This is a genomic window from Devosia submarina (genome assembly GCF_003056345.1).
GTDB lineage: Bacteria > Pseudomonadota > Alphaproteobacteria > Rhizobiales > Devosiaceae > Devosia > Devosia submarina.
This window is the reverse complement of the sequence record NZ_PYWB01000006.1, coordinates 171,629-229,299: the sequence shown is the minus strand read 5'-3', so window position 1 is coordinate 229,299 and position 57,671 is coordinate 171,629. Positions and strand designations below refer to the sequence as shown.

The 57,671-nt window shown below is 59.1% G+C and carries 47 protein-coding genes (2 of these 47 running past the window's edge); 30 read left to right on the top strand and 17 right to left on the bottom strand.

Annotated elements, in window-relative coordinates; genetic code table 11:
- From tgt to DDE77_RS10555, 16 genes are all read left to right on the top strand, one after another.
- Positions 1-863 carry the 3' portion of a tRNA guanosine(34) transglycosylase Tgt gene (gene tgt, locus DDE77_RS10630; protein ID WP_108397447.1) on the top strand. 289 nt of this gene lie to the left of the window's left edge, so only the last 863 of its 1,152 coding nucleotides appear in the window; the start codon falls outside the window, past its left edge; its stop codon occupies positions 861-863.
- A 23-nt stretch (positions 864-886) separates the two neighbouring features.
- A complete protein-coding gene (gene pgi / locus DDE77_RS10625; RefSeq protein ID WP_108397446.1) occupies positions 887-2,524 on the top strand; it encodes a glucose-6-phosphate isomerase in 1,638 nt (545 codons plus the stop codon).
- Complete coding sequence (map, locus tag DDE77_RS10620) at positions 2,521-3,276, top strand: type I methionyl aminopeptidase (protein WP_108397445.1); 756 nt, start codon at positions 2,521-2,523, stop codon at positions 3,274-3,276. Before pgi ends, map begins: the two co-directional genes overlap by 4 nt.
- Positions 3,277-4,338: 1,062 nt before the next feature.
- Positions 4,339-7,794 (top strand): DNA polymerase III subunit alpha, encoded by a 3,456-nt coding sequence (gene dnaE / locus DDE77_RS10615; protein WP_108397444.1) that lies wholly within the window; start codon positions 4,339-4,341, stop codon positions 7,792-7,794.
- 373 nt (positions 7,795-8,167) lie between these two features.
- Complete coding sequence (rpsB, locus tag DDE77_RS10610) at positions 8,168-8,947, top strand: 30S ribosomal protein S2 (protein WP_108397443.1); 780 nt, start codon at positions 8,168-8,170, stop codon at positions 8,945-8,947.
- Positions 8,948-9,008: 61 nt separating this feature from the next.
- Positions 9,009-9,938, top strand: coding sequence for a translation elongation factor Ts (gene tsf, locus DDE77_RS10605; RefSeq protein ID WP_108397442.1), 930 nt, complete (start codon positions 9,009-9,011; stop codon positions 9,936-9,938).
- Between the two features lie 200 nt (positions 9,939-10,138).
- Positions 10,139-10,858, top strand: a complete 720-nt coding sequence (gene pyrH / locus DDE77_RS10600; RefSeq protein ID WP_108397441.1) for a UMP kinase — start codon at positions 10,139-10,141, stop codon at positions 10,856-10,858.
- Positions 10,859-10,871: 13 nt separating this feature from the next.
- On the top strand, positions 10,872-11,429 hold the full coding sequence (gene frr / locus DDE77_RS10595) for a ribosome recycling factor (protein WP_108397440.1): 558 nt from the start codon (positions 10,872-10,874) through the stop codon (positions 11,427-11,429).
- 60 nt (positions 11,430-11,489) lie between these two features.
- On the top strand, positions 11,490-12,221 hold the full coding sequence (locus tag DDE77_RS10590; RefSeq protein WP_425430746.1) for an undecaprenyl pyrophosphate synthase: 732 nt from the start codon (positions 11,490-11,492) through the stop codon (positions 12,219-12,221).
- Positions 12,218-13,078 carry a phosphatidate cytidylyltransferase gene (locus DDE77_RS10585; protein ID WP_157959771.1) on the top strand — a complete coding sequence of 287 codons (861 nt, stop codon included), beginning with the start codon at positions 12,218-12,220 and terminating at the stop codon, positions 13,076-13,078. Before DDE77_RS10590 ends, DDE77_RS10585 begins: the two co-directional genes overlap by 4 nt.
- A 33-nt stretch (positions 13,079-13,111) precedes the next feature.
- Entirely contained in the window at positions 13,112-14,248 is a 1,137-nt protein-coding gene (rseP, locus tag DDE77_RS10580) for an RIP metalloprotease RseP (RefSeq protein ID WP_108397437.1), read from the top strand.
- A gap of 184 nt (positions 14,249-14,432) precedes the next feature.
- The gene (gene bamA / locus DDE77_RS10575) at positions 14,433-16,556 is read left to right on the top strand and encodes an outer membrane protein assembly factor BamA (protein WP_157959770.1); all 2,124 of its coding nucleotides are present in this window, start codon (positions 14,433-14,435) and stop codon (positions 16,554-16,556) included.
- Positions 16,557-16,627: 71 nt separating this feature from the next.
- Positions 16,628-17,650 carry a UDP-3-O-(3-hydroxymyristoyl)glucosamine N-acyltransferase gene (gene lpxD / locus DDE77_RS10570; protein ID WP_108397435.1) on the top strand — a complete coding sequence of 341 codons (1,023 nt, stop codon included), beginning with the start codon at positions 16,628-16,630 and terminating at the stop codon, positions 17,648-17,650.
- The gene (fabZ, locus tag DDE77_RS10565) at positions 17,647-18,123 is read left to right on the top strand and encodes a 3-hydroxyacyl-ACP dehydratase FabZ (RefSeq protein ID WP_108397434.1); all 477 of its coding nucleotides are present in this window, start codon (positions 17,647-17,649) and stop codon (positions 18,121-18,123) included. Before lpxD ends, fabZ begins: the two co-directional genes overlap by 4 nt.
- Positions 18,120-18,932 carry an acyl-ACP--UDP-N-acetylglucosamine O-acyltransferase gene (gene lpxA / locus DDE77_RS10560; RefSeq protein ID WP_108397433.1) on the top strand — a complete coding sequence of 271 codons (813 nt, stop codon included), beginning with the start codon at positions 18,120-18,122 and terminating at the stop codon, positions 18,930-18,932. Before fabZ ends, lpxA begins: the two co-directional genes overlap by 4 nt.
- A 44-nt stretch (positions 18,933-18,976) precedes the next feature.
- Complete coding sequence (locus DDE77_RS10555) at positions 18,977-20,122, top strand: lipid-A-disaccharide synthase (protein WP_157959769.1); 1,146 nt, start codon at positions 18,977-18,979, stop codon at positions 20,120-20,122.
- Here DDE77_RS10555 and gltA read toward each other — a convergent pair.
- Entirely contained in the window at positions 20,098-21,387 is a 1,290-nt protein-coding gene (gltA, locus tag DDE77_RS10550) for a citrate synthase (protein ID WP_108397431.1), read from the bottom strand. The two genes, DDE77_RS10555 and gltA, sit on opposite strands and share 25 nt — an antisense overlap.
- Before the next feature lie 150 nt (positions 21,388-21,537).
- A complete protein-coding gene (gene gltX / locus DDE77_RS10545; RefSeq protein ID WP_108397430.1) occupies positions 21,538-22,956 on the bottom strand; it encodes a glutamate--tRNA ligase in 1,419 nt (472 codons plus the stop codon).
- A gap of 77 nt (positions 22,957-23,033) precedes the next feature.
- Here gltX and DDE77_RS10540 point away from each other — a divergent pair, with 77 nt between their 5' ends.
- Positions 23,034-25,181 carry a ComEC/Rec2 family competence protein gene (locus tag DDE77_RS10540; RefSeq protein WP_157959768.1) on the top strand — a complete coding sequence of 716 codons (2,148 nt, stop codon included), beginning with the start codon at positions 23,034-23,036 and terminating at the stop codon, positions 25,179-25,181.
- On the opposite strand, the gene DDE77_RS10535 is transcribed toward DDE77_RS10540, so the two are convergent.
- From DDE77_RS10535 to DDE77_RS10520, 4 genes are read right to left on the bottom strand one after another with little or no spacing between them, the layout of a single operon-like run.
- Entirely contained in the window at positions 25,150-27,108 is a 1,959-nt protein-coding gene (locus DDE77_RS10535; protein WP_108397428.1) for a beta-galactosidase, read from the bottom strand. The two genes, DDE77_RS10540 and DDE77_RS10535, sit on opposite strands and share 32 nt — an antisense overlap.
- An 8-nt stretch (positions 27,109-27,116) precedes the next feature.
- Positions 27,117-27,995: an SMP-30/gluconolactonase/LRE family protein gene (locus DDE77_RS10530; protein ID WP_108397427.1), complete on the bottom strand. Its 879-nt coding sequence runs from the start codon at positions 27,993-27,995 to the stop codon at positions 27,117-27,119.
- A complete protein-coding gene (locus DDE77_RS10525; RefSeq protein WP_108397426.1) occupies positions 27,992-28,603 on the bottom strand; it encodes a 2-dehydro-3-deoxy-6-phosphogalactonate aldolase in 612 nt (203 codons plus the stop codon). The genes DDE77_RS10530 and DDE77_RS10525 overlap by 4 nt, the downstream gene beginning before the upstream one ends.
- A 9-nt stretch (positions 28,604-28,612) precedes the next feature.
- Entirely contained in the window at positions 28,613-29,512 is a 900-nt protein-coding gene (locus tag DDE77_RS10520) for a 2-dehydro-3-deoxygalactonokinase (protein ID WP_245895172.1), read from the bottom strand.
- Positions 29,513-29,786: 274 nt separating this feature from the next.
- Here DDE77_RS10520 and DDE77_RS10515 point away from each other — a divergent pair, with 274 nt between their 5' ends.
- Positions 29,787-31,598 (top strand): IlvD/Edd family dehydratase, encoded by a 1,812-nt coding sequence (locus DDE77_RS10515; protein WP_108397424.1) that lies wholly within the window; start codon positions 29,787-29,789, stop codon positions 31,596-31,598.
- 65 nt (positions 31,599-31,663) lie between these two features.
- Here DDE77_RS10515 and lexA read toward each other — a convergent pair whose 3' ends face one another.
- The 8 genes from lexA to DDE77_RS10475 all read right to left on the bottom strand — a co-directional run bounded on the left by lexA (position 31,664) and on the right by DDE77_RS10475 (position 40,060).
- Entirely contained in the window at positions 31,664-32,377 is a 714-nt protein-coding gene (lexA, locus tag DDE77_RS10510) for a transcriptional repressor LexA (protein ID WP_108397423.1), read from the bottom strand.
- 94 nt (positions 32,378-32,471) lie between these two features.
- Positions 32,472-33,674: a molybdopterin molybdotransferase MoeA gene (locus DDE77_RS10505; protein WP_108397422.1), complete on the bottom strand. Its 1,203-nt coding sequence runs from the start codon at positions 33,672-33,674 to the stop codon at positions 32,472-32,474.
- A complete protein-coding gene (moaC, locus tag DDE77_RS10500) occupies positions 33,671-34,147 on the bottom strand; it encodes a cyclic pyranopterin monophosphate synthase MoaC (protein WP_108397421.1) in 477 nt (158 codons plus the stop codon). Before moaC ends, DDE77_RS10505 begins: the two co-directional genes overlap by 4 nt.
- Positions 34,147-34,959, bottom strand: coding sequence for an indole-3-glycerol phosphate synthase TrpC (gene trpC / locus DDE77_RS10495; protein WP_108397420.1), 813 nt, complete (start codon positions 34,957-34,959; stop codon positions 34,147-34,149). The genes moaC and trpC overlap by 1 nt, the downstream gene beginning before the upstream one ends.
- A complete protein-coding gene (gene trpD / locus DDE77_RS10490) occupies positions 34,959-35,978 on the bottom strand; it encodes an anthranilate phosphoribosyltransferase (RefSeq protein ID WP_108397419.1) in 1,020 nt (339 codons plus the stop codon). The genes trpC and trpD overlap by 1 nt, the downstream gene beginning before the upstream one ends.
- Positions 35,975-36,574 (bottom strand): anthranilate synthase component II, encoded by a 600-nt coding sequence (locus DDE77_RS10485; RefSeq protein ID WP_108397418.1) that lies wholly within the window; start codon positions 36,572-36,574, stop codon positions 35,975-35,977. The genes trpD and DDE77_RS10485 overlap by 4 nt, the downstream gene beginning before the upstream one ends.
- A gap of 81 nt (positions 36,575-36,655) precedes the next feature.
- A complete protein-coding gene (gene trpE, locus DDE77_RS10480) occupies positions 36,656-38,161 on the bottom strand; it encodes an anthranilate synthase component I (RefSeq protein WP_108397417.1) in 1,506 nt (501 codons plus the stop codon).
- A gap of 27 nt (positions 38,162-38,188) precedes the next feature.
- A complete protein-coding gene (locus tag DDE77_RS10475; RefSeq protein ID WP_108397416.1) occupies positions 38,189-40,060 on the bottom strand; it encodes a peptidylprolyl isomerase in 1,872 nt (623 codons plus the stop codon).
- Positions 40,061-40,180: 120 nt separating this feature from the next.
- Between DDE77_RS10475 and tpiA the strand changes: the two genes are divergently transcribed.
- The 7 genes from tpiA to DDE77_RS10440 all read left to right on the top strand — a co-directional run bounded on the left by tpiA (position 40,181) and on the right by DDE77_RS10440 (position 46,707).
- The gene (gene tpiA / locus DDE77_RS10470; RefSeq protein WP_108397415.1) at positions 40,181-40,936 is read left to right on the top strand and encodes a triose-phosphate isomerase; all 756 of its coding nucleotides are present in this window, start codon (positions 40,181-40,183) and stop codon (positions 40,934-40,936) included.
- Positions 40,937-41,044: 108 nt separating this feature from the next.
- On the top strand, positions 41,045-41,539 hold the full coding sequence (gene secG, locus DDE77_RS10465; protein WP_108397414.1) for a preprotein translocase subunit SecG: 495 nt from the start codon (positions 41,045-41,047) through the stop codon (positions 41,537-41,539).
- A gap of 110 nt (positions 41,540-41,649) precedes the next feature.
- Positions 41,650-43,278 (top strand): CTP synthase, encoded by a 1,629-nt coding sequence (locus DDE77_RS10460; RefSeq protein ID WP_108397413.1) that lies wholly within the window; start codon positions 41,650-41,652, stop codon positions 43,276-43,278.
- 15 nt (positions 43,279-43,293) lie between these two features.
- A complete protein-coding gene (locus DDE77_RS10455; protein ID WP_108397412.1) occupies positions 43,294-43,470 on the top strand; it encodes a DUF4169 family protein in 177 nt (58 codons plus the stop codon).
- 9 nt (positions 43,471-43,479) lie between these two features.
- Positions 43,480-44,439: an NAD-dependent epimerase/dehydratase family protein gene (locus tag DDE77_RS10450; protein WP_108397411.1), complete on the top strand. Its 960-nt coding sequence runs from the start codon at positions 43,480-43,482 to the stop codon at positions 44,437-44,439.
- 99 nt (positions 44,440-44,538) lie between these two features.
- Positions 44,539-45,816, top strand: a complete 1,278-nt coding sequence (gene eno, locus DDE77_RS10445) for a phosphopyruvate hydratase (RefSeq protein ID WP_108397410.1) — start codon at positions 44,539-44,541, stop codon at positions 45,814-45,816.
- Between the two features lie 99 nt (positions 45,817-45,915).
- Positions 45,916-46,707 carry an SDR family NAD(P)-dependent oxidoreductase gene (locus tag DDE77_RS10440; protein WP_108397409.1) on the top strand — a complete coding sequence of 264 codons (792 nt, stop codon included), beginning with the start codon at positions 45,916-45,918 and terminating at the stop codon, positions 46,705-46,707.
- 32 nt (positions 46,708-46,739) lie between these two features.
- Here the strand turns inward: DDE77_RS10440 and DDE77_RS10435 are convergent, their stop codons facing one another.
- Positions 46,740-48,215, bottom strand: coding sequence for an AMP nucleosidase (locus DDE77_RS10435; RefSeq protein ID WP_108397408.1), 1,476 nt, complete (start codon positions 48,213-48,215; stop codon positions 46,740-46,742).
- An 864-nt stretch (positions 48,216-49,079) separates the two neighbouring features.
- On the opposite strand from DDE77_RS10435, the gene folD reads away from it, so the two are divergent.
- From folD to DDE77_RS10420, 3 genes are all read left to right on the top strand, one after another.
- On the top strand, positions 49,080-49,982 hold the full coding sequence (folD, locus tag DDE77_RS10430; protein ID WP_108397550.1) for a bifunctional methylenetetrahydrofolate dehydrogenase/methenyltetrahydrofolate cyclohydrolase FolD: 903 nt from the start codon (positions 49,080-49,082) through the stop codon (positions 49,980-49,982).
- Positions 49,979-50,530 (top strand): DUF1643 domain-containing protein, encoded by a 552-nt coding sequence (locus DDE77_RS10425; RefSeq protein WP_157959766.1) that lies wholly within the window; start codon positions 49,979-49,981, stop codon positions 50,528-50,530. The genes folD and DDE77_RS10425 overlap by 4 nt, the downstream gene beginning before the upstream one ends.
- A gap of 113 nt (positions 50,531-50,643) precedes the next feature.
- Positions 50,644-51,204: a hypothetical protein gene (locus DDE77_RS10420; RefSeq protein WP_108397406.1), complete on the top strand. Its 561-nt coding sequence runs from the start codon at positions 50,644-50,646 to the stop codon at positions 51,202-51,204.
- A 1-nt stretch (position 51,205) separates the two neighbouring features.
- On the opposite strand, the gene DDE77_RS10415 is transcribed toward DDE77_RS10420, so the two are convergent.
- Both DDE77_RS10415 and metH read right to left on the bottom strand, forming a co-directional pair.
- Positions 51,206-51,550, bottom strand: coding sequence for a hypothetical protein (locus DDE77_RS10415; RefSeq protein ID WP_108397405.1), 345 nt, complete (start codon positions 51,548-51,550; stop codon positions 51,206-51,208).
- Positions 51,551-51,553: 3 nt separating this feature from the next.
- Positions 51,554-55,315, bottom strand: a complete 3,762-nt coding sequence (metH, locus tag DDE77_RS10410) for a methionine synthase (protein WP_108397404.1) — start codon at positions 55,313-55,315, stop codon at positions 51,554-51,556.
- Between the two features lie 232 nt (positions 55,316-55,547).
- On the opposite strand from metH, the gene DDE77_RS10405 reads away from it, so the two are divergent.
- Both DDE77_RS10405 and DDE77_RS10400 read left to right on the top strand, forming a co-directional pair.
- The gene (locus tag DDE77_RS10405; RefSeq protein ID WP_108397403.1) at positions 55,548-56,594 is read left to right on the top strand and encodes a septal ring lytic transglycosylase RlpA family protein; all 1,047 of its coding nucleotides are present in this window, start codon (positions 55,548-55,550) and stop codon (positions 56,592-56,594) included.
- A gap of 46 nt (positions 56,595-56,640) precedes the next feature.
- Positions 56,641-57,671, top strand: partial view of a D-alanyl-D-alanine carboxypeptidase family protein gene (locus DDE77_RS10400; RefSeq protein ID WP_108397402.1) — the 5' portion only. 115 nt of this gene lie beyond the right edge of the window; the window shows 1,031 of its 1,146 coding nt (coding positions 1-1,031); it begins with the start codon at positions 56,641-56,643; its stop codon lies beyond the right edge, outside the window.

Below are 57,671 nucleotides of genomic sequence, written 5' to 3'. Positions count from 1 at the left end.
TCCTCACCGATTCTGGCGGATTCCAGGTCATGTCGCTGGCCCAGCTCCGCAAGCTGACGGAAAAAGGCGTAACCTTCCGCTCACATATCGATGGCTCCAGCTACGAGCTTACCCCCGAGCGTTCCATTGAAATCCAGACGCTGCTCGATAGCGATATCATCATGCAGCTCGACGAGTGCTTGAAGCTGCCCGCGGACTACAAGGAAATGGAACGGGCCATGGAGCTCTCGCTCCGCTGGGCCGATCGCTCCAAGACCGCGTTCAACAACCAGCTCAACCGAGCCCTCTTCGGCATCGTGCAAGGTGGCGACAATGCCGAGCTGCGGGCCCGCTCGGCCCAGGGTCTCAAATCCATCGGTTTTGATGGCTATGCCGTCGGCGGTCTTGCCGTTGGCGAACCGCAGGACGTCATGTTCCGCGTCATCGAAAACATTACGCCCGAGCTGCCCACCGACCGCCCGCGCTATCTCATGGGTGTCGGTAAGCCTGACGACATCCTGGGCGCCATCGGGCGCGGCATCGACATGTTCGATTGCGTCCATCCCACCCGCGCAGGCCGGCACGGCCACGTCTATACCCGTTTTGGCGTCATCAATTTGAAAAACGCTCGGCATAGGGATGATCATCGTCCCATTGATGAAGCGTCACCAAATCCCAATTGCCGCCGCTGGAGCCGCGCCTATCTCCATCACCTCGTTAAGACAGAAGAGATTTTGGGCGCGATGATCCTTTCGCAGATCAATCTGGCCTATTATCAAGAGCTCGTGCAGGGCTGCCGCGGAGCGATCGAGGGCGGCCGCTTTAGCGACTTTGCGGCGGAAACGCGTGCAGCATGGGCCGCAGGCGATCTGCCAACTATCTGACGTTCAGGAAGGGTTTAAACGACATGGCGAAATCAGGGCGCAAAGCCAGCTTCACCAACCTGGACAAGCATCGCAAACGGCTCGAAGAACAGCCCATGCGTGTGCAATTTGCCATCGATCCCAATCGCTTCCGGCGCTATTCCGCCACGGGCGCCGGCATCCTGCTCGACTATTCAAAGAATCGCATCGACGAAGATGCGATGGCCGCACTGTTTGACCTGGCCCGCGCCGCCGGCGTTGAAGAACGCCGAGACCAGATGTGCGAAGGCGAGCACATCAACATCACCGAAGATCGTGCCGTGATGCACATGGCCTTGCGCTACCAGGGCGACAAGCCCGTTCCGGTGGACGGCAAGGATGTCATGCCCGATGTTCGCAGCGTCCTTGCTGCCATCGGCAACTACTCCGACGCGGTCCGCTCGGGCCAGATCCGCGGCCATGGCGGCGAGCAGTTCACCGACGTCGTCAACATCGGCATCGGCGGCTCCGACCTCGGCCCCGCCATGGTCACGCTGGCGCTCGAGCCCTATACCCGCCCCGACCTGCGCGCCCACTATGTTTCGAACGTCGACGGCGCACATATCCACGACACGCTCAAGCGCCTCGACCCGAAGAAAACACTGTTCATCGTCGCCTCGAAAACCTTCACCACCGACGAGACGATGACCAACGCCAATTCGGCCCGCGACTGGATTGCCGATACGCTGGGCGAAGAAGCGGTGCCCAACCACTTCGCCGCTGTTTCCACCAACATACCCGCCTGCGCCAAATTCGGCATTCGCGAAGACCGCATCTTCGGCTTCTGGGATTGGGTTGGCGGCCGCTACTCCGTCTGGTCCGCCATCGGCCTGCCGATCGCCCTGGCTGTTGGCTACGACAATTTCAGCAAGTTCCTCCAGGGCGCTGACGCCATGGATCGGCACTTCCTGTCCGCCCCGCTCGAAAGCAATCTGCCCGTCATCATGGCGCTCCTCGGCGTCTGGTACCGCAACGTCTGGGGCTTCTCCACCCACGCCGTGCTGCCCTACGATCAGCGCCTTTCCCGCTTTGCCGCCTATCTGCAGCAGCAGGATATGGAATCCAACGGCAAGTCCGTGACCTTGGCTGGCAAGCCAGTGAAATGGTCCACCGGCCCCATCGTCTGGGGCGAGCCTGGTACCAATGGCCAGCACGCCTTCTACCAGCTCATTCACCAGGGCACCGACGTCATCCCATGCGATTTCCTGATCGCGGCGCGCCCCCATGAATCGCTGCCGCCGCACCACGACAAGCTTGTCGCCAATGTCCTGGCACAGTCCGAAGCCCTGATGCTGGGCAAGACCGAAGAAGAAGTAGTCGGCGAACTCAAGGCGCAGGGGCTCGACAAGAAGATGATTGCGGAACTTACCCCCCATAAGGTGTTCCCGGGCAACCGTCCGTCCAACACCCTGTTCTACGAGCAGCTGACCCCCGAAACCCTCGGCTCTCTCGTGGCTCTCTATGAGCACAAGGTCTTCACTCAGGGCGTGATCTGGAACGTCAATTCCTATGATCAATGGGGCGTGGAACTGGGCAAGCAATTGGCCAAGGCGTTGCTGCCAAAGGTCGAAGGCAAGCAGAGCGGGGAGGGGCATGACAGCTCCACGCAAGGGTTGCTCGCCTATTATTTGGCTCACAAATGACCATCACCACCGAAGAGCAGCTCGAAAAGCTCAAGGCTATCGGTCGCATCTGCGCCATCACCCGAGATGCTATGGCCTCAGCCATGCGCCCGGGCATGACGACGCTTGAGCTGGACGAAATCGGCGCCAAGCTGCTCGCCGAGCACGGCGCTCAATCCGCCCCGATCCTCACCTATGATTTCCCTGGTGCCACCTGCATCTCCGTCAACGAAGAGATCGCCCACGGCATTCCCGGTGACCGCGTGCTGCACGAAGGCGACCTCGTCAACATCGACGTGTCTGCAGAAAAAGACGGCGTCTTCGCCGATTGCGGCTCGTCCTTCGTGCTGGGGCAGGGGGACAAGCGCCTCGTCACCCTCTGCCGCGACGGCAAGAAGGCCATGTGGGCTGGCATTGGCGCCGTCAAGGCCGGCGCCCCCTTGGCTGACATCGGTAACGCTATCGGCAAGTTCGCCAAAAAAGGCGGCTACACCCTGATCCGCAACCTCGCTAGCCACGGCGTCGGCGACAGCCTGCACGACGAACCCGGCGAAATCGCCACCTGGCCCGACAAATCCGAACGCCGCCGCATGACCAACGGCCTCGTCTTCACCATCGAGCCATTCCTGTCCCTCGGCGGCAAGATGGCTGACCAGAAATCGGCCGACGACGAATGGACCCTTGTCAGCCGGCCGTCCGCACCATGCGTGCAATATGAGCACACAGTCGTAGCCACCCCCCGCGGCGCCGTCGTAGTAACCCTGGCGGCATAAACGGGTAAGCCGCTGATTACCTGCAGCTGGGGGGTCATTCCCCGGACCCGCGCCCCAGGCTCGCCCCTCGGCTATCTAGCCACACACAGCACTCCCAAAGGCCTCATGGTGAGCCTGTCTGCCGCTCACCCACCAGTCGTTACCCTCGGCCTTGAGCCGAGGGCCCTGCACTTAGGGATCGCTCCGCTAGTGCAGTCTCCTCGGGTCAGGCCCGAGGATGACGACCGGGGAAGTGGCACCATCCCACCCCACCCACAATGTCACCCCGGGCCCGACCCGGGGCCCATCCCGAAATCCACCCCAACCGCAAGGTGGTCAGAACGGACCACCTCCACCAACGCACCATCTCAGGATGGATCCCGGGTCAGGCCCGGGATGACACAGTGCGTGTGGCTAATCCACCGCACCAGTCCCTCCCCCTCCCAGGGGGAGGCTAGGTGGGGGTCCTCTCCCCCCGCACAGAACAAATCTCTCCCGCTTCTCCCCCCACCATCCCCCTGCGCTATCCTCCACCCACTGCCTTCACTAACCAGCGGGTCGCGCGAACCGGCTTGTGAAGGGGCAGATGGGGCGGGGATGTCGCGATCCCCGTAGGACGGCGGAAGTGATTGTGGGGGCTATTGACGCCTCTCGTCCAGAGTCGCGCCGGGATCAGCCTAAAATCCCATCTGATGTGGCGAGGCTTTGTCTCACTACACTAAACTACCTCCGAGGCAGGGCCTCGCCACATCAACGCTGTTCAAAACGCACCAGGGGCGGCGCTTTGGCATGTCCGCGCTACGGCAAAGCCTAACACTTCGCTAACCAAGACCGGCCATTCCCCGCTCTCCCCACTCCTCACACTGGACAGGAACGAACCAGGAACTTAAAAGAACAATATAGCAACAAAGGAGATAGAGATGCTGATGTTCTTGAAGGATCTTGCTGCATTCGTGACCTTGGGCGCGTTCACAATCGGCTCGCTGACCTGGATGGATTTGCTGACCCGACTCGTGTGACCTTCTGTGGATTGCGGGCAGCGCGCTGTGGGGAGAGCGGGCTGCTGGTGCTAAAGGTTGGCGCATGAGCGGTCCCGGTTTTATTCATCTCCACGTCCATTCGGCTTATTCGCTTCTTGAAGGCGCGCTGCAGCTCGAAACCATCCTGAAGCTTGCAGCGGCGGATAATCAGCCCGCCCTTGGCATTGCCGACACCGGCAATCTGTTCGGTGCGTTGGAGTTTTCCGAAAAGGCGAGCAAGAAGGGCATTCAGCCGCTTGCTGGGGTGGAACTGGCGATCGACTTCGCCGCCGCCGAGGAGCGGGTCAGCGAGCGCGGCCACGTGGCGTGGGCGGGCAAGTCCAGCGTCGTCTTGTTGGCGCAGACGGAAAACGGTTTTGAGAACCTGTCGCGACTCGTCTCCAAGGCATACCTCCAGAGCGAGGACGGCGTAGCCCGTGCCAAGCTCGACTGGCTCAGCCGCGAAGGCCTTGAAGGCTTGATCTGCCTCACCGGCGGCCCCGAAGGTGCCATCGACATGGCCTTTGCCCAGGGGCAGGACGCTAATGCCATCCGCCGCCTCGACCGCCTCGCAGACCTATTTGGCGACCGCCTCTACATGGAACTGCAGCGCCACGGTCGCCCGCAGGAAGCCAGTGTCGAGCCGCGCCTGATCGACTACGCCTATAGCAAGGGCATACCCCTGGTCGCGACCAACGAGCCCTTTTTCAAGTCGATCAAGGAATTCGAAGCCCACGACGCGTTGCTCGCCATCGCCGGCGGCACCGTCCTGGCGCAAACCGAGCGCCGCAAGCTCAACGACCAATACTATTTCAAGACCCGCGCGGAGATGACCGAGCTGTTTTCGGACATTCCCGAGGCACTCGACTCTACCGTCGAGATCGCGCAGCGCATCAGCTATCGCCCCCGTACCCGCAAGCCGATCCTGCCTAAATTCGCGGCCGCCCCAGACCTGAGCGACGAAGATGCCGTTGCTGCTGAAGCCGCAGCCCTGCGCGCCATGGCGGAGGAGGGGCTCCGCAACCGCCTCGCCAATCCCGGCCCCGCACCCGGCAAGACAGCCGAGGAATATTGGGAGCGGCTGGAGTTCGAGCTGGGCATCATCCAGTCCATGAAGTTCCCCGGCTACTTCCTGATCGTGGCAGACTTCATCCGCTGGTCCAAGTCGCAGGGCATTCCCGTCGGTCCAGGCCGCGGCTCGGGTGCCGGCTCGCTCGTGGCCTATGCCACCACCATCACCGACCTTGATCCACTGGCCTATAACCTGCTGTTCGAGCGCTTCCTTAATCCCGAACGCGTGTCGATGCCCGACTTCGATATCGACTTCTGCCAAGACCGGCGCGAAGAGGTCATTCGCTACGTCCAGAAGAAATACGGCTTCGAGCAGGTTTCCCAGATCATCACTTTCGGAACGCTGCAGGCCCGCGCCGTGCTGCGCGACGTCGGCCGCGTGCTCCAGATGCCCTATGGCCAAGTGGACCGCATCTGCAAGCTCGTGCCTGCCAACCCGGCCGATCCATGGTCGATTGAGCGCACGCTCAACGAAGTCCCGGCCTTCAAGGCCATGGCCGACGAAGATGAAACCGTTGCCGACCTCGTGGCTATTGCGCGCAATCTCGAGGGCCTGTTTCGCCACGCCTCGACCCACGCCGCCGGCATCATCATCGGCGATCGTCCGCTTCAGGATCTGGCGCCGCTCTATCGTGACCCGCGCTCCGACATGCCGGTCTGCCAATACAACATGAAGTGGAGCGAGGCGGCGGGCCTCGTCAAGTTCGACTTCCTGGGCCTGAAAACCCTCACCACCGTGCAATACGCGGTCAACATGGTGAACCTGGACGGCGGTAATTTCCGAATCGAGGACATATCCATCAACGACAAAGCGACCTACGAGCTCTATGCCCGTGGCGACACCTTCGGCGTGTTCCAGGTGGAAGGCGCCGGCATGCGCCGTGCTCTTGTCGACATGAAGCCCGACCGCTTCGAGGACATTATCGCCCTTGTGGCGCTCTATCGTCCCGGCCCGATGGACAACATCCCGCTCTTTAACGACCGCAAGCACGGCCGCGAAGAGGTGGAATACCCGCATCCCGACCTCTCGAAGGTACTCGACGAAACCTATGGCATCATCGTCTACCAGGAACAGGTGATGCAGATCGCCCAGCTCCTGTCAGGCTATTCTCTGGGCGAAGCCGACATGCTGCGCCGCGCCATGGGCAAGAAGATCAAGGCGGAAATGGACGCGCAGCGCGAGCGTTTCCGCGAAGGCGCGATCAAGCACGGCCTCAAGCAGGCCGAAGCCGACACCATCTTTGACCTGCTGGCCAAGTTCGCCAACTACGGCTTCAACAAGAGCCATGCGGCGACTTACGCTCTCGTCTCGTATCAGACCGCCTATCTCAAGGCGCATCACCCGCACGAATTCCTTGCGGCTTCGATGACGCTCGATATGGGCAACACCGACAAGCTGGCGGAATTCCGCAGCGAGGCCAAGCGCCTCAAGATCGAGCTGGTGCCACCCTGCATCAACAGCTCCGAAGTGGTCTTTTCGGTCAAGGACAAGCGCGTCCATTATGGCCTCTGCGCCGTCAAGGGCGTCGGCCGGCAGGTCGCCGAACACATCGTCGAAGTGCGCGGCAACAAGCCGTTTAAGGACTTGGGGGATTTCGCCCGCAGGGTCGATCCGCGGGTTCTCAGCAAGCGCACGCTTGAAACGCTGTGTAATGCCGGCGCCTTTGACGCCATCGTACCGCGCCGCGAGGTGGCCTTTGCTGCCATCGAGCAGGTCTTGGGCATGGCCCACTCTCTCACCGCCGAGCGCAACGAAGGCCAATGGAACATGTTCGACGCGGGCGAACCCGAAACCATTCGCCTGCCGGCAGGCGTTCCTGCTTGGACCACGGCCGAACGCGCCGATCGCGAACTCTCCGCCATCGGCTTTCACCTGTCGGCCCACCCGCTCGATGCCTATGCCGATCTCTTCGAGCGCCTGCGTGTGCAGCGCTGGAGCGACTTCGAACGTGCGGTCAAGGACGGCGCCTCGGCCGGCCGCCTCGCCGGCACCATCGGTTCGCGGCAGGATCGCCGTACCCGCAAGGGCACGCCCATGATGATCCTGACGCTGTCCGACCAAACCGGCAGCTTCGAAGTGATCGCCTTTTCCGAGCAGATCAACGAGTTCGGCGCTGTGCTGCAGCCCGGCAAATCCGTGATCCTGCAGGTCGGCGCTGAAGAGCGCGCCGAAGGCGTCAGCCTGCGTCTTCTTTCGGCGCAGCCGATCGATGGCATTGCCGAAAAGATAGACCGGCGCCTCACCATCTTCGCCGCCGACCAGAAAGCCCTGGGGTCCATTGGCGCCCAGCTCAAGCGCGGCGGGGAGGGGAGCGTCAACTTCGTGGTTATCCGAGACGGCGGCGCGAGGGAGTACGAAATTGAACTCCCCGGCACGTATCGCCTCACCGCCGAAGTAGCCGGGGGCATCAAGGCCTTGGAGGGGGTCACCGACGTCCGGTTCCACTAAGGGCACCAGCGCGGCGCACTCATCTTCCGCTCTGCCCTTCTCCGTTCGTGCCCGCCCACAGCGCGTCGCCCTCGGGCTCGACCCGAGGGCTCTGCACTTTGCGAACCCGCCACCCTACAGTCGCGCACAATCTCCCCCTTCTGCCCTCACCATCCCACCCGTGCCACACTCCTTCATCACCCACGGAGCCGAACTCCTCCAAACACCTTGCCAACCACCTGCCATTCCCCTATATCGCCCATGCGTTTGACTGAGCGTCAGCGCGATCTCACACACGAGGCAGGCTTTCCGAGCAATTGGAAATCCATCCGGTGGCGGGTAACCGCCGCAAGGCTTCGTGGCGGCATCAACCGGTAAACAAGGAGCAGCCATCATGGCACTGCCCGATTTTTCTATGCGTCAACTGCTTGAAGCAGGCGTTCACTTTGGTCACCAGAAGCACCGCTGGAACCCAAAGATGGAGCGCTACATCTTTGGCGTTCGCAACGACATCCACATTCTGGACCTCTCGCAAACTGTTCCAGCCCTCAGCCGCGCCCTGCAGCTGATCTCGGACACTGTTGCAGACGGCGGCCGCGTGCTGTTCGTCGGCACCAAGCGCCAGGCCGCTCCGCTGGTCGCTGACGCTGCTAAGCAGTCCGCCCAGTACTATGTGAACTCCCGCTGGCTCGGCGGCACGCTGACCAACTGGCAGACGATCTCGAACTCGATCTCGCGTCTGCGCGAACTCGAATCGATGAGCGAAGACGATCTCGCCCTGCGCACCAAGAAGGAGCGCCTGATGATGTCCCGCGAGCAGGAACGCCTTGAGCGCGACCTGGGCGGCATTAAGGACATGGGCAATGTTCCTTCGCTTCTGTTCGTGATTGACACCAACAAGGAAGCAAACGCCATCAAGGAAGCCCGTCGTCTGGGTATCCCTGTGATCGCGATCGTCGACACCAACAGCGATCCCGACACTGTCGACTATGCTATCCCCGGCAATGACGACGCTTCGCGCGCCCTGGAACTCTATGTGTCGCTGGTCTCCAAGGCTGCAATCGACGGCATCGGCCGCTCGTCCACCGCTCTCGGTGCTGACCTTGGTGCTTCCGATCGCGCTCCGGCTGAAGATCTGCCGGCTGACGACGCGGCCGCCACGCCGGCTGCCTGAAGCTAGCATCGTTTTGATCTGAACAATGCGGCCCCGAAAGGGGCCGCCAAGAGGTGAACCTATGGAAATCACTGCAGGAATGGTCAAGCAGCTCCGCGACTCGACCGGCGTCGGGATGATGGACTGCAAGAAGGCTTTGGCTGAAACCAATGGCGACATGGAAGCAGCGGTCGATTGGCTGCGCACCCGTGGCCTTGCCAAGGCTGCCAAGAAGGCCGACCGCGTGGCTGCTGAAGGACTCGTTGGCGTTGTGACCGCCGGCACCAAGGCTGCCGTTGTCGAAGTGAACTCGGAAACCGATTTCGTTGCGCGTAACGAGCAGTTCCAGGGCATTGTTGGCAATGTTGCCAAGCTTGCCCTCGACGCCGATGGCGACGTCGCCAAGCTCGGTGAAATGCCGTTCCCAGGCTCGGGCCACTCCGTTTCCGCTGAGCTGACCGAAGCTATCGCCAAGATCGGCGAGAACATGAACCTGCGTCGTACCGAAACCGTCTCCGTGACGGACGGCGTGGTGGAAAGCTATGTCCACAATGCTGTAAAGCCAGGTCTCGGCAAGATCGGCATTCTGGTGGCGCTTGAATCCACTGGCGACAAGGCTGCCCTGTCGACTCTTGGCAAGCAGTTGGCCATGCACATCGCTGCTACCAATCCGCTCGCAATCGACACCGAAGAGCTCGATCAGAACGTGGTTGCGCGCGAGCGCGCCATCATCCTTGAGCAGGTCAAGGAATCCGGCAAGTCCGCCGATATCGCCGAGAAGATGGTCGATGGCCGCATGCGCAAGTACTTCGAAGAAGTCACGCTGCTGGCCCAGACCTTCGTAATCGATGGCGAGACAAAGGTTCGCGACGCGATCAAGAATGCCGAGAAGGACGTCGGCGCTCCGATCAAGCTGACCAAGTTCGTGCGTTACGCCCTCGGCGAAGGCATTGAAAAGGTCGAGTCTGACTTTGCGGCCGAAGTTGCTGCAACTTCTGGCGTCAAGCAGTAAGCTACTCATCGGCGGGCGGACTCTAGGTCCGTCCGCTGCTTAACCGGTGATCATCGATTAACCGGAAAAGGGCGCAACTCCTGCCAAGCTGCCCATTGTGACAGCGAGGTTCTTCCCCTCCAATGCGCTATTGCATAGGGTCGCCCGGGTATCGCCGGATTCGGTGTCCCGTTGTTATATATTGCTCGAGGGGATCGCCTATGGCGCCTGCCTACAAACGCGTTCTCCTCAAAGTATCGGGCGAAGCCCTGGCTGGTGACAATTCCTTCGGCATTGAGCCACCATTTCTCCAGGCTGTCGCCAAGCAGATCGCGGATGCTGCAAAATCCGGTGTCCAGATCGCCGTGGTTGTCGGTGGCGGCAATATTTTCCGCGGCATGGCGGGCGCCGCCGACGGAACCGACCGTGTAACGGCTGACCTCATGGGCATGCTGGGCACTATGATCAATGCTCTTGCTCTCAGCAACGCCATCTCCCGGCAGGGTGCGAAAGCGAAACCCTATAGCGCCGTTTCCATGCCATCTGTGGCGGACACTTTCACCGCGCGGGAAGCCAAAGCCTCACTTGAGGACGGCTATGTCGTTGTGCTCGGCGGCGGAATCGGCAATCCCTTCTTCACCACCGATACGGCGTCCACCTTGCGGGCCATCGAGCTCGAATGTGACGTGGTGCTCAAGGGCACCAAGGTCGACGGGGTCTATTCGGCGGACCCAATGACCGATCCAAATGCCACCCGCTATGACACTGTCAGCTATGATGAGGTCATCGGCAAGAATTTGCGTGTGATGGACACGGCGGCTTTTGCTCTTGCCCGTGACAATAACATGCCCATTATCGTATACGCGCTTAACGACGAGGCAGGACTTGCTGGCGTACTCTCCGGCACCTCTCGCTCGACCCGCGTAGGCAAGTCGAACTAAAAGGAATTCCAAGATGGCCAGTGGCTATGATCTCGCTGATCTTAAAACACGCATGCAGAAATCCGTCGCTTCCCTGAAAGATGAACTGGCGGGTTTGCGGACGGGTCGTGCCAGTGCGAGCCTGCTGGAGCCTGTGACGGTTGAGGCTTATGGCTCGCGCATGCCACTCAATCAGGTGGCAACCGTCACTGTGCCGGAGCCGCGCATGCTGAGCGTTCAGGTCTGGGACCGCCAGATGGCCAATGCCGTCGAGAAAGCCATTCGCGACAGCGGCCTTGGCCTCAACCCTATGGGTGAGGGCCAGGTCATCCGCGTGCCCTTGCCGGAACTCAACGAGCAGCGCCGCAAGGAATTGTCCAAGGTGGCCTACAACTATGCCGAGGCCGCGCGCGTTGCCGTTCGCCATATTCGTCGCGACGGCATGGATGCGCTCAAGAAGGCCGAGAAGGAAGGCATGAGCGAAGACGATTCGCGAGTGCAGGCCGATCTGGTGCAGAAGGCAACTGACGCAGCTGTGGCCGAGATCGATCAGATCGTGGCGGCAAAAGAAGCCGAAATCATGCAGGTCTAGGCTGCTATTAACTGCGCCTGGAGGGCGTGGATGTCCATGGATACCGCCACTTCTGCAAATATAGCGCAGCCCGCCCGGCTGCGCATTCCTGTGCATCTTGGCGTCATCATGGACGGCAATGGCCGTTGGGCGAAGGCCCGCGGCAAGCGGCGCACCGAAGGGCATGTCGAGGGCGTCAAGGCGCTGCGGCGCCTGGTTGAGCTTTGCATCAATTATGGCGTTGGGCATTGCACGGTTTTCAGCTTTTCCTCGGAGAATTGGACCCGTCCCCGCGAAGAAGTCGCCTTCATCTTTAACCTGCTGCGGCGCTTTGTTGCCTCCGATCTCCAAAAGCTGATCCGCAACAATGTGCAGGTGCGCATCATCGGCAGCCGCGAGGGCCTCGAGCCCTCCCTCGTTCGCCTGATCGACGATGTGGAAGCCAAGACTGCTTCAAACACCGGCCTGGTACTGGTGGTGGCGTTCAACTATGGCGGCAAGGCCGAGATCGCCGAGGCGACGCGTCGGCTGGCGCGCGAGGTGGCAGCGGGTCGCCTTTCCCCCGAGCACATTACCGAGCAGGCCATTGAAGCCGCACTCTATACCGCTGGCTTGCCCGATCCTGATTTGATCATCCGCACCAGTGGCGAACAGCGCATCTCCAATTTCCTCCTCTGGCAAGCAGCCTATTCTGAATTTGTCTTTGTGGACGAGTATTGGCCCGATTTCGACGAGCAGAGCTTTCTCAAGGTTCTTGAGACCTTTTCTCTACGAGACCGGCGCTTTGGCGGTATTGGGGTGGCGCAGCCTTGAGTGATTCTGGCGGCATGCCCACTGAGCCTTCTCAAGCGCGCCGCCGCCGTTGGTCCGATTTGGGGCCTCGTCTCGGCTCAGCTGCAGTGCTAATCGCGCTGACAATCGCCTCTCTTTACATCGGCGGCTATGTCTTTGCCGCTGCGGTAGGCGGCGTCTTCGCCCTTGCGTACCGCGAGTGGGAAACCATGGTTTCCCGTGCTCCTTTAACCCCGGCCGGTATCGTCTTGATCGTTCTGGTTGGCTTATCCGGCCTCGCGTTTCCGCTTTTCGGTCCCGCCGGTACCATTGGGATCATCGCTCTGGCCTGCGCCCTTGCCATCGCCATACCCGGTGAAAGCCGTTGGTGGCGCGTTATCGGGCTTTGCGTCTATGGCGCCGTTATCCTGTCAGCCCTTATTTTAAGGGGCGACACACAAGCTGGCATCCTGGCCTGCATCTATCTGGGCACGGTCGTTTGGATGACCGACTCGGCCGCCTTCTTCGCCGGCCGGCAAATCGGCGGAGAAAAGCTGGCGCCCGAGATCTCGCCATCCAAGACTTGGTCGGGTGCTCTGGGAGGGTTGGCTTTAGGGACAGGGGCGGGATTGATCGTCTGGATCATCGTGACAGATTCTCCGTGGTGGATCGGGCTCCTCATCGCCATAGGCATCAGCGTCCTTGGCCAGGCCGGAGATTTGGCTGAAAGTGCCATCAAGCGCCACTTCCGCATCAAGGACAGCGGCGACATCATTCCGGGTCATGGCGGATTGATGGACCGCATGGACAGCCTAACATTTGGCGTTTTGTTGGTGCTGCTGATTGGCTCGCTACACATGGGCATCAATGCGGTCGCGCAGGGCTTGCTCTACTGGTAGCTTGGCGCCCACCTGCCGCGCATAAGGAACACCATGTTCGAGTTCATCTACTGGCTGCTATCCTACGTTGTTCCATTTCTTGCCGTTTTGACGGTGATCGTCTTCGTTCACGAAATGGGTCACTACCTGGTTGCGCGCTGGAATGGCGTGGCGATCCAAACTTTCTCCATAGGCTTTGGCAGGGAACTCTTCGGCTGGGATGACAGGCAGGGCACCCGCTGGCGCATTTCCGCTATTCCCTTGGGTGGCTATGTCCGTTTCGTCGGCGACATGAACGCCGCAAGCACACCCGATACCGAGCTCATTGCCAAGGCTGACCCAGAGCTTGCACCACGCCTCTTTGCCAACAAACACGTCTGGCAGCGCATCGCCGTTGTTGTAGCCGGCCCCCTTGCCAATGTCATTCTGACCTTCCTCATCCTTTATGCCCTGCTGCTCGGCTATGGTCGCTACACCATTCCGCCGGTCGTCGGCTCGGTTATCGAAGGCTCCGTTGCCGAATCGGCCGGTATCGAAGCCGGCGATCGGATCGTCGCCGTAGATGGCTACGCCGTTCGTGGCTTTGAGGATTTCCAGCGCCTCGTCGCCACGAGCCCGCAGCGCCCTGTGACTATCGCACTGGAGCGCGATTCTGGGGCCGAAACCATTGTCCTGACCCCCGAGGCCGCTGAAGTCGAAGACCGCTTTGGCAACACGCAGCGCATCGGTCGCATTGGTGTCAGTCGCGATGTAAGCCAAACCGATGTGACGCTTTATCGTCCTGGTCCTGTCGAGGCCATCGGCATGACGCTTGAGGAGATCCGCTTCATTATCCAGAGAACCGCAGCGTTCCTGGGTGACTTTTTTGTCGGGCGCGGAGACGTGGAGCAGCTTGGCGGACCGGTCAAAGTTGCGCAGGTTTCCGGGCAGGTGGCGACGCTGGGGATCGTCGCACTCATAAATCTAACTGCGCTGCTCTCGCTAAATATTGGAATATTCAACCTTTTGCCTGTACCTATGCTCGACGGCGGACACCTCATGTACTATTTGGTTGAAGCTGTGAGGGGGCGTCCGCTCAGCATGAAGGTACAGGAAATAGGGTTTCGCTTCGGCTTCGCCCTGGTCCTCGCCCTTATGGTGTTCACGCTCTTCAACGATACTCTGTTCGCCTATTTGCGAACCCTGAGTTAACGAGCAGTTAACCTTGGTTTGTAAGGTGTTGCAGGATTACAAGTGCGCCAAGCATTTGCTAACCGCGTCTCGGCTTCCGCCTTGTCGTTGGTTAAAAAGGCGGTAAAACGGTGCAGTGGAGTTAGTCTGGGGGAGCGCTGTGCATGGCGAGTCTCCGGGCATGGTCGCAGAAGGCAATAAAAATATGATCCATCCCAATAAGCAGACGCGTGGCGCGATTTTGGCTCTGGCCGTGATCGGTGCTGCACCGCTTGCCGGTACCAGCCTTCCGCTTCTTGGCGTTGCGACTGCTCAGGCGCAGGAGCAGCTGGTGGGCTCTGTGCTTTTCGAAGGCAATCGCCGCTTCTCAGATGCTCAACTGCTGGCGATGGTGGATGTGTCCGCGTCCGGCGTTTTCACGCAGCAGCGTCTTGCTGCGGACATCGAAAGCATTCGTCAGGCATATGATCGCGACGGGTTCCTTGGTGTTGGCGTTACTGCCCGTACCGAGCAAACGGCAGATGGCCGTATTCGCGTTACGTTTGTTGTCAATGAAGGCGAGCGCGCGGGTATTGCTGCGATCAATTTCACTGGCAATAACGCCATTGGCTCTGGCAACCTTAAGAGCACTCTGCTGACCAAGGAAACCGGTTTCCTCAGCTGGCTGTTCAAGGATGACACCTATGACGAGCAGAAGCTGGCGGTCGATCGCGAGCGTGTGCGTCTGTATTACGCCAACCGCGGCTATCCTGATGCGCAGGTGAACGCAGTTGCGCAGTATGATGCTGCCCGCAACGCCTACTTCATCAACTTCACGATCAACGAAGGCCAGAAGTACGAGTTCGGCGGCGTGGGCATCGAGACCAGCATCGCTGGCCTTAACACGGATGCGCTGCGTGGAACCGTACAGACGGCTGAAGGACGCAACTACTCCATCTCCGATCTGCAGGGCACGATCGAGGACATGGCCTACGAGGCTACAACTCAGGGCTACTCCTTCGCAGACGTTCGTGCGCGCCTTGATCGCGACGCCACCAACGGGCGCTTCAACGTCACCTATCTGGTTGATGAGGGCCCGCGCGTCTATGTCGAGCGCATCAACATCACGGGTAACACCAAGACCCGCGATTTCGTTATCCGCCGCGAATTGGAATTTGCTGAAGGCGACCCCTTCAACCGTGCACTCATTGTCCGCGGCCGCGGCGAGATCAACGATCTCGGCTATTTCTCGGCTGTGAATATCACGACGGCTCCTGGTTCTTCCCCGGACAAGGTCGTCATCAATATTGCCGTTACGGAAACGTCGACGGGCGAATACGGTGCGAGCGCCGGCTATTCGACCGCAGACGGTATCCTGGGCGAGGTGTCCTTGACCGAGCGTAACTTCCTCGGTCGTGGCCAGTTCTTGCGCGCTGCTATTGGCGCCTCTGAGTCCGGCCGCACCTTTGACTTCTCGTTCACCGAGCCTCGTTTCATGGGCTTGAAGGTTTCGGCCGGTGTTGACGCCTATCACCGCATCAATGACGAGACTAGCCGCAGCTTCTACGGCTCGCAGTCGACGGGCGGTCAGTTGCGCTTTGGCGTGCCGATCACCGAAGATTTGTCCGCCACGATCTTTGCCGGTGCTGAGCGCAAGCTTATCTCTGACGAGGAAGGCAATCCGGAACGAGAATCGTCGCTGGTCAATGATGGAGACGAGTTCTACAAGGCGTTCGCTGGGTACACTCTTACGTGGAATGGCGTCGATGACGTCAAGAAGCCAACCACTGGTCTCTACGCCACGTTCACCCAGCAATATATCGGCTGGGACCACAGCTTGATCAAGTCGGAGGCGCGTGCCCGTTACTTCGTGCCGCTGCTCGAAGATAGTGGGATCGTCGGTAGCGTTCGCGCCCAGGCTGGCGTGATCAACGATCTGAGCGGCGACGGCGTCCATGCGGTTGAGGCATTCTCGCCAGGGTCGCAGCTGGTCCGCGGCTTTGAAGGCCGTGGTTTCGGTCCGCGCCTTGAGAGCGGCGAGTTCCTCGGCGCGACAATGTACGCCGGTGTCTCTGCTGAACTGTTGTTCCCGATCCCGGTTGTGCCGGAGAACTACGGCTTGAGCGGTGCGCTCTGGGCGGACGCTGGCTGGGTTGATGAGTTGCCAAACATCGGCTCGGTTCCGCTTGATCCTGCTAGCCAGGATGACCCGCTGCGTGCATCGATCGGCGCGTCCCTGATCTGGGATTCGCCATTCGGTCCGCTGCGTGGTGACTTCGCTCACGTCTTGAACAAGTCGACGGCTGACCGGACGCAGGTCTTCCAGCTGTCGCTCCAGACCTTGCTCTAGTCTTTAGAGCTTGAAACAGTTATTGAGCCGCGGGGCGGTAGCGCCGCGGCTCAATCCATTTAAGTGACACCATGGTCGACACTCGCTTCCACCGCTTTGCCGGCCCTTTCACGATCGGTGCTATTCTCTCGAGTCTCGGCCGGGGCGATCTCCTGCCGCCTTCTTTAGACTTGATGATTGAAGGCGCCACCGACCTTGACTTGGCCAGCTCATCTGAAATTGCGCTTGCCGCGCACACGGACTACGTCGAACAGCTGAAGGCGACATCGGCTGGCGTTGTTGTGATCCTGCCCGCCTTGCTTGAGCATCTGCCAAAATCCAGCGCGCCCATAGTCACGGACAAGCCGCATCACCTCTTCGCTGACATTCTTGATCTGCTTTATCCGGACAGTACGCGCTCAGTCATCGCCTCCAATCGAGAAGATCTAGGCGCACCCATCCTGGAGCGCGACGTCTCAATCGGCTCCAACGTAGTTGTTGGGGCAGGGGTGGAGATCGGGCGCGGCACGATCATCGGCGCAAACACCGTCATCGGCGCGGGCGTGACGATTGGGCGGAACTGCATCATCGGGGCAAACTGCACCATAGACTGCAGCCACATCGGCAATGAGGTCGTGATTCACTCCGGCGTACGCATCGGCACCGAGGGATTCGGATGGCTCGATTTCGGACGCGCGAACCGGAAGGTTCCGCAGCTCGGACGCGTGCTGATTCAGGATGGCGTGGAGATTGGCGCCAATTCCACGATCGACCGAGGCGCCCTAGGCGATACGATGATTGGCGAGGGCACCAAGATCGATAATCTGGTTCAAATCGGGCACAATTGCCGCATCGGACGGAACTGTCTTGTGGCCGCCATGTCTGGCCTATCTGGGACCACCGTGCTTGAAGATGGTGTCCTTCTTGGCGGCGGCGTCGGTACATCCGGGCATCTGACAATCGGCGCCGGCTCAGTCGTGCACGGCCGAGCAGCTGTGACTAAGGACTGGCCCGCTGGTTCAAAACTTGCCGGAGCTCCGGCGCAGGATATAAGAGATTTTTGGCGGGAACTCGCCACAACGCGAAAATTGGCCAAGGGGGACAAGCGGGGATGAACGACAGCATGATCGAGAGCGGCGAACTCACAGCGATGAGCCTTGCCGAGATTCTCAAATCGCTGCCTCACCGCTACCCATTTCTGATGATCGACAAGATCATTAGGATCAATGGCGATGAAAGCGCGGTTGGCGTCAAAAACGTAACCTACAATGAACCCATCTTTCAGGGGCACTTCCCCGAAAACCCGATCTTCCCGGGTGTCCTCATTATTGAAGGTATGGCTCAGACAGCTGGTGCCATCGTCATCAAGCACGACTCAGGCGTCGGTAAGAAGAACGTCGTTCTGATGTTGGGCGTCGACAAGGCGAAGTTCCGGAAGCCTGCTGGCCCTGGTGACGTGATCGAGTTTCACATCGCGAAGATTCATCGTCGGCGCAATGTTGGGCGCTACAAGGCTGAAGCTATCGTTGACGGAACGATGATCGCTGAGGCCGAAATCACCGCGATGATCATCGAGGCAAATTCGTGAGCGACGCCAACGTCCACCCGACAGCGATCGTATCGCCCAATGCCAAGCTAGGGGAGGGCGTAAAGATCGGCCCCTTCTGCATTGTTGGCGATAATGTGGTTCTGCACGCGCGGGTGGAACTGGTTTCCCATGTGGTTGTCGAGGGCCATACCGAAATCGGCGCCGACACAAACATTTATCCATTCGCTTCGATCGGTCATCGGCCGCAGGATCGGAAATATCACGGGGAGGCATCTCGCCTCGTTATTGGCGAGCGCTGCACCATCAGGGAAGCCGCGACGCTCAATCCGGGCACAGAATCGGGCGGCATGCTGACCCAGATCGGCAATGACTGCCTGATCATGGCTAGCGCCCATGTGGCCCATGATGCGATCATCGGCAACAACGTTATAATGGCAAATTACGTTGGTATCGCTGGTCACTGCCAGATCGGTGACAATGTAATCTTTGGCGGCAGTTCAGTGGTTCACCAGTTCACACGCGTCGGTGCTCATGCGTTCGTTGGAGCGCACTCTATGGTAGATGGCGACATCATCCCCTACGGAATGGCCGTTGGAAATCGTGCGTCCCTGACCGGCTTGAACCTTGTTGGCCTCAAGCGGCACAAGTTTGATCGCGAGGCCATTCACCGCCTGCGTGCAGCCTATCGCATGATCTTCGCTAGCGAAGGAACGTTGCGCGAGCGTGTCGAAGACGCAGCAGGTCTATTCAAGAACGATGTGCTTGTGCAGAACGTCGTATCTTTTATCACCGCTTCATCTGAACGCCCTATCTTGTTGCCACACAGCAGCAACGCCCAAGCTGATTGAACTGGTTTCGGCAGGCTTTTGCAGGCGAAACCGGAGTGGCAATCATGGTTGACCCGCTTAAACTATTCATTCTGGCAGGCGAGCCGTCCGGGGACCGCATCGCGGCCGATCTCGTTGCTCGTTTAAAGCAGCGTGTTCCGCTGGCCTTGGCTGGCGTAGGCGGAGACGAACTGCAGGCACAGGGCCTGCGGTCCTTGTTTCCGATGAGCGACCTTGCCGTTATGGGAATTACCGACGTGCTGATGCGCTTGCCACTGCTGCTTTGGCGCATACGGCAGACAGCCAGAGCCATAGTCAAAGGTCGTCCCGACATCGTCGTCCTGGTAGACGCGCAGGATTTTTCCAAGCTCCTCGCCAAGCGCCTCAAGGCGGCCGGCTTCCAAGGCACCCTCTTGCTTTATGTAGCGCCCACGGTCTGGGCTCGCGCGCCGCAACGTGCCGCTAAGTTGAAGCCGCTATTCGATGAAATCCTCGCTGTGCTGCCATTCGAGCCCGCGATCATGGCTAAACTCGAAGGGCCCCGGACAAGCTATGTCGGCCACCCGGCTATTGCCGAGGCACTCGATCGAACAACTGCCAATCAGAAAGGGACGCTGCTTCTGCTGCCTGGCAGCCGAGACGGTGAACTGCGCCGGCACTTGCCGTTGTTCCGCGAGGTCGCGCAGCGGCTGTCTGGCCATCCCGCGGTTGCAGGCTTCGCTATCCCGACCTTGCCGCGCCTAGCCAATCGCTTGCAAGCAGAAGTAGCGAATTGGCCAGTTCCCGTGGAGATTGTTCCAGATCGTGCTGCTCGGGCGCAACTGTATAACCGCGCAGTGCTCGCATTAGCCGTGTCGGGCACCGCAACGTTGGAACTCGCCTTTGGCAAAGTGCCCATGGTGGTCAACTATGTCATGGAGAGCCATCAGGCACGAGAGTTCGAGCGCATTGGCCGCCCTCACGTCTCTCTGCCGAACATCGTGCTACATCGAGACTCTGTACCCGAGCTGATCCAGTCGCCAGCGAATGCTGATGCGCTTGCGGCGGCTGTGCGTAGCCTTCTGGATAACGAAAAAGCCCGCCAAGACCAGGTAACGGCCTTCGGCGAGCTGGTGCATTTGATGGGAAATGGCGAAGCCGATCATCCGCGTCAGGACCCGGCAGACCGGGTCCTGAGCTACTGGCGTCAGCGCGAGCTCACGTCCAGATAATCCCGTGCCGGCGCTCCATCATAGAGCTGGCGCGGACGACCGATCTTCTTCTGCGGATCTGCGATCATTTCCTTCCACTGACTGATCCAGCCAACCGTACGGGCGACAGAGAAGAGCACGGTGAACATGGAAGTGGGGAAGCCGATGGCCTCAAGGATGATACCTGAGTAGAAGTCGACGTTTGGATAAAGCTTGCGCTCGATGAAATAAGGGTCCTCGAGAGCGATCTTCTCCAGTTCCTGCGCAACCTGCAGGGTGGGGTTATTATGAACGCCAAGAAGGTCTAGAACTTCCTTGGCCGTCCGCTGCATCACGGTGGCACGTGGATCGAAGTTCTTGTACACGCGATGGCCAAAGCCCATCAGCTTGAAGCTGTCGCTCTTGTCCTTGGCGCGCGCAATGTACTCGGGAATGCGGTCGACCGTGCCGATTTCCTTGAGCATGTTGAGAGCCGCCTCATTGGCACCGCCATGAGCGGGACCCCAAAGGCACGCAACGCCGGCTGCAATACAGGCGAAGGGATTTGCATCCGAAGAGCCAGCCAGCCGCACGGTAGACGTAGAAGCATTCTGCTCGTGGTCGGCATGCAGGGTAAAAATCAGGTCCATTGCCTTGGCGATGGTCGGGTTTACCTGATAGGGCTCCGCCGGCACCGAAAAGCACATGTGAAGGAAATTGGACGCGTAATCCAGATCATTGCGTGGATACACAAAGGGCTGACCGACCGAGTACTTATACGCCATCGCCGCAATTGTCGGCATCTTGGCAATCATGCGGATCGAGGCGATCTCACGCTGCTGCGGGTCGGTAATATCGGTCGAGTCGTGGTAAAAGGCGGCCATCGCGCCAACAACACCCGTCATGATGGCCATGGGATGAGCGTCGCGACGGAAGCCGCGATAGAAATAGTGCATCTGTTCATGCACCATGGTGTGCCGAGTAACCAGCTCATTGAACTCAGCGAGCTGCTGCTTGTTGGGTAGCTCTCCATAAAGCAGCAGATAGCACACCTCGATATAGGTGCTTTTTTCGGACAATTGGTCGATCGGATAGCCGCGGTATAGCAACTCGCCCTTGTCGCCATCGATATAGGTGATTGCGCTGTCGCAGGCGGCTGTCGAGGTGAATCCCGGATCGTAGGTGAACATGCCGGTCTTGGAATACAAAGATCGGATGTCGATCACATCCGGCCCCACCGTTCCGGACAGCACTGGAAATTCGTGAGTCTGGTCCCCGATGACGAGTTTGGCGACTTTGTCGGTCATTTAGCTCTCCTCGAAGGCCCCAAGACCCCAAAGAAAGGAGCTCGCATGGGTTGGGGCCAGAAATTGGCAGTGGAGACTGCATGGGACAGGTATCGCTTTTACCCGCCCGAAGCAATCAATGGGCTGGCAAGACTTGCCCTCAGGATAGCACTAGACAGTGCCAATCTGATCCTCTAGACGCGCCATGCTTTCTTCCCTTCCGATCAACACCATAACCTCGAATATGCCAGGAGAAACTGTCCTGCCGGTGAGCGCGGCGCGAAGGGGCTGAGCAAGTTTTCCCAGCTTCAAACCCTTGGCTTCGGCAAGGGAACGCATTGCAGCATCAATTGCAGTAACGGACCACTCGTTGAGACCTCGCAAGGTCTCCGCCATTTCGCCGAGAACCGAACGAGATTCGCTGGTCAACAAAGCCGACGCAGCAGCATCAATAGCGAGCGGCCTAGACGCATAAATGAACTGTGCCAGGTCAATCAGTTCCAAGACAGTTTTTGCGCGCGGCTGCAACTCAGGAAGGGCACTGAGTACCGTGTCCTTATGCCCAGCGAGACCATCAACATCGGCCTGGCGCCCAACTTCTTCGGCTGTGGAGAGCATCAAATCATGAAGATATTCGGGCTTGGCTTCTCGGATGTAGTGACCGTTGATGCTTTCGAGCTTCACAAAATCGAAACGGGCGGCACCTTTGTTGAGCCCGTCGAGGCTGAACCACTCCACCATCTGCTCCGTTGAGAATATCTCCTCGTCGCCATGGCTCCAACCAAGGCGAGCTAGATAGTTGCGCAGTGCTTCGGGCAGATAGCCCATTTGCCGGTAGGCTTCGACGCCTAACGCACCATGCCGCTTGCTGAGCTTTGCACCGTCGGGCCCATGAATCAGCGGGATATGAGCCATCTCCGGCACAGTCCAGCCCATCGCATTATAAATCACAATCTGGCGCGCCGCATTGGTCAGGTGGTCGTCCCCGCGAATGATGTGGGTGACGCCCATGTCATGGTCATCGACCACAACGGCGTGCATGTAGGTCGGTGTGCCGTCCGAGCGAAGAATGATGAAGTCGTCCAGATTCTCGCTCTTGAAAACGACCTTACCCTGCACATGGTCATCAACGACGATGTCCCCGGTGAGCGGGGCCTTGATGCGGATAACAGGCGCGACGCCTTCCGGCGCTTCGCTTACGTCGCGATCGCGCCAATAGCCATTGTACCGAGGGGGCTTGCCGGCAGCGCGGGCTTCTTCGCGCATTTGGTCCAGTTCGGCAGGCGAGCAATAGCAGTAGTAGGCGTGGCCTGCCTTCACCAATTCGTGGGCCACTTCAGCATGACGAGCGGCTCGTCCGAACTGGCTGATCGGCTCGCCGTCCCAGTCCAGACCAAGCCATTTCAGGCCATCGATCAGGGCCACGACCGCCGCCTCGGTTGATCGTTCCCGGTCCGTATCCTCGATGCGCAGCAACATCTTGCCGCCCTTGTTCTTCGCATAGGCCCAGCTGAACAGGGCAGTACGGGCACCGCCAATGTGCAGATAGCCAGTGGGCGATGGGGCGAAACGAGTGACAACTTGGGACATATGACCGGAATATCTGGATAGTTTGGTTGTCGTGTGTAGCATAGAAGGGCACGAGCGCAAGGGCGGGGGCTGGCCAGTTGCAGGAGACGCAAACAAGCGAGCGCCAGGCAGGAGTCGGGTTCAAGACCGGACTACAATTTGCGTCGCCTGGGTCGGCGCGACGCCCGCTTGCTGCTCACAAGAAGCGCGGCTTACTTGCGAGCCTCGCGGACGCCATTGCTGCCGCGCGGGACAGCCGTCGCAGCTTTGTGCTTTTACCCTTCGCCATGATCTTTGGGATGATGGTCTATGCTCAGCTGCCGTTTGAGCCGGACCCTATCGCGCAGGCAGCCGTCGGTCTGACGCTCTGCCTAACCTTGGTACTGCTCCACCGCTCACCTCTGCTGCCTGGTGTTTTCATTGCCTCGGCCTTTTGGGTTGGCTTTTGTCTACTTTCTTTTCACGGCTGGGCCTTTGGCACTAATATGTTGGCGCGGCCCGCCTATGGCGCGTTCGAAGCCAAAATCGCTGAAGTTCTGTCTGCCAATCCAGATGGGCAGCGGATAGTCGTCTACGGCTTCAAAGCGGTCTCGGATGATCGAGTGCCTCCGATCAGAATGGCCCGTATAGTTGCTCCAGCCGAACCTCTCCTGCGATCGGGTGACGTTATCAGCGGCTCCATGCGGCTTGTGCCGGTGCCGGGACCTATCCTGCCCGGGGCTTATGACGGGCAGTTTCATTCTTATTTCTCAGGTATTGGCGCTTATGGAACCATAACCAGAGATTTTGCGCTCGCCGCTCGCGCGGCAAGTATGACTCCTGCGAGTTGGATAGAAGATGCACGGGCAGCTATCGGCCGACGGATCGCCTCTGTCCTGGAAGGATCATCCGCAGCCATTGGTCGAGCCATGGTGGTTGGCAACCAGAGCGCCATCACTGACGAAACGCGCGAATTGATGGCCACTTCGGGCTTGGCGCACATCTACTCCATCTCGGGGCTCCATCTTTCCATCGTTGCCGGCGGTATGTTCTGGTTGGTGCGCCTCGGCCTTGCCGCTCTGCCAATCAGTGCCCGCCGCTTGCCGATCAAGAAGATCGCAGCATGCTTTGGGCTGACTGCTGCCATAGGGTACCTGGCGTTGGCTGGGGGCTTTTCAAACGTGCCCGCGTTCCGCTCCGCTCTTATGCTCGCACTCATCTTCGGCGCGGTGCTAGCAGGTCGACGCGCTCTGACGATGCGAAACGTCGCCATAGCGGCACTTCTCATAATTGCGATCGACCCCTCGAGCGTCTTCCGCCCCAGCTTTCAACTGTCTTTCGCCGCCGTCGTCGGCCTGATCGGCACATACGAGCTTCCGCGCAGGGCCACTGAAAAGCAGACTAATTGGATGCGACGGACTGTATCTACGGTCTGGGGCACAGCTCTTACCAGCCTCATCGCGGGAACAGCGACCCTTCTATTCTCTGCCTATCACTTTCAACAGACCGCCCCCTTGGGCGTCATCGGCAACGTTCTGGTTCTTCCCGTCGTCAGCCTCGTGATTATGCCCTTTGCATTGCTATCTGTGCTTGCAATGCCGTTCAGTATGGAAGGAGTGTTCCTCCAGATCATGGGCTGGGGAATCGATCGCATGGTGGATGGCGCTGCGCTAGTCTCTCGATGGAGCGAGGGCCTCGCAGGCAATCCGCTGTTGATTGGCACTTCACTTGTGATTGGCGTTGCCGCACTGGCTTGGTTTGCCTTCCTGAACAACTGGTGGCGCTTTTTAGGACCGGCGCTGGCATTGCCTCTTATTTTGCTGTTCGGCTTTGATCAGCGCCCGGATTTGCTGATTGCAGACTCGACGCAAGCTGTAGCGCTGCGCTCTGGCGATAATATGGGGTTGATCACAGGAAAAACAGGAAGCTTCGCTGTAGATGTGTGGAGCCAGCACTACCAGAAAGAGATCAACGCATCGTCTCCCGACGCCCGGTGCGACAACCTTGGATGCATTGCGAATACAGAGCAGTTTTCCATAGCCGTGGTGAAGAACGCCGCCGCCTTCGCAGAGGACTGCGGTCTGCACGACCTACTCATTACGCGGATGCGGGCACCTCATACCTGCCACAACAAGCAGATCATCGACGCCGATGATCTGCAAACCGGCGGTGTGCATTGGCTGGCTTGGGACCAGTCAATCCATCAGTTCAAGCTGCGCACCGCTATTCCAAATGTCACTCGGCCCTGGAGAGTCGCGCCACGGTAACACCGGCAGGGGGGATCTCCCCTGAACCCAGCACATACTCAGCTTCGTCTGCAGCGAGGTTAAGCGGTGCCGCAGTGTTACTGTAGTTCACGTAAACTCTGAACCCGCCACGAACGCGGCAACGAACACCGGCCGGCAACTCGATCACCGGCACGCCGGCTTCGGCGATCAGATGATCCACTACGCGCTGGACCAGGGCCTTGGTTCCGCTGGCTCCAAGATAGTGAAGCTTTCCTTGCCGTAGCAAGACTGGCCAACCCTCGACGTCCTGGATCACAACCTTGGCCCTGGTTTCGATGCGCTCGCGCCAGAGCCGCACAGCTCCGCTACCGGTCACCTCAACTTCAGCGGCCGGGTCTAAACTGTCGATTCTGATGACCTTGGCATCCAGCAGGTTACTGGGCAAATTGGGAGCGAGGCGCGATGGAATAGAGAAGTTCTCGGTTTTTGAACCAGAACGCGGACCGATCAGCAGATGGCCGTCGAAGTTCTCAACAGCGGACCGGAGCGATTCCGTCCATGCAAACAGAGCTGGTATGGCGACGATGCTATAGCCTTCGAAACTGGTGCTATGAGGAGAAACAATATCGACATCGACACCATGCTTACGGAACGCCGCGTATAGAGCACGCACATGTGCGCTGTGGCTAAAGCCCTTAGCTTGGGGCTGAATATCCCAGGCCCATTCGCTTTGGTAATCAAAAACAATCGCGACGCGTCCTCTGGCAGCGGCGCCGCCAATGCCTATGGCTTTGACCTCCTGGGCGACCTGTTGAGCATCGAAATAGGCCGGCGCAGGCTCGTTATCCGGGCGAAGCAGACCCGCATGCATTTGCTCCTGCGCGAACGGCGCCTGTCGCCAGCGAAAATAGGAAACAACTTCTGCGCCATGGGCAAAAGCCTCCCAGGCCCATAGCCGGGGCATGCCCGGCAGCGGGTCAGGATTGAAGTCGGCCCAGTTCACTGGGCCTGGTTGTTGTTCCATGATCCACATGCGGTCATGGCCTACGCCGCGGTAAAGGTCGTGGTGAAACGCCTGATAATCGGGCTCACCCTGCCGCATATACTGGCGTTTGATGTCGTCAGTCTCGGCGCCTGTGGCCAAATGGCCGAGCGGATAGGCATCCCAACTCGCGACGTCCAGGGTCTTTGCGACATCGTAGTGGTCGAACTCGGTATAGCCCGCCATGAAATTGTGGATCACGGGAAGGTCAGGGCGCTTGGCTTTGAGGATGTCGTACTGCACCTTGTTGAACGCTGCGACCTGGTCCGATGTGTAGCGTCTGAAATCAAGATCGTGAGCGGGCGCGGGGTCGCACACGAGCAGGTTCGGCAGCTCGATCTGTTCAAAGCTGTTGTATTCCATGGACCAGAATACATTGCCCCAGGCTTCATTGAGGGCCTCGATGGAGCCGTATTTCTCTCTCAACCACCGCTGAAACCCTTCTCTTGCCGCGGGTGAGTAGGAATATGTCGTTCCGTGACAGCCATATTCATTATCGGTTTGCCAGCCGCTTAGGGCAGGGTGGTCACCGACGGCGTCTGCGAGCAGTCGCGTGATGCGGGCAGCTTCTTCGCGATAGCCCAAATGTGAAAAGTCATAGTGCCGGCGCGAGCCGAAGCCTTTGCGTCGTCCGTCCCGGCCAATCGGAAGCATGTCAGGATGCTTATCCACCATCCAGCGCGGCGGAGTGGCCGTGGGCGTTCCGAAGATAACCTTGAGCCCGTGTCTGCCGAGAACATCCATAGCCCGGATGATCCACTCGAATCTGAGTTCACCCGGGCTTGGCTCAAGCTTGCTCCAGGCGAACTCACCAATGCGGACAAATGAAATGCCCACCTCGGCCATGCGGGCGGCGTCCCGCTCCCACCATGCCTCAGGCCAATGTTCCGGATAGTAGCAAACGCCGAGGGCAGGGGTGGTCATGAGAAGTCTCAAAGTTGGAAAAGCGGCTCGGACTGACCAGAAACATCAACGTCAATAGCGAACAGGCCACCAGCGACTTTCTCTGCGGCAAGTTGCTCCTCGCTCAAGTTTTTGGCCGCGGTGGTGATAAACAGCGTTTTGAGATCTGCGCCGCCGAAGGCCGGGCACGTCACCTGGCTCACCGGAACTTCGATGATACGGTCAACACTTCCATCTGGCGCATGTCGGACAACGCAGCCGCCACCCCATTTGGCGTTCCAGAGAAAGCCCTCGCTGTCCACCACGGCACCATCAGGATAGCCACCGCCATCACTCACATCGGCAAAGACCGACCATTCGCCAATTGGCATTCCGGTTGATGGATCCGTCGCTACCTTGAGGATCTTCTTGCTCGGCGTGTCGGTCCAGTAAGCCGTGCGGCCGTCCGGAGAGAAGCAAGTAGCGTTCGGCACCCGCACCTCTGACTTGAGCTTGGTTAAAATGCCCGAGCGGAAATGATAGAGCGCCCCGATCGCCTCTTCGGCTTCGGTGTTGTCCATGGTGCCGAGCCAAAATGCGCCGGACGGGTGCACCCGGCTGTCATTGCTGCGTGTACGGTTGTTATCGGCTTCAATTGCATGAACTGGTGCGATACCGCCGGTCGAAATCTGGAAGCCTTTGAGGCCGAACTCACTGAAGAGCACCAGCGTATCGTCATCCACTATGCCGGCCGCAGCCATGGTCTCGTTGAACAGCCATTGGTCCACCAATTCACCATTCGCATTCACGGCATTCAGGATCTGCTCGTTTATGTCAAAAAAGAACAATTGCTGCCTGCCGGGATGCCAGATAGGTCCTTCCCCAAGTTGGCACTTGCAATCGAAAATAAGCTGCGCCGTCTCAGTCATACTGACTTCCCTGCATCGTAGGCTGCAACAGCGGCAACGGCGCGTTCCGACACCTGCTCCGCGCTCATGCCTGGCTTATAGATGTATGTACCCAGCCCGAAACCAGAACAGCCCGCAGCAAGATACTCCGCGAAGTTGTCGGGGTTGGCGCCACCTACGGCATACAAGGGGATTTCAGGAGGCAAAACAGCCTTCATCGCCTTGATGCCCTTGGGTCCAAGAACTTCAGCCGGGAAGAATTTGAGCCCTGTGGCGCCGGCCTTGATGGCTCGGAAAGCATCGGTTGGGGTAAACACGCCGGGATAGGAATGCAGCTGAATACGAACGGTTTCCTCGATTACCGATCGGTTTGTATCAGGCGATACGATAAACGTTCCTCCCGCATCAGCTACGGCCCAAACCTGCTTCTTACTCAGCACAGTTCCCGCGCCAATATCTGCCCTGTCTCCGAAACTGTCGGAGGCAGATGCAATACTCGTAAATGCATCAGGCGAATTGAGGGGTACTTCGATCATCGTAATGCCGGCAGCAATCAGCGCCTCGCAAACGGCAATCGTTTCGCCAGGCGTAATTCCGCGCAGAATGGCGATGAGGTGGCGGTGGTTCATGGGAAATTCCTATGCAGCGAAACTGCGTGCTGCCCGAAGGCCGGCCAACACTGTTTGGGTAGCATCCTGCGGTTCACCCTTGATGCCGATCATGCCCAAAACTTTCTGGTAGAGATCACACAACACGGGCGATCCGATAAGAGGAACAGGGGTGTCTCCAATAAGATGACGATTGCTGGCGATTTCGGTTCCAATTAGTAGGCCCGAAAGATAACCGGCGCACCAATCCGGCTGACGATCGGACAGAAGGGATCCTGCCCGGATGCGGAACAGCATGCCAAGCAAGTGCTCCGGACGCTCCAATCCATCTGCAGCGCCAGCAGCAAAGCCATCCTTGCGTCCTGGCCCATTTAACTCCCCCGATAGTGAGTGGCGCAACACAGAGTGCAGTCGCAGCACTTCGAACATCTCCCCGGTCATCGCAGTAGAAAAATGTTCGATCCTCGTGCCGGCCAGATGTGCCCACTTAGAATGAGTTCCCGGCATGCAAACAAGCCCGGCAAACCCTGGATGAAGGGACGCTAAACCTAGGAGTTGGGTCTCCTCGCCTCGCATCACATTGTCATCACCCGCCCTCTGGCACACGCCTGGCAGAATCGTAGCTGCTACATGGCTCCCGGGAACGGACGGGCGAACCGCACCATCTAGGAGGCCGCGCAGATCGGTCGGTGCTTCCAAATAGGGCGCCTCTAGCCAGCCCTGCTTTGCCCCCGCCATGCCACAGATCACCACGTCTAACTGGCGCGATTGCTCATGGGCCGCACCAACGAGAACTTCGAGTAGCGCATCCGGGTACTCGTTGCGGGAAAGCTTTCCCATTCCCTTGGGAGACGTTTTCTCCCAAAGAACATCGCCCTCGGCCGCTATGCCCCAGGCCCGCAAATTCGAGGTGCCCCAATCAACGGCCACCCAATCCAATGCGCTGCTCACGCGTTCCCCCGCCCTTGTTCGAGTCGCGAAACCCTAATCATTGCTCGACGCTAGAGCCAGCCCGATTATCTCGGTCGAAGTCGCAAAGTCATCTCCTTGTTCCGTTACGAACAATGGTTCTTCTGGAACAGGCGAAACTCGGACAATTTAATTGTATGATTTTTTCAGCTACCCCCGTTTCCTCTAGGCATAGCCATGTTAGAACGAGTCCAAACGCGGCCTTGCTTGCGCCGCACCTCATGAGGAAAATGACATGACTGCAGGTAACGATGAGAGCTCCGATCCCAAGAAGCTGAGATCTCGGGCTTGGTTCGACAACCCCGAAAATCCGGATATGACGGCGCTCTATCTAGAACGCTATATGAACTTCGGCGTGTCGCGCGAAGAGTTGCAGTCCGACAAGCCGATCATCGGCATTGCCCAGACCGGCTCCGACCTGTCTCCATGCAATCGGCACCATATCGTACTGGCCGAGCGCGTGAAGGAAGGCATCCGAGAAGCTGGCGGAATTGCAATCGAATTCCCGGTACACCCTATTCAGGAAACCGGAAAGCGCCCGACAGCGGGCCTCGATCGCAACCTGGCCTATCTTGGATTGGTAGAAGTTCTCTACGGCTATCCATTGGATGGCGTCGTCCTCACCATCGGCTGCGACAAGACCACTCCAGCCATGCTGATGGGCGCCGCAACCGTCAACATCCCTGCCATTGCTCTTTCGGTCGGCCCCATGCTGAATGGCTGGCACAAAGGGGAGCGCACCGGGTCCGGCACGATCGTCTGGAAAGCCCGCCAGATGATGGCGGCCGGTGAAATCGACTACGCCCAGTTCATTGAACTCGTAGCTTCGTCCGCACCGTCGACTGGCTATTGCAACACGATGGGCACGGCGACCACCATGAACTCGCTTGCCGAAGCCCTCGGCATGCAATTGCCGGGATCGGCCGCCATTCCTGCACCTTACCGCGATCGCCAGGAAATGGCGTACCGCACCGGCAAGCGCATTGTGGATATGGTCCACGAAGACCTAAAGCCGTCTGATATCCTGACCAAGGACAACTTCATCAACACGATTGTGGTCAATTCTGCTATCGGCGGGTCCACAAACGCCCCGATTCACATTCAGGCCATTGCCAAGCACATCGGCGTTGAACTCGATCTGCAGGACTTCCAGACCTATGGTCACAAGGTCCCGCTGCTCGTCAACCTGCAGCCTGCTGGTGAATTTCTTGGCGAAGACTATTACCACGCTGGCGGCGTCCCGGCTGTAGTCAACGAGTTGATGAGCCAGGGCCTCATTCGCGAAGACGCACCGACCGCAAACGGCAAGACTATCGGCGAGAACTGCCGAAACACCACGATCCAGGATGAGCGGGTCATCCGGCGCTTCGATAATCCGCTTAAGACCGATGCGGGCTTCATCGTGTTGCGCGGCAATCTTTTCGACAACGCTATCATGAAGACCAGCGTGATCTCCACCGAGTTCCGCGACCGCTACCTTAACGACCCTCAACATCCCGGCATGTTCGAGGGCAAGGCCGTGGTCTTCGATGGACCGGAAGACTACCACCACCGGATCGATGATCCTTCTCTGGAGATCGATGAGAACACCCTGCTGTTCATGCGCGGCGCCGGGCCGATCGGTTACCCAGGTGCGGCGGAAGTTGTGAATATGCGGCCACCTGACTACCTGATCAAAAAGGGGATCCATGCGCTCGCCTGTATTGGCGACGGCCGCCAGTCAGGTACGTCCGGCTCGCCTTCTATACTGAATGCCTCGCCTGAGGCTGCAGCCGGCGGCAATCTGGCAATCTTGCGCACTGGCGATCGCGTCCGGATTGACCTGAACAGGGGCGAAGCGAACATCCTCATTTCGGATGAAGAGATTGCTGCGCGACGTCAGGATCTGGAATCATCGGGCGGATACAAATTCCCAAAGCACCAGACTCCTTGGCAGGAGATCCAGCGCGGACTGGTTGGCCAGCTCGGCGAGGGCGCTATCCTCAAGCCGGCCGAGAAATACCAGCGTATTGCCCAGACCTACGGCGTTCCGCGCGATAACCACTAAAAACAAAGGCCCGCTTTACCAGCGGGCCTTCTTATACGTGCCTATGACTTTGTCTGTTGAATAGATCAGTACTTGCGCAGAAGCCCCACAAGGCGACCCTGTACTTTGACCCGATCCGGTGGAAAAATTCGCGTCTCGTAGGCAGGGTTGGCAGCCTCTAGCGCCACAGTATTACCCTTGCGCCGCAAACGCTTCAACGTGGCTTCCTCATCATCAACGAGCGCAACAACAATGTCGCCAGTGCTCGCCTGATCCTGCTTCTTAATCAACACTGTGTCCTGATCAAAGATGCCTGCGTCGATCATGGAGTCGCCGCGCACCTCAAGCGCATAGTGCTCACCAGAACCAAGCATTTCCGGCGGAACCAGGATCGTATGGGAATGTGTCTGAATTGCCTCGATCGGCGTACCCGCCGCAATTCGCCCCATGACCGGGATAGACACCGGTCTGGCATAATCCTCGACGGCCGAAACGCGTGCAGGAGGAGAGGCGACCTTGCCCAGATTGCCTTCGATTACTGAAGGTTCGAACTTGGCCTTGCGCCCACCCAGGGCCGGATTCATGGAGTCTGGCAGCTTGACTACCTCAAGAGCCCGTGCCCGGTTCGGCAGACGGCGGATAAAGCCGCGCTCCTCCAAGGCTGTAATCAACCGGTGAATGCCTGATTTGGACGCAAGATCTAGCGCGTCCTTCATCTCGTCAAATGAGGGGGGAATGCCGCTCTCTTTCATCCTTTCATGGATGAACATAAGCAGCTCGTGTTGTTTGCGCGTGAGCATTAGGCCCTCAAGAGGAGAATCGGAACATAGGCAGAACGACTATATGTGTTCCAGTTATGTTCTGCAACATCTGCAATGCAGGCGCATCCCGCTCCTAGAAAGAACTAACCCGAACAATGTCGACGATTGTTCCCTCCGGTTGGCCTGGGTCGAATTCTGGCTGAACAATCAGCAAATCTGCGTCCGCCAATGAAGATGTGTGCCCACTGTCCGTGATCGAGATCGGAAGTGCCCGCGGTCCCCTTCCTGTCTGCACAAGTTTTGCACGCATGAAGTGCCGCCTGGCAGTATTCGGAGGCGTTGGTGCAGCAAGGGGGAGTTTCCAAGACGTCTCCGTCTTTAAACCAAGCCATTGTCGCAGGGCAGGTCTAATGAATACCAGTGCCGTAACAAGCGCCGAGACGGGATTACCGGGCAATCCAAACACCAAGGTCTTGCCAATCGTGCCGAACATCAGTGGCTTGCCCGGGCGCATGTTGATGCGCCAGAAATCGATCGATACACCCAACTCGAGCAGTAAATCCTGTACAATGTCGTGGTCACCAACGCTGGCGCCACCCGTGGTAATCACCACGTCAGGCTCCGTCGCAAAGATACTCGCGAGTTTTGATCTGAGCTCGTCTCGATCGTCCCGGGCGATCCCATGGTCAATCACGTCTTCAGCATAGGGGCGCAGCAGAGGCGTCAAAGCGAAGCTATTGGAAGCAACGATCTGGTCCGCCTTCAATGGGCTACCCGGAGTGACCAGCTCATCGCCAGTTGCCAATAGAGCAATCTTCGGGCGTCTGGCCACCGTCAGCCGAGGAGCGTTGGCGGCCGCAGCCACACCCATATGGAACGGCGACAACAGCGTTCCAGCTTCTATAAGCTGCTGACCCTTTGCGAAATCACTGCCTAGCGGCCTTACGCTATGGCCCTGTCGCGGCGCCGCTGTGAACAAAACGTCTGTTCCATGAACCTCCGCCTGCTCTTGCATGATGACTGTATCGGCGCCAGCAGGAACCGGCGCCCCCGTAAAGATGCGGACGGCCTCGCCTAGCCCCAGCTGCCCATCGAAACCTTGGCCAGCTTGCGACATGCCGATAATCCGGAGTGCCTGGCCCAAGACCACATCCGCCGCACGAACGGCATAGCCGTCCATCGCGCTGGCACTGAAAGGCGGCTGGTTGTGGCTTGCAATAAGGGGTTCAAACAACACCCGGCCTGCAGCCTCTTGGATCGGTATTGTCTCCGGCGCAGGGGCGGGGACCCGGTGCAAGACCAAATCGATCGCTTGATCAACTGGAAGCAGGCTCATGCGCGCGAATAATCTCCGGACTTGCCGCCGGACTTCTCAAGTAGGCAAAGGTCCGTCACAACCATGGAGCGGTCGATCGCCTTGGCCATGTCATAAAGGGTCAGCGCCGCCGTTGACGCTGCGACCAGAGCTTCCATCTCTACGCCAGTTTGGCCGTTCGTTTCGGCAAGTGCACGAATGGAAAGGCCAGTGGAGCCATCTTGCTCGATATCGATAGCGACTTTGGTCAGTGCCAAGGGATGGCAGAGCGGAATGAGCTCGGATGTTTTCTTTGCCGCCATAATACCAGCGATCCGCGCAACAGCCAGCGCGTCACCCTTCTTCAAGCCATTCCCGATCATGGCTTCTATCGTCGTTGGTTCAGCTACAATCCTGGCGCCGGCGACAGCCCTGCGTTTCGTCTGAGCCTTGTCGCCTATATCGACAATGTGAGCCTCACCCTTCGCGTTGAGGTGAGTGAGTTGCGTGCTCATCACCGAACAACCTGAGGGGCACCCATGAGCAAGGAGCGCGCTGCGGTAACAACATCGTCCTGGCGCATCAGGCTCTCGCCGACAAGAAACGTGCCGATACCGGCCTCCTGATCAAGTCTGCAAACATGATCGTGGTTCACGATCCCACTCTCGCTAACTAGCAACTTCCCCTGGGGCACACCAACGGCCAGATTGATCGAGGTCTCCAGACTGGTTTCGAAGGTGCGCAGATTACGATTGTTGATGCCGATGAAATCGGCGCCAAGCGCTAGTGCGCGGTCAAGCTCAAGCTGGTCATGCACTTCAACCAGCGCGTCCATCTTCCATTCTGCAGCGGCGTCAAGAAGATAGCGCGCCACATCGTCGCCCACTGCTGCCAGAATAACAAGGATGCAGTCGGCGCCCCAGGCGCGAGCTTCGGCCACCTGGTAGGTCTCGAACAGGAAATCCTTGCGCAAAACGGGAAGTCTGGTCGCCGCTCTTGCCTCTATCAGATAGCTGGGAGAGCCCTGAAAGCTTGGCCGATCAGTCAACACCGACAGGCAAGCAGCGCCTGCGGTCTCGTAGGCGCGCGCGATTTCAGCAGGGTTGAAGTCTGCTCGGATGAGTCCCTTCGAAGGACTTGCCTTCTTGACCTCGGCAATCAGCGCATATTTGCCCTCCCTGCGCTTAGCCTTGATCGCTTCCACAAATCCGCGCGGTGCCGGTTGATCATGGGCTTGCGCAACAATCTCTCCCCACGGGCGCATGGCCTTGGCAGCAGCAATTTCCTCGCGCTTGTAGGCTTCAATCCGTTGCAGGATATCGCTCATTACTCAAATCCATTCGATACAGCCACAAGGCGCGCCAGCGTTTGGCTGGCTTTCCCGTCATCGATCACCATTCTGGCCATTGCAATGCCGTCTTCGATAGTGGCGACTTTATCAGCAATCAGAAGTGCTGCGCCGGCGTTGAGTAGAACGGTGTCCCGATAGGCTCCAGGAGCACCATCAAACAGCGCCATCATTGCTGCTGCATTGTCCGCCGGTTCGCCACCCAGTAGGTCGTGCGGATCGGTCAGCGACAAGCCCACCTGTTCAGGATGCAGCTCGAAGCTGCGCAGATCACTGTTTGAGATTTGCGCAACAAAGTTCGGCCCCGAAGTTGAAAGCTCGTCCAAACCCTCGCCTGAATGAACCACCCAAGCTTTCACTGCCCGATTCGCCAGGAGGGCAGCAGCCACCGGCTCCACCCATTGTGGGGAATACACGCCGAGGAGATAACGCCGAACCCCGGCAGGGTTGGCTTGTGGTCCAAGAAGATTGAAAAGTGTACGCACGCCCATCTCGGAGCGGGCCGGTCCGACGTGGCGCATGGCCGGATGATGGCTGGGGGCAAACATGAACCCAATGCCCGCCTTGGCGATCGTCTGTGCAATCTGTTCTGGTGTCAGGTCGAGCTTGACGCCGAGCGCCTCCAGTACTTGGGAGGCGCCTGAGCGAGACGACAGCGCCTTGTTACCATGCTTGGCAACGGGAACACCGGCCGCAGCGACCACAAGGGCGGTAGCCGTTGAGATGTTAAGGCTGCCCACCCCATCGCCGCCTGTTCCGACGATGTCGATTGCACCCTCGGGCGCCTCCACCGGCACCATCTGCTCGCGCAGAATAGAAACGGCTGCGGCAATTTCGCCAACAGTCTCGCCCTTGATACGCATCCCCATCAGGAACGCTCCGATTTGACTCGGCGTGGCTCCGCCGGCCATCACGATGCGCATGACGCCGCGCATTTCTTCGCCCGTCAGATCACGCCGCTCCGCGATCTTGTTCAATGCAGCCTTGATGTCCATCAGGCTGCCCGCTGCTGCTTGAAATCCAGCGCCATATCCAGGAAGTTTTGGAGTAGGGCATGACCATTCTCTGAAGCGATGCTTTCGGGGTGGAACTGCACGCCATGCACAGGAAGCGTGCGGTGCTGCATGCCCATGATAAGGCCGTCTTCGGTGGTCGCCGTCACCTCCAGAACGTCTGGTAGGCTGTCCTGCTTTACAATAAGGGAATGGTAGCGCGTGGCTTCGAAGCCGGAGTTAAGCCCTTGGAAAAGGCCCTTACCAGTATGATTGATCCTCGAGGTCTTGCCGTGGACAAGGTACGGAGCGCGGATCACGTCGCCCCCCATGGCTTGGCCAATGGCCTGGTGCCCCAGGCACACGCCAAGGATTGGCGTTTCTGATTTGAACCGCTCGATAACGTCCAGGCACACGCCAGCTTCGTTAGGGGTGCACGGACCCGGCGACAACACAATGGCATCAGGCGCCATTTCAGCAATTTCGTCTAGGCCGATTTTGTCATTGCGGTGCACGGTGATCTCGGCACCCAATTCACCCAGGAAGTGGACAAGATTGTAGGTGAAACTATCATAATTATCGATAACAAGCGTCTTGGTCATAGCTGGTCCAGCGCTGGAGGAGAGAAAGGGTTCAGAAGGCGAACCAGCCCCGCCATCGACAATCACATAAAAGCTCAACCTTCATTGGCCAATCCTTGCTTCACCCGCATAACGTAGCGCTTCTTCGGCAGCGCTGAAAAGGGCCCGTGCCTTGTTTTCGCACTCAAGCTGTTCGAGTTCAGCCCGGCTGTCGGCCACAATGCCCGCTCCAGACTGAACAAAGAGCTTGCCGTCCTTCAGGATGGCGGTGCGCAGGACGATGCAGGTGTCCATAGTGCCATCGGCACTGAAGTAACCCACGCAGCCGCCATAGATGCCGCGTTTGGATTTTTCCAGCTCGTCTATGATTTCCATCGCCCGCACCTTCGGCGCCCCCGAAACGGTCCCTGCTGGAAAGCCCGCTGAGAGCGCATCGACGAAATCGTACTTTGGATCGAGTTCACCCACGACATTGGAAACGATGTGCATGACGTGAGAATAATATTCGAGGAAGAACTTGTCCGTGACCTTGACTGTGCCGGTCTTAGCTACCCGTCCAACGTCATTGCGGCCAAGATCGAGCAGCATAAGATGCTCGGCAAGCTCCTTGGGGTCCGCAAGAAGTTCCTCCGCCAGTTCCTTGTCCCTGGTTGGTGTCGCGCCTCGCTTGCGGGTGCCGGCAATGGGGCGAATGGTGACTTCGCCGTTCTGCACCCGCACCAGGATTTCGGGACTGGAGCCAGCTACGGCAAAATCGCCGAAATCTAGAAAGTACATGTAGGGGCTAGGATTCGTCCGCCGCAGCGCGCGATACAGTGCGGTGGGAGGTAGGTGGAAATCCGCGGAGAAGCGCTGACTTAGTACCACCTGAAAGATGTCGCCAGCTGTGATGTAATCCTTCGCCTTGGCGACCATGGCGGAATAGTCATCACGGCTTGTGTTGCTGGAGATTTCGATCTTCTCGAGTCCGACTGGAGCAGCTGCGGCAGGCATGGCGCGGCTTAAGCGGGCAATTGCGTCATCAATCCTGGCCTCTGCAGCCTCATGAGCCTGCCGAGCGGAAATACCCTCCGTCACATAGACGGGCGCTGTTAAATAAAGCTCGTCCTTGAGCGTGTCGAAGATCGCCAGCAAGGAGGGGCGCATCAAGATGGCCTCCGGCGTTTGCAGGTCGTTGGGATTGCTGTCTGGCAAAACTTCCATGTACCGGACCATCTCGTAACCAAGATAGCCGTAAATGCCCGCTGACTGTGGCGGCAAGCCGGTCGGCACTTCGATCTTGCTGTCGGCGACAAAGGCACGAAGCGCATCGAGTGGACGGCCGGGCAGGGGAGCATAGTCACCCTCGTCAATCTGTGCCCGGCGGTTGATCAACGCCTGTCCGCCTTCGACCTTCAGGATCACATCCGGTTGGCTACCAATGATGGAATAGCGGCCGCGGGTGGTCCCGTCCTGGACGGATTCCAGCAGATAGGTGTTCTTGCGCCCTTCGGAGAGCTTCAAGTAGGTGCCGATTGGTGTTTCAAGATCGGCCACTATGCGACGCCAGACGATCTGCGACTTTCCAGCTTCATACTGCTCTGTAAAGTGCACAAAATCGTCGGTCATCGGAAAGTCATCCAGTGGGGAAAACGACTACTGAGGCGTGTTGAGTGAAAGAACCTGCTGCAATGCCTGCTGGTTGGTGCGTAGGCCGACCTCGTCCCGTACGGCCGCGACGAACTCGCCGTAAAGGCCGACGCGAACTTCGTTCTCAAGGCCGGCATTGGCCTGCTCGGTTAGATTGCCCTCTGCGATAGTGACATCGACAACATCGAAGACGATGAACTCGCCGGTCTGGCTCACGGCTTGTCCATGATGGTCCGGACCACCAGCAAAGACTGCCGACGCCACTGAGCTGTCGATTCCACCTTCCTCATTGCCGAAGCGGGTGAAGGGCTGGGAAAGCTGCGGGAACAAGGAGAATGAGGCGGCGATATCGGCCAGAGCCTCGCCACGGTCGAGCCGTGCGACAGCATTCTCAGCCGCCGCCTGAAGCGCATCATTGGTGCGCTCGGTTGTAAGCGCCTGTGCCACTTGCTCACGCACTTCGTCCAGCGTCTGATCGCGCGCAGGATCGATCCTGTTGAGGTCGAAATAGAGATTGCCGTTGCCTGCCAACTGTACGGATGGCGTGAGTTGGCCTTCGCTCGCCCTGAAGATCGCCTGGGAAACGCGGGGCACATCTTCCGCAGCCAGATCAGGAATGACCGTCAGCTCATTGCCTGCCGCAGTTACGTCCGCTTCATAGATCGGCAGCCCGAAACGCTCTGCAATCTCCGGCAATGGCCGGAATGCGGCACGAAGTTCTTCAACCTGATCCTGCACTTCAGCCAATTCATTGCGCGCTTCGGCAAGCGCAAGGTTCTGCGCGATCTGGTCACGTGCTTCTTCAAGACTGGGCGCGCCACCAGGTTCAATGGCGGATACATGAATCGCGCGCTTGCCAGCAACGCCGTCGATAAGCACGAAGCCACCCTGCAGAACGTCGAATGCAGCGTTTGCAAGGCTCGCGTCCTGGATATCGGCTTGTGCAAGTGTGCCCAGCTCGGTCGGCACGAGCCCGGCGTCTGCAACAAGGGTCTCGAATGGGGTACCGGCAGCCAGTCCAGCCTCGAACGCTGCCGCCTGGTCAGGAGTGAGGACGACCTGCTGGATCGTACGTCGTTCAGGCCTACTCAGGTTAGCCTTGGTGCGCTCATATTCCGCGGCAATTGCGTCTTCGGGAATTGTCTTGGTGGCTGCAAGTTCTGCCGGCGACAACCGCAGCATCTGAACGTTGCGGGTTTCTACTGTTCTGAATTCGCTCTGGTGCTCGCTCAAATACGCTGCCAATTCTTCTTCCGTCGGAGCAGGCGGAGGAGGGATATTGTTTTCTGTAAGCACAAAGTAGTCGACCGTGCGCTGATCGGAGGCATAGCGGTTGACGAGACTCGAGGCGGTGCTCGGCAGCTTGGTGTCACCAAACAAGCTTAGCACCAGCTGCTGGCGCCGTGCAGCATCGGCCTGGTCTTCGAAATATTCCGATTCCGTCAGGCCGCTCATCTGCAGCACCTGCGTGAAGGCACTTGGGTCGAAAGTTCCGAGCGTACCGTGGAAGCTTGGATCTTCCCGCAATAATTCGCTCAGTTTTTCTTCCGATACGCCGAGCCCAAACCGATTGGCCATCTGGTTGAGCGCCGCGTCTTGCGCCAGATTCTGCAGTACTGCGCCAGGAATGCCCAAGCTAACGGCTTCCTCCGCAGTCGGCACGGAGCCAATCTGTTGCGCCACGCGGTTGATCTGGCCCTGATAAGCCCTAAGGAACTCGCGCGAGTTGATTTCCTCATCACCAACACGGGCTACCGTATTGGTTCCCAGATCAGTAATGACATTGTTGATGCCGAAGCCCGCGACACCAACCAGCAGGAACGCGCCCATGATCTTGCCGGGCCAGGATTTCGCGAAACCACGCAAACTATCGAGCATCTTAGACGTTCCGTTCAGAAACCATGGCTTTACCGCAATAGCGGGACCGCACTAATAATCCATCGAAAGCCGGGGTTAGGGCAAAGCCGACCGCGGTGCAAGAGGCAGCAGGAGCAAAGAGTGACAGCAACAATCTCACCACTGATCGCGGGCAATTGGAAAATGAACGGCACCCGTGCCTCTCTGGACGAATTGAGCGCCCTTGCTGGCATGCTGACCTCGGGTGCGGCACCGCGTGCAATCGTAGTTATCTGCCCGCCCGCCACAATCGTCGCCGCGGCCGCCCGGCAGGGTGCGCCTTCGGGTATTGTGGTTGGCGGGCAGGACTGCCATGTTGAAGTTTCGGGCGCATATACCGGCGACATCGCTGCCGGCATGCTGGCGGATGCCGGTGCCCAATATGTCATCGTTGGGCATTCCGAGCGCCGCTCCGGTCACGGCGAGACCGACGAACAGATTCGCATGAAAGCTATTGCCGCCATTGGCGCAGGGCTCAAGCCAATCATCTGCATTGGCGAAACCGAAGCGCAGCGAGAAGCTGGCGACGCCGAAGCTGTTGTCGCGAGTCAATTGGCGGGATCGGTGCCGGATGCAGCAGAAAACCACGAGGTCAACATCGCCTATGAGCCCATCTGGGCAATCGGTACGGGCAGGACGCCAAGCAATGAGGATATCGCCGCCATGCACGCGTTCATACGCCAGAAGCTGGTAGACCGCTTTGGCGAGAAGGGCTTGAGCATCCGGATTCTCTATGGCGGTTCCCTCAAGCCACAAAATGCCCGCGAGATCCTTTCGATAGAAAACGTCAACGGTGGGCTTGTTGGTGGGGCCAGCCTCTTGGCAAGTGACTTCTACACCATTATCTCCGCCGTATAGCTTGGCCAAAGCCCGTGGCTGGGCGGAATCTCCGCGCAGCCTCTGGCCTTTGCTCCAATTGGCGTGTATGACGCGCCATCTTTTGACAGACCTATAGACTGAGACACGATGGCGAACGTCCTGATTGTTGCCTATCTGCTGATCGTTCTTGCGCTGATTGCAGTTATCCTGCTCCAGCGCTCGGAAGGCGGCGGGCTGGGCATTGGCGGTGGCGGTGGCGGCTTCATGACGGCCCGCGGCTCTGCGAACCTGCTGACGCGCACCACGGCTATCCTTGCAGCGTTGTTTTTTGCCACGGCTATTGGCTTGACCATTCTTTCCGAGTTGGATCGCGGCACGTCCGGCATCCTGGAGCGCGCTGCGGCAGGCAGCGGCGAAGCTGCACCGACCAGCGTTCTGGATGCTCTCAATTCTCTGCAGGGCGGCACGACTGACCTGCCGGTCCCAGCCGGCGACCCGGCTGCTCCTGCTGGAACCGACCCCGTCACCCAGGACATTGCTCCTGCTCCGGCTGCTCCAGCGCCAGCCGCTGCGCCAGAGGCCACCAGCGACCTGCCGGTGCCAGAGGTTCCCGCCGAAGCGCCAGTCGCTCCGGCGAACTAACTGCCGCAAGGCAAACCGAAAGAGGGGGATGGAAACATCCCCTTCTTTCTTTTGTGTAGAGCCGGCTGCAGCTCTGCGAATCGAAGTTGATGTGATTAAGGTGAGCGCCCATGGCTCGGTACGTATTCATCACCGGAGGCGTGGTCTCCTCTTTGGGTAAAGGTCTCGCCTCGGCGGCGCTCGGCGCCGTTTTGCAGGCGCGTGGCTACAAGGTCCGCTTGAGAAAGCTCGACCCCTATCTCAACATCGATCCCGGCACGATGTCCCCGACCCAGCACGGCGAAGTCTTCGTCACTGACGATGGTGCTGAGACCGACCTCGACCTGGGTCACTACGAGCGCTTCACGGGCCGCGCAGCCAACAAGCGCGACAACATCACCACCGGCCGAATCTATTCCGATATCCTCGCCAAGGAACGCCGTGGCGAATATCTGGGCGCGACCGTCCAGGTCATTCCCCACGTGACGGACGCCATCAAGAACTTTGTGCTTGAGGGCAATGAAGATTTCGACTTCGTTCTGGTCGAGGTCGGCGGTACCGTTGGTGACATCGAGGGTCTGCCGTTCTTTGAGGCGATCCGGCAACTCGGCAATGACCTGCCCCGCGGACAGGCCTGTTATCTTCACCTGACGCTGATGCCTTATATCCCCTCGGCAGGCGAGCTTAAGACCAAGCCGACGCAGCACTCTGTGCGAGAGTTGCGCTCGATCGGTATTTCGCCCGACGTGCTGCTTGTGCGCTGCGACCGCCCGATTCCCGAGGGCGAGAAGCGCAAGCTGTCCCTGTTCTGTAATGTCCGCGAAAGTGCCGTTATCCAGGGTCTGGATGTCGCTTCCATCTACGATGTGCCGCTTGCCTATCACAAGGAAGGCCTCGACCGGGAACTACTCGCAGCCTTCGGGATCACCGATGCCCCAGAGCCCGATCTCTCTGCCTGGGAAGATGTTTCCAAGCGCCTCCACAATCCGGAAGGCGAAGTAAACATTGCCATTGTGGGCAAGTACACCGGCCTCAAGGACGCTTATAAATCCCTGTCTGAAGCCCTGACCCATGGCGGCATCGCCAACAAGGTGAAGGTCAATCTGCAGTGGATCGACTCCGAAGTTTTCGAGCGCGACGACCCGGCTCCCTATCTTGAGCACGTGCATGGCATTCTGGTGCCTGGCGGCTTTGGCGAACGTGGCTCCGCTGGCAAGATAGAAGCTGCCCGGTTTGCCCGCGTAAAGGATGTTCCATATTTCGGCATTTGCTTCGGCATGCAGATGGCTTGCGTTGAGGCGGCTCGCAACACCGCAGGCATCAAGAATGCTTCTTCGACGGAGTTCGGTCCCACCAAGGAGCCGATCGTTGGGATGATGACCGAGTGGGTCAAAGGCAATGAAACGGAAAAGCGTGGGGCTGAAGGCGATCTGGGCGGCACAATGCGCCTGGGCGCTTATCCCGCGCAGTTGACCCGCGGCAGTCGTGTGGCCGATATTTATGGCTCCACCCGCATTTCGGAACGCCATCGTCACCGCTACGAAGTGAACATGGACTACCGCAAGCTGCTCGAAAAGAACGGCCTGCTGTTCTCCGGGGTATCTCCGGATGGGAAACTGCCCGAGATTGTGGAGCGCACGGATCACCCCTGGTTCATCGGCGTGCAGTTCCACCCAGAGCTCAAGAGCAAGCCGTTCGAGCCGCATCCGCTGTTCGCCAGCTTCATCGCCGCTGCAATGGAACAGAGCCGACTGGTTTAGGAGACAGGCTGGGCCATGGCCGACATTGTCAATCTTCGAACAGCACGAAAGCGCAAGGCGCGTGACGCCAAGAACGCACAGGCTGCCGAGAACCGGGCCAAGTTCGGCCGCACCAAAGCGGAGAAGGATCTCGAGAAAGCCAAGGCTGCTCTTGAGGTTCGACGCATTGAAGCTCACAAACGCGAAGACTGAGGTGGCTGCATGAGCAAGATTGTCGTCATTGGCGCAACTGGGCACATCGGAACCTATCTCGTGCCCAGGCTGGTCCAGGCCGGCCATGAGGTTGTGGCGGTTAGCCGAGGTGCGGCCAAGCCATATCGGAGCAGTCCGGCCTGGGATCAGGTCGAGCGGGTCGAATTCGATCGTCAGACGCAAGAAGCGGCAGGTACTTTCGGCCAGGCCATTGCCATTATTGGCGCTGACATCGTCGTTGATTTGATCTGCTTTACCCCCGCCAGCAGCACGCAATTGGCTGATGCGCTTGAAGGGAATGTGGATCAGTTGATCCATATTGGCACGATCTGGACGCACGGCGCCTCCGAAGTCGTTCCGACGCCAGAATCGGCGGTAAAGCGGCCGTTCGGCGAGTACGGCATCAACAAGGCTGCGATCGAAAAGGATCTGCTCCAGCGGGCACGCCGTCGGGGCTTCCCGGTCAGCATCGTCCACCCGGGCCATATCGTTGGACCGGGCTGGGCGCCGCTCAATCCAGCTGGGCACTTCAACCCTACCGTGTTCTCGACCATCGCGCAGGGCAGGCCGCTCGCGTTGCCGAACTTCGGACTGGAAACTGTTCATCATGTCCATGCCGATGATGTCGCCCAGGTAATCATTGGCGCGATCAACAATCCGGGCGTGGCCATTGGCGAGAGCTTCCACGCCGTTTCCTCGGGAGCGCTCACGCTGCGCTACTACGCTGAGGCCATGTACAGATGGTTCGGCAAGGAGCCGAACCTTTCTTTCGTGCCGTTCGATCAGTGGGCTGCTGAGCAGGACGAGGCCGAGGCAAAAGCGACGTGGGAGCACATCGCCCGCTCGCCCAATTGCTCCATCGACAAGGCCAGGCGTCTGCTCGGTTACCAGCCACGCTACACTTCGCTCGAAGCTGTACAAGAAGCCGTGGAATGGCTGATCGAGGACGGTCAGGTACAGCTGAGCTAGTGGTGTAAGCCGGTTTTTTTGGCCGCCCCTCTTTCCCTTGTCACACGCCCCGTCTAGGAGTGGCGCATCAATCGCCACCCATTCGAAAGGGCTTAATCGATGTCGTCGATCATCCACGTTCAGGGCCGTCAGATTTATGACAGCCGCGGCAATCCCACAGTCGAAGTTGACGTGGTTCTCGACGACGGCAGCTTCGGTCGCGCCGCTGTTCCCTCGGGCGCATCGACCGGTGCGCACGAAGCAGTTGAACTGCGCGATGGTGGCAAGAAGTACAACGGCAAGGGCGTGCTCCAGGCCGTCGAGAACGTCAACAACGTCATCGCTGATGAAATCCAGGGCATGGATGCGCTGGACCAATTGGCTGTTGATCAGGCGCTGATCGAACTTGATGGGACGGCCAACAAGTCGCGCCTGGGTGCAAATGCCATTCTCGGCGTCTCTCTGGCTGTCGCCAAAGCTGCCGCAGAGTCGAGCGAACTGCCGTTCTACCGCTATATCGGCGGTCCGAACGCCCATGTCCTTCCCGTGCCGATGATGAACATCATCAATGGCGGTCAGCATGCCGACAACCCGATCGACATGCAGGAATTCATGATCATGCCGGCTGGCGCGGAAAACCTTGCCGATGCCGTGCGTATCGGTTCGGAAATCTTCCACACGCTCAAGAAGGGCTTGTCGGCTGAAGGCCACAACACCGCTGTTGGCGATGAGGGTGGCTTTGCGCCGAACCTGAAGTCTGCCGACGACGCGCTGGGCTTCATCATGCGCTCTATTGAAAAGGCCGGTTACCGTCCAGGCGAGGACATTTTCCTCGGTCTCGATTGCGCGGCCACAGAATATTACAAGGGTGGTAAGTACGAGATGGAAGGGGAGGGTAAGTCCCTTTCCTCCGAAGAGAACGTGCGCTTCCTGGAAGACCTCGCGAACCGCTACCCGATCATCTCGATCGAAGACGGCATGGGCGAAGACGATTGGGACGGCTGGAAGGCCCTGACCGATGCTATCGGCAAGAAGGTGCAACTGGTCGGCGACGATCTGTTCGTGACGAACACCGAACGTCTCGTTTCCGGGATCAAGATGGGCGTTGCCAACTCCATCCTGGTCAAGGTCAACCAGATCGGTTCGCTCTCCGAGACGCTCAATGCAGTCGATACTGCGCACCGGGCTGGCTACACCTCGGTCATGTCGCACCGCTCCGGTGAAACCGAAGATTCGACCATCGCCGACCTCGCCGTGGCGCTGAACTGCGGGCAGATCAAGACCGGATCGCTTTCGCGCTCCGACCGCCTGGCCAAGTACAACCAGCTGATCCGTATCGAGGAACAGCTCGGCACCTCGGCCAAGTATGCTGGCTATTCTGTGGTCAAGGGCCGCTAAGCCAAACCAACCGGTCCCCGGATAGTTTACCGCCGGGTACCGGAACGCCCACGACTCTGCTCCGTTGAGAGGCCTCTTGATCCTCAACGGAGCTACATTATGGCAGAAGCCACCAAAGTCGCCGTGGTCACAGGCGCATCGTCCGGCATCGGCTACGAACTCGCCAAGCTTTGCCTTGAGCACGGCTACGATGTGGTCATCTCGTCGGACACTGTCGAGATCGAACATGCCGCTGCCCAATTGCGGCAACTCGGCGGAACTGTTGATGTGGTTCAGGCGGACCTTTCCACCACCCAGGGCGTCGACCAGCTTTACCAAGCCGTTCAGGCGAAAGGCCGTCCGGTGGACGTGCTGATGGCCAATGCAGGGCGAGGTCTGGGCCGGGCTTTCCTTGACCAGGATTTTGCTGACATTACCAAGGTCATCAACCTCAACGTTGTCGGCACCACCTATCTGCTGCACCGCTTTGTGCGTGACATGCGCGACCGCAATGCTGGCAAGGTTCTCATTACAGGCTCCATTGCAGGCCTCATGCCAGGTGCGTTCCAGGCCGTTTATAACGCGACCAAAGCCTATGTGGATTCGTTTTCGTTCGCCCTGCGCAATGAGCTAAAGGACACCGATGTGACGGTGACTGTCCTGATGCCAGGCCCAACCGATACCGACTTCTTCGAAGTTGCTGATCTGATGGATACCAAGGTCGGCACGGACAAGAAGACACCGGCGGACAAGGTGGCTAAGGACGGCTTCGAGGCCATGATGCGCGGCGATGGCCACGAAGTCTCCGGCTTCAGCAACAAGATGCAGGCGCTGATGGCCAATGTCACGCCGGACAAGCACCTTGCGGAAATGCACCGCAAGCTGGCAGAACCCGGCACCGCCAAGCACTAGGCGTAAGCCCGGCAGCGATGCCGGGCTCCTTCTTATTGAAACGCCGTTTCGGCAAAGCTGCGCAGCTTGCGCGAATGGAGCCGCTCGGCGGGCTGATCGCGCAGGATTTCCATCGCACGCAAGCCGATCTGCAGATGACGATTGACCTGCGTCCGGTAAAAGTCCGAGGCCATACCAGGCAGCTTGAGCTCGCCATGGAGCGGCTTGTCGGAAACGCACAGCAGCGTGCCATAAGGAACGCGGAAGCGAAAACCGTTGGCAGCAATGGTCGCTGATTCCATGTCGAGGGCCACGGCGCGCGACTGGCTCAAACGCTGGGTGATTTCCGCCTGGTCGCGCAATTCCCAGTTGCGGTTATCGAACGTAGCGACCGTTCCCGTGCGCATGATCTTCTTGGTTTCGATGCCCTCGGTTTCAGTGATCTCATGCACTGCTTGCTCCAAGGCTACCTGCACTTCGGCAAGGGCGGGAATCGGCACGGAGAGGGGAAGGTCAGCGTCCAGTACATGGTCTTCCCGGACATAGGCGTGCGCGAGCACGTAATCGCCGAGCTCCTGGCTGTTGCGCAGGCCCGCGCAATGGCCCAGCATGATCCAGGCATGGGGGCGCAGGACGGCGATGTGATCCGTGATCGTTTTGGCGTTGGAGGGACCGACGCCGATATTCACCATGGTGATGCCCCGGCCGTTCTTGCCGGTGAGATGGTAAGCCGGCATTTGGGGCGCCCGCACTGGCGCCGTACCAGCCACATTGCCGCCCTTGAGCGCGTTATCGGTGATGACGTTGCCGGGCTCGATGAAGCTCTCGTAATGCGGATGGCCCGCCTGCATGTACTCCTTGGCGACGCGGCAGAATTCATCCACGTAAAAGGCGTAGTTCGTGAAGATAACGAAATTCTGGAAGTGCCGTGCGTCCGTGCCCGTGTAGTGGCTGAGCCTGAACAGGGAATAGTCCACGCGCGGTCCCGTGAAAGCCGCCAGCGGATATGGGCCGCCGCGAGGTGGAACAAAGGTGCCGTTGGCGATCTCGTCATCGGTATTGGCCAAATCCGGCGCATCGAACACGTCGCGCAACGGCACGTTAAGGGAGTTCAGCGCCTCGCCATCGATCCGTTCATTGGCCGACACGGCGAAATGGAGGGGAATGGGCGTGTCAGACTCGGCTATGTCGATCGTGCCGCCATGATTGCGGAGAATCACGGCAAACTGCTCCTGAAAGTAAGTGCGGAACAGATCGGGCGCGGTGACGGTGGTGCGGTAAAGCCCAGGTGTATGGAGGAAGCCATAAGGCAGGGTGCTTTCCGAGCGACTATAGCTGGTGGAGCGCACCTCGACCTGCGGGTAGCAGGCGCGGACCCGGCCAGGCGGCACAATGCCTCGCGCGAGCGCTTCGAGATGGCCGCGAATAAAGCCGGTGTTGCGATGATAGAGCTCAGCCAGATGTTCCCATGCCTTTTGGGGATCGGTGAAGGATTGTTTTTCAAGGCGAGGCGGGCTGATCGTTGTCATCGTCTTCCTTCGTGGATGCGCTGCTTGAGCAAGCAGCGGCGCCGGGTTCAGCATGATCTGCCTGCATGAATGCCAGCTTCCGCCCTTTGCTTCAACTAATGTGCATTTTCCCGTGCGAGCGAAAGCGCCGCTTGGGCCCCGGGGCCTTGCGGTTTTGGATACAGCGAGCACGTGGCGAGGCCCTGTCCCGTATGTATTTTTGTAGTGAGACAAAGCCTCGCCACATGCGATGGGATTTCGGGCGCACGCGACTCTGGTCCCTGAGCCTCCCAGAGGCGTTGGTGACACTTCCGTTTGCCTGCGGGGTTGCGAAACAACAGCCCGCCCCATCTGCCCGACACACAAGCCGGTTCGCGCGACCCGCTGGTTAGAGTGTGACTGGTGAGGGGATGGTAGTGCAGGTTTGAGGGTGGGGGAGAAGCGGGAGAGGTTGCCGCGGCCGTTCGGCCGATAAAAGCAGAAGACCGCATGGTGAGCCGGTTGAACCATGAGGTCGGGGCACTGGCCCCCACTCCCGCCGCCTCGTGGTTCTACAAACTCACCAGGGACCTTTAGAAACGCTGCCCTTGAGATCTGACAGTCGTAACTTCACATCAAGGTGAGCCGTACTTTTTCTGCCGCAAATGGGGACCATGTTGTGGACAGTTCACTCGCACCGCAAGTGAACGCTGGAATGTTGCGCTAGCCGCTTGTCCCCCAAGCCCTCAACAGTGCGGCGGGCCAATGTTCCCAGGGCTGCGACGGCAGAAATGCTGTTGCAGCCCCTTTTATTTCAGCTTCGGCATGGACGGAGCGGGCGGCCTTTCGCTATTGCTGCGCGGCGCCTTGCTGGGGCGCAGTTTGGCAAAAGCAACGGAGGCTCCCGTGAGCGCGAAGATCATTGATGGCAAGAGTTTTGCGCAGGATCTGCGCGGCCGCATTGCCGGGCATGTGGAGCGCCTGAAATCCCAACATGGAATCACGCCAGGTCTGGCGGTGGTGATCGTGGGCCATGATCCTGGCAGCCAGGTCTATGTAGCGCAGAAGGCCAAGCAGACCGTTGAGGTTGGGATGCACTCGGAAAAATACGAGCTGCCGGAAACTGCGTCCGAGGCCGAGGTTCTCGCGCTGGTTGAAAAGCTCAATGCCGACCCGGCCATTCACGGCATCTTGGTGCAGCTGCCTGTGCCGCCACAGATCGATGCCAAAAAGATCATCGAGACCATTTCACCCGACAAGGATGTCGATTGCTTCACGCCCGCCAGCGTCGGCAAGCTCGCGATCGGGCTGCCCGGGCCCGTCTCCTGCACGCCCTTGGGCTGCCTCATGCTGTTGCGCGATACGCTGGGGGATCTCTCTGGCCTCCATGCCGTCGTGGTTGGCCGCTCCAATCTGGTTGGCAAACCCATGGCGCAGCTGCTGCTGCGCGAGAATTGCACCGTGACCATGGCGCATTCCCGGACCAGGGATTTGGCCGACGTCGTGCGCCAGGCTGACATCGTTATTGCAGCGGTTGGTCGGCCCGAGATGATCCGAGGGGATTGGATCAAGCCGGGCGCAATTGTCATCGATGTTGGTATCAACCGCATTGATGCGCCGGAGCGCGGCGAGGGCAAGACCCGGCTGTTGGGCGATGTAGCTTATGCTGAAGCTGCCGAAGTGGCCGGCGCGATCACGCCCGTGCCGGGCGGAGTGGGGCCGATGACAATCGCATGCCTGCTTGCCAACACAATCACCACCGCGTCGCTGATCAATGGCCTCGTACCCCCGAGCGATCTGACGGCATGATCGACGGAACGGGCCACGACCCGGGCGGCAGGGTGCGCCTGCGCCTGATGCCCGGGGTCAAGGGCGATGCGGTGTTCACCGACAAGGAACACCGCCAGATCATGCGGCGCTGGATGGGGGACGAGTTTCCCAGTCGCTATATCATGTTCATCGGCATGAATCCGAGCACAGCGGACGCCCAGGTGAACGATCCGACATGCGCCAGGGAATGGACCTTCGCCCTGCGTGAAGGCTTCACGGCCATGGTGAAGGCCAATGTTGGGGACTATCGCGCGACCGATCCCAAGATGCTGCTTGCGCCGGGAGTTGTGGCAGTGTCGGACGCCAATTTGCCCGCCATTCGCCAAGCCGCAGCGGGCGCAGAAAAGGTCGTGCTCTGCCATGGCAGGCTCAACAAGGCCTTGGCGCAGTCGGGGCGCGACATTGTTGCCGCATTGCGCAGCGATAACGTCCCGCTCTGGTGCTTCGGGACCAATGCAGATGGGTCGTCCAAGCACCCGCTTTATTTGAGGCTCGACACGCCGTTAGTACTTTTCTCACCAGATTGAACCAAGAAGGCGCCCGGGCATTTACGGTTAGGGCCTCTACTAAATTGAGCAAGATTTCGCCTGTGCAACCCATTAGAAAACTATTTGCATGCGCCCTTATTTTTGGCGCCGCCTTGTCCATTCCCTCTCGCGCACAAGAGGCAAACCCAACGCCGAGCTACGACAGCAATGTCTTCTTTTTCGGCGGCGTGTACTCAAGCGAGTCGGTCGGGGAAACCTTCAACTTCCTGGGCACGGACTATCAGGATGCTTATCTGCTCGGGGGCGGTTACCAGCAATTCTTCCTCGGCGAAGAGAATGGTTTTCGGGCGGGTCTCGAAGGCGGCCTAGCCTTGCGAAAGGGGCCTGATGTGTCCGGGGAAGCCTGGGCTGGCGTGGTCTTGCGCTCGGATGGCTTTGTCCAGAACGAGCACGTTAAAGTTTCCGCCAGCGTCACGGGCGGGCTATCGCTGATCACCAATCCGCTCGACGTTGAAGTGGCCCGCGAGATTGCCCGCGATGGCGACAGCACATTCTTGTTCTACATGGCCCCGGAACTGAGCGTTTCCACCAAGGACAATCCTGACATGGAAGTGTTTTGGCGCCTGCAGCACCGCTCCGGTGGCTGGAACACGCTGGGCCATATGGGCGAGGGCGCCAATGCCAACACCATCGGCATGCGTTGGAAGTTCTAGCCTATCCCACTAGATAAAACAAGCGCGCGACCGTGTGGTCGCGCAGGGCCTGTGCTGGCAATTTCCCGGTGAGCGCCGCAACGACCTTGCCTTGGTCCGCAACGGCGCTCGCATCGACAATGACCCGGCGGAAGGCTGGCCTTAGCTCCTGCTTTGCCGCTTCAAGAAGGTCAAACAATAGCGCTCGAACATCGGTCCGCATCGCGCAGGCCACGCATTGCTCGCCATCACCATGGCCATGGCCGGTATTGGCAGGAAGGCGCAGGAGAGCGGTGTCCGGATCGAGCGCCGTCAACCGCATTGGCTCGGTTACCAGCATCACGGGAATTGGCTCGATCCGGCTCACCTCTTACTCCGCTGCAACAATCGCTGGGCCCGGAATGTAGTTGAGGATCGGCCCCAGCCAGCGCTCGACCTCGGCAACGCTCATGCCCTTGCGCTCGGCATAATCCATCACCTGATCACGCTCCACCTTGGCAACGCCGAAGTAATAGGCGTCGGGATGGGAGAAATAGAGCCCCGACACGGACGAGCCTGGCCACATGGCATAGCTCTCGGTCAGCTTGACGCCTGCGCTGCTTTCCGCGTCCAGAAGGCGGAATAGCGTGGTTTTTTCCGTGTGATCAGGCTGCGCGGGATAGCCGGGAGCAGGGCGGATACCTTGGTAGGTCTCGGCCAGAAGCTCGTCGGCGCTTAGGCTCTCGTCGGGGGCATAACCCCAGAACTCCTTGCGCACGCGCTGGTGCATCTGTTCGGCCAGAGCCTCGGCGAAGCGATCAGCAAGGGCTTTCACCAGAATGGATGAATAATCGTCGTTCTGCCGCTCGAAACGTTCGGCAATCTCGACTTCCTCCAGACCGGCTGTCACGACAAAACCACCCATGTAGTCGGGCTTGCCCACGGGAGCAACGAAGTCGCTGAGGGCCATGTTCGGCTTGCCATCACGTTTGGTGAGTTGCTGGCGCAGGGTGAACAGCGTGGCCAATTCTTCGGCGCGCGCTTCATCCTTGAAGAGCCGGATATCATCACCCACGGCATTGGCCGGCCAGAAACCGACAACCGCACGAGGCTTGAACCATTTCTCGTCGATGATCTGCCCAAGCATTTTCTGCGCGTCGGCAAACAGGGACCGCGCTGCCTCGCCTTGACGCTCATCCTCGAGGATCGCGGGGTAGCGCCCCTTGAGCTCCCAAGTCTGGAAAAAGGGCGTCCAATCGATAAAGCCGGCAAGTTCGGCAAGGTCGAAATCGTCGAACACGCGCGTGCCCAGAAAGCTCGGCAGGGGCGGGGTGTAATTGTCCCAGTCCGGCTTGAAGCTGTTCGCGCGGGCTTGCGCGAGCGGTATGCGCCGCTTCTCGCTTTCGGCGCGCTCATGGGCTGCCGCGGCCTTGGCGTATTCCGCCCTGATGTCCTCGATAAAGCTGATCTTGGTGTCCTTGCTGAGCAAATTGCCGACGACGCCCACTGCCCGACTGGCGTCATTGACGTGGACAGCCTGACCAGCCTGGTAGCGGGGGTGAATCTTCACGGCCGTATGCACTCGACTGGTTGTGGCGCCGCCGATCAGCAGGGGAATATCGAAGCCCTCGCGTTCCATTTCGGCGGCGACATGGGCCATCTCGTCGAGCGAAGGCGTAATGAGGCCAGAGAGCCCGATAATATCGACATTTTCACGCTTGGCGGTTTCAAGGATCGTCGCTGCGGGCACCATGACCCCAAGATCGATGATCTCGTAATTGTTGCAGGAGAGGACCACGCCGACGATGTTCTTGCCGATGTCGTGGACGTCACCCTTGACCGTTGCCATCAGCACCTTGCCCGCGCTTTGGCGGCCGGCGGCATCGCCATTGGCGTTCTTTTCCGCCTCCATATAGGGCAGGAGCAGCGCCACAGCCTGCTTCATCACACGGGCGGACTTCACCACTTGGGGCAGGAACATCTTGCCCGAACCGAACAGGTCACCGACTACGCCCATTCCAGCCATCAGCGGCCCCTCGATCACGTGGAGAGGACGGGGATATTTCTGTCGTGCTTCTTCGGTGTCGGCGTCGATAAATTCGGTGATGCCATTGACCAATGCATGCGCGATCCGTTCTTCAACAGGCTTTTCGCGCCAGCTCATGTCCTTGGCTGCTGCTTCCTTGCCGGCCGTGCCGCGGTAGCGTTCGGCAAGCGCCAGGAGACGATCGGTAGCGTCCGGGTTACGGTTGAGGATCACGTCCTCGCAGGCGTCGCGAAGTTCCGGATCGATCGATTCATAAACAGCGAGCTGGCCGGCATTGACGATGCCCATGTCCATGCCGTTTTGGATGGCATAATACAGGAACACCGCGTGCATAGCTTCGCGCACCGGTTCATTGCCGCGGAACGAGAAGCTGAGATTTGAAATGCCCCCAGAAACATGGACGTGGGGCAGGGTTTGCGTGATCTGCTTGGTCGCTTCGATAAAGGCGACGCCATAGCCATTGTGCTCCTCGATGCCCGTGGCGATCGCGAACACGTTGGGATCAAAGACGATGTCTTCGGGCGGAAACCCGACTTCCTCGGTCAGGAGTTTGTAGGCGCGTGTGCAGATTTCCACCTTGCGCTCGAGCGTGTCGGCCTGCCCCTGTTCATCAAAGGCCATGACAACCACGGCAGCGCCATAGGCGCGCACCAGGCGTGCATAGTGGAGGAACTGCTCTTCGCCTTCCTTCATGGAAATCGAGTTGACCAGCGCCTTGCCCTGGACGCACTTCAAGCCGGCTTCGATCACCTCCCATTTGGAGGAATCGATCATCAGCGGAACCTTGGCAATATCGGGTTCGGCGGCAAGCAGATTAAGGAACTCGATCATCACCTGCTGGCTGTCGATCAGGCCCTCGTCCATGTTGATGTCGATAATCTGGGCGCCATTGGCGACCTGATCGCGCGCTACGTCCAAGGCAGCTGTGTAGTCGCCTGCGGTGATCAACTTGCGGAAGCGGGCGGAGCCGGTGACATTGGTGCGCTCGCCGACATTGACGAAGGGAATGTCCTTGGTCAGCGTGAATGGCTCCAGGCCAGCCAGCCGCAGGAGGCGCTCTGGTTCAGGGATGACGCGCGGCTTGTGCTTGCTGACAGCCTGGGCGATGGCGCGGATATGGTCGGGCGTGGAGCCGCAGCAACCGCCGACGATGTTTACATAACCGGCAGCAGCGAAGCCTTCGATCTGCTCGGCCATGAATTCAGGGCTCTCGTCATATTGACCAAAAGCATTGGGCAGTCCCGCATTGGGATAAGCGCATATGAATGTATCGGCGACATCGGACAATTCACCCAGATGCGCGCGCATAGCATTGGCGCCAAGGGCGCAATTTAAGCCAATCGTCAGCGGATTGGCGTGGCGCACGGAATACCAGAAGGCCGTGGGCGTCTGCCCCGACAAAGTGCGGCCCGAAAGGTCGGTGATCGTGCCCGAGATCATGATCGGCACATCGATGCCGCGCTCTTCGAACAAGCGCTGCGCGGCAAAGATGCCGGCCTTGGTGTTGAGCGTGTCAGTGATGGTTTCAAACAGCAGCAGGTCCGCGCCCGCATCCAACAGCCCGCGAATGGCCTCGCCATAGGCGACAACCAGCTCATCAAAGGTGATCGAGCGATGGCCCGGGCTGTTGACGTCCGTGGACATGGACGAGGTCTTGTTGGTGGGTCCAAGCGCCCCGGCCACGAAGCGCCGGCGGCCATCTTCAGCCTCGGCGCGCTGGGCTGCTCGACGGGCAACAACAACGCCTTGGTAGTTGATGTCGTAAACCGCGGATTCGCAGCCATAATCGGCCTGCGCTACGGAGGTCGCGGAGAACGTATTGGTTTCCGCGATATCCGCGCCTGCCATGAAATATTGGTAGTGGATTTCCTCGATCCGCTCAGGCTCGGTCAGCACCAGCAAATCATTGTTGCCCTGCAGCGGCAGGTTCCAGTTGCGGAAGCGCTCGCCCCGAAAATTCTCCTCGGTAAGCTTGAGCCGCTGGATCATCGTACCCATGGCCCCATCAAGGATCAGGATGCGCTCGCGCGCTGCCTCCGTCAGTGCCGCGCGTACTTCCTTCCAGTCGGGAACATAGGGGGTAGTCTGATGTGTAAGGGGGCTCATCGCCGTCCTGCCTGTTTGATCCTGCCTGATCGGGCAAACCGATCACATAAAGATATCTTTATATCCGCAATCGTGCAAGCTGCGGCTTCGCACATGCCTCAGTCCCAACGCTTCAAATGCTCACAATGCGCTAACGTTTGGTTGTCCTTAACTCCCGCTAAACCAGATTGCACGCATATGCAGGATAATTCAGTCAGCCTGGATTATTGTGCAGCCAAAGTCAGTATTGCGTATGAGTTTGCTTATTTTGACACCCTCGTGGCGCAAAGCCGTTCGTCTTCTGACCATCACAAGCCTGGTAACACCAATGATCGCCGCCTGCGGCATGGGTGGGTATGGCGCAACTGTCAAGCGCGCTGCCTTTACGTCTTCCGAGTATGGGGTAAAGGTTTCGCCGCGCGTAACCACCCATCCAAACCCTCCAAAAGGCGGCGGCCGCTATCTGCTGGGTAGGCCCTATACGGTGCGCGGCAAGACCTATGTGCCGCAGGAACAACCGGGCTATGTCGATGCCGGCGAAGCCTCCTGGTATGGCTCGGACTTCCATGGCCGCCGCACGGCCAACGGCGAGATCTTTTCCGCCAACGCCATCACCGGCGCCCATCCAACTTTGCCGCTGCCGTCCTATGTCCGTGTGACGAACCAGCAAAATGGCCGGTCGGTGATCGTCCGCGTCAATGATCGCGGCCCTTACATGCCCGGCCGCATCATGGATCTATCGCACCGTGCAGCGGAAATGCTGGGCTATGTCAACAATGGGCATGCCCAGATCAAGGCCGAATATGTCGGCCCCGCGCCGCTGCAAGGCGATGACACCCGCATGCTTGTAGCCAGCTACAGTGGTCCCCCGATCCAGAGCAATACGCGCTATGCCGACGGCACCAACAGCCTAGCTGACATGGCGGGCAATTTCTTTGGCAGCCTCTTCTCCTACGCCGACACCAATCCGCAAGAGCAGGATGCGGCTATCGGTTCTGCCCATGCCGCGGTCACCGCCATGGCCAGCAATGCACCGGGTCTTAAGGCCTGGGTGCAATCCGTCGATATGGAAGCCCGCAACGTTGATTTGGCGCTCGGGGTATTTAGGGACCAGGCGAATGCAGTTGAACTCGCCAAGCGCTTCGCCATTCTGGGTGCGGTGAAGGAAGAGCAAGTCACCGCCAATGGCCAGCTTGCAACGCGCCTTTCTCTCACACATTTGAAGGCCGGCGTGTCCCGCAGCGATGTGTCTGCCATGGCACAGGAACTTGGCCTCGGCGACATAGTTCTTTATGAGTAGAATTGTCTGTCGGAGCTAACCCCGGCAGCGCAGGGGAAATTCCGATATGACGCGTATTTGGCTTGTTCTCGTTGCCCTTATTGGCCTCGCCACTCCCGCAATGGCGCAGGCCAGCTTCGAGACCAAGGCGAGATTTGCCGTCTTGATGGATCATGAATCCGGCACGGTCATCTTCCAGAAGGACGCGGACTCGCCAATGGAGCCTGCCAGCATGGCAAAGCTCATGACGATCGCAGTCGTCTTCAACGAAGTCGCCAATAACCGCCTGCAGCTCACCGACGAGTTCTTTGTTTCCGAACATGCATGGCGCACCGGTGGGGCGACCTCGGGCGGGTCGACCATGTTCGCTGATCTCAATTCCAAGATCTCGGTGGAAGACCTTGTCCGCTCCGTCATCATCCAGTCCGGCAATGACGCAGCAATTGTCTTGGCAGAAGGCATTGCCGGCTCGGAAGCGGGCTTTGCTGCCATGATGAATGAACTGGCCGAAGATATCGGCCTTACCGATTCCCACTTTACCAATCCGACCGGCCTTCCCGATCCGGACATGTACGTGACGGCGAGGGATCTGGCCGATCTAGCCCGCTATCTCATCGATACCTATCCGCAATACTACCACTATTTCTCGGAGCCCGAGATGGAGTGGAACGGCATCCGCCAGCCCAATCGCAACTCGCTGGTGGAACTAGGCATTGGCGTGGATGGCCTAAAGACCGGTCATACGGAAGCTGCCGGTTACGGTTCGGTAATCTCGACGGAGCAGGGCGGGCGTCGCCTTGTCGCCGTGGTGCATGGGTTGACCTCGATGGCCGAGCGCACCGAAGAAGGGCGAAAGCTGATCACCTGGGGCACGCGTGCATTTGAACGCGTCTCAGCCTATCCCGAAGGAAAGGTTGTAACCTACGCCAATGTTTATGGCGGCACCTCCGGTAGCGTCGGGCTGGTGGGCGACGGCGAAATCGCGCTTTATTTGCCACGTGGTTCGCGCAAGTGCCTCTCGGCACAGGTGAACTACACCGGCCCGCTGATGCCGCCGGTGGAGCAGGGCGCCCAGGTGGCCGAACTGCGTGTGTTCTG

Coding starts and splice junctions, on each gene's coding strand:
- pgi (WP_108397446.1), top strand. CDS start 887: ATGGCGAAATCAGGGCGCAAAGCCAGCTTCACCAACCTGGACAAGCAT.
- map (WP_108397445.1), top strand. CDS start 2,521: ATGACCATCACCACCGAAGAGCAGCTCGAAAAGCTCAAGGCTATCGGT.
- dnaE (WP_108397444.1), top strand. CDS start 4,339: ATGAGCGGTCCCGGTTTTATTCATCTCCACGTCCATTCGGCTTATTCG.
- rpsB (WP_108397443.1), top strand. CDS start 8,168: ATGGCACTGCCCGATTTTTCTATGCGTCAACTGCTTGAAGCAGGCGTT.
- tsf (WP_108397442.1), top strand. CDS start 9,009: ATGGAAATCACTGCAGGAATGGTCAAGCAGCTCCGCGACTCGACCGGC.
- pyrH (WP_108397441.1), top strand. CDS start 10,139: ATGGCGCCTGCCTACAAACGCGTTCTCCTCAAAGTATCGGGCGAAGCC.
- frr (WP_108397440.1), top strand. CDS start 10,872: ATGGCCAGTGGCTATGATCTCGCTGATCTTAAAACACGCATGCAGAAA.
- rseP (WP_108397437.1), top strand. CDS start 13,112: ATGTTCGAGTTCATCTACTGGCTGCTATCCTACGTTGTTCCATTTCTT.
- bamA (WP_157959770.1), top strand. CDS start 14,433: ATGATCCATCCCAATAAGCAGACGCGTGGCGCGATTTTGGCTCTGGCC.
- lpxD (WP_108397435.1), top strand. CDS start 16,628: ATGGTCGACACTCGCTTCCACCGCTTTGCCGGCCCTTTCACGATCGGT.
- fabZ (WP_108397434.1), top strand. CDS start 17,647: ATGAACGACAGCATGATCGAGAGCGGCGAACTCACAGCGATGAGCCTT.
- DDE77_RS10555 (WP_157959769.1), top strand. CDS start 18,977: ATGGTTGACCCGCTTAAACTATTCATTCTGGCAGGCGAGCCGTCCGGG.
- gltA (WP_108397431.1), bottom strand. CDS start 21,387: ATGACCGACAAAGTCGCCAAACTCGTCATCGGGGACCAGACTCACGAA.
- gltX (WP_108397430.1), bottom strand. CDS start 22,956: ATGTCCCAAGTTGTCACTCGTTTCGCCCCATCGCCCACTGGCTATCTG.
- DDE77_RS10535 (WP_108397428.1), bottom strand. CDS start 27,108: ATGACCACCCCTGCCCTCGGCGTTTGCTACTATCCGGAACATTGGCCT.
- DDE77_RS10530 (WP_108397427.1), bottom strand. CDS start 27,995: ATGACTGAGACGGCGCAGCTTATTTTCGATTGCAAGTGCCAACTTGGG.
- DDE77_RS10525 (WP_108397426.1), bottom strand. CDS start 28,603: ATGAACCACCGCCACCTCATCGCCATTCTGCGCGGAATTACGCCTGGC.
- DDE77_RS10515 (WP_108397424.1), top strand. CDS start 29,787: ATGACTGCAGGTAACGATGAGAGCTCCGATCCCAAGAAGCTGAGATCT.
- lexA (WP_108397423.1), bottom strand. CDS start 32,377: ATGCTCACGCGCAAACAACACGAGCTGCTTATGTTCATCCATGAAAGG.
- DDE77_RS10505 (WP_108397422.1), bottom strand. CDS start 33,674: ATGAGCCTGCTTCCAGTTGATCAAGCGATCGATTTGGTCTTGCACCGG.
- moaC (WP_108397421.1), bottom strand. CDS start 34,147: ATGAGCACGCAACTCACTCACCTCAACGCGAAGGGTGAGGCTCACATT.
- trpC (WP_108397420.1), bottom strand. CDS start 34,959: ATGAGCGATATCCTGCAACGGATTGAAGCCTACAAGCGCGAGGAAATT.
- DDE77_RS10485 (WP_108397418.1), bottom strand. CDS start 36,574: ATGACCAAGACGCTTGTTATCGATAATTATGATAGTTTCACCTACAAT.
- trpE (WP_108397417.1), bottom strand. CDS start 38,161: ATGACCGACGATTTTGTGCACTTTACAGAGCAGTATGAAGCTGGAAAG.
- DDE77_RS10475 (WP_108397416.1), bottom strand. CDS start 40,060: ATGCTCGATAGTTTGCGTGGTTTCGCGAAATCCTGGCCCGGCAAGATC.
- secG (WP_108397414.1), top strand. CDS start 41,045: ATGGCGAACGTCCTGATTGTTGCCTATCTGCTGATCGTTCTTGCGCTG.
- DDE77_RS10460 (WP_108397413.1), top strand. CDS start 41,650: ATGGCTCGGTACGTATTCATCACCGGAGGCGTGGTCTCCTCTTTGGGT.
- DDE77_RS10455 (WP_108397412.1), top strand. CDS start 43,294: ATGGCCGACATTGTCAATCTTCGAACAGCACGAAAGCGCAAGGCGCGT.
- DDE77_RS10450 (WP_108397411.1), top strand. CDS start 43,480: ATGAGCAAGATTGTCGTCATTGGCGCAACTGGGCACATCGGAACCTAT.
- eno (WP_108397410.1), top strand. CDS start 44,539: ATGTCGTCGATCATCCACGTTCAGGGCCGTCAGATTTATGACAGCCGC.
- DDE77_RS10440 (WP_108397409.1), top strand. CDS start 45,916: ATGGCAGAAGCCACCAAAGTCGCCGTGGTCACAGGCGCATCGTCCGGC.
- DDE77_RS10435 (WP_108397408.1), bottom strand. CDS start 48,215: ATGACAACGATCAGCCCGCCTCGCCTTGAAAAACAATCCTTCACCGAT.
- DDE77_RS10425 (WP_157959766.1), top strand. CDS start 49,979: ATGATCGACGGAACGGGCCACGACCCGGGCGGCAGGGTGCGCCTGCGC.
- metH (WP_108397404.1), bottom strand. CDS start 55,315: ATGAGCCCCCTTACACATCAGACTACCCCCTATGTTCCCGACTGGAAG.
- DDE77_RS10405 (WP_108397403.1), top strand. CDS start 55,548: ATGAGTTTGCTTATTTTGACACCCTCGTGGCGCAAAGCCGTTCGTCTT.